Source organism: Amycolatopsis thailandensis, from assembly GCF_002234405.1.
GTDB classification, from domain to species: Bacteria; Actinomycetota; Actinomycetes; order Mycobacteriales; family Pseudonocardiaceae; genus Amycolatopsis; species Amycolatopsis thailandensis.
The window spans coordinates 1-56,324 of sequence record NZ_NMQT01000094.1 but is presented as its reverse complement, the minus strand read 5'-3'; the positions used below and the strand labels follow the sequence as shown (position 1 = coordinate 56,324).

The window sequence follows — 56,324 nt, the reverse complement described above, 5'->3', positions numbered from 1 at the left end:
CCAGCTGCGTCAGGACATGGAAGCCGCGGGCAAGGACTACCGGAACATCGACCAGCGCACGAAGTTCACCGCCGAGCGAGGCGGGCCCGAGAAGCCGAAGGCCACCATCGACGACGTCGTCGCGCACATCGAACACGCGCGTGAAGTGGCCGGTGTCGACCACATCGGCCTCGGCGGGGACTACGACGGAGTCGCGACGCTGCCCGAAGGCCTCGAAGACGTTTCGAAGTATCCGGTGCTGTTCGCCGCGCTGTTGGAACGTGGCTGGAGCGAGGAAGAGTGCGCGAAGCTGGCCGGTGAGAACACCTTGCGCGTGCTGCGCGTGGCGGACGAGGTCACCCGTTCGGACGCTTGAGAGCGCGATCGCGCGGACTTCGGCGGACACTGTCCTGCATGACGCAGCCGCAGGAGGGCGCCGCCGAGGTTCCGGTCGAGCCCGTCAAGCCGCCCGAAGCCGCCGGCGCGCGCCACAGCGGGAAATTCGAGGCAGGCCCGAAGCTGAAACGCACCCGGGTGAGCGGCACGTGGATCGCCGTCATCGTGGCGCTGATCGTGCTGGTGTTCCTGCTCGTGTTCATCCTCCAGAACCAGGACACGGCGACCGTCCACTTCCTGGGCATGTCCGGCAGCATGCCGCTGGCCGTCGCGATGCTGTTCTCCGTGATCGCCGGTGGCGCGCTGGTCGCGCTCGTCGGCGGTGCCCGGATCCTGCAATTGCGCAAGCAGGCCAAGAAGTCCCGGCATCAGCTGCGCTGAGCGACGCCGGTCCGGAACTCGCTGGGGTTGACGCCCCGCACGCGTTTGAACGCCGCGCTGAACCCGAAGGCGTCGGAGTAGCCGACGGTGCGGGCGATGTCCGAGATCGTCGTGGACTCCTCGCCCGCCAGGAGATCCGCCGCGAGGGTCATACGCCAGCGGGTGAGGTAGGTCAGCGGCGGTTCCCCGACCAGATCGGCGAACCGCTTGGCCAGCGTCGACCGGGACACCCCGGTCCGCCCGGCCAGCGAGCCGACCGTCCACGGCGCCGCCGGTTCGGCGTGCAGCAGGCGCAGCGCGTCGCCGACCACCGGATCCCGCTGAGCCGCCCACCACGCCGGGGGCTCACCGCCGGGCCGGTCGAACCATTCGCGCAGGGAGCAGACCAGCATCCAGTCCAGCAGCCGGTCGAGGACGACTTGCTGACCCGGCGCGTCGATGGCGACCTCGGCGGCGAGGTGGTCCAGCACGGGATCGCCCGCGCCCCCGGCGTCCACCCGCAGCACGACGGGCAGCGCGTCCAGCAGCGGGCGGCCGATCTCGCCGCGCACCGGATACGCGCCGACGATCAAGGTCGTCTCGCCGCCGGGGTCGTCGACCCAGCCGAGGCGGTGCTTGGTCCCGCCCTGTTCGGGGGTCGCGCAGTGCTCGCCGCACGCGATCGGCTCGGCCGTCGTGCCGACCTCGTCGACGAAGGCGAACGTCGCCGGGCCGCGCACGATGATCGTCTCGCCCGCGCGAAGCGGCTCGGGCGGGCCGTCCTCCGGCACGATCCAGCCCGCCCCGGTGAGCACGGCGCACAGGGTCAGCGGCGCGCCGTCCACGAAACGCAGTGACCAGGGCGGGGACAGGGTCGAACTGCCGAACAACGAGCCGTGGGACCGCACCCCGCGGATCAGGTCACTGAAGACGTCCACAGCTACGAGGCTAGACGAATACACAGGTGATCCGGCTTTTCACCTATGGGCACGTCCAAGCCCGCCGGGTTGAATCGTGCTCATGCTGACCGCCGAAGACCTCGAATTCCTCCGCCGTCCCCTGCACGGGTTCCTGACCGTGGCCGACGGTCCGGTCCGGCCGGTGTGGTTCGAAGCCGCCGACGACGGCACCATCCAGCTGTTCACGCCCGAGGACTCGCCCAAGGTCCGGAAGGTGAGCGGCGATCCCCGCGCGTCGATCATCGTGGCCGCGCCGGTCGGTGAACGCGAACGCTGGATTTCGGTCGCCGGTCGAGTCACGGTGGAGCCCGACGGGGCGTACGAGCTGGCCGCCCGGCTCGCCGAGCGTTACTGGGACCTCGAAGACCCGGCCCACGCGGGCGAACTCGCCGGCATCCAAACCCTGGAGCTCGTCCGGCTCCTCATCCACCCGGAGAAGGTCAGCCGTTACTCGATGTGATGATCGACGTCATCCCGAGCACGACGGCGCAAACGTTTTCGTCCCCGCTGGTGGTGACCCGGTCCCGGTCCGCCGGGTTCCGGGTGCACAGCCGCCAGAAGGTGTCCGCGTCCGTCATCACCGAGGCCAGGGGCGCGCGTGACGTCGGCGCGACACTGTCGAGCACCCAGCCTTCCGCGGTCCGCTGCGCGGTCCACTTCCCACCGCCCTGGCCGGTGACGGTGTAGGCGACCTGCCGCCCTGTCCTCGCTTCGATGTCACGCAGAGTGTGCGGCAGTGCCCGCATGAAGGTGTCGATCACCGGTCCGCGGAACTCGCGCTCGTCGAGTATCCGGGCGCCGACGGCTTCGCGGATCTGCTGCTGGTGCACCCAGAATTCGGTGTACTCGCGGGCGACGTCGAGCCAGACCGGCGCGGGTTCGGCACCGGCCCAGCTCACCGGCTCGCCGATCGCGTCGAGGTCGGCGCGGCCGAACATCTCCGCGATCTGCGAGGTGCTGTCCACCAGCATCGCGAACAGCACCTCGGGGGACAGCCGTCGGCACGCGACCACCCATTCGTCGTTGATCCGGTCGATGAAGTCGCCGAACCGTTCACCCTCGCGCGGCGCCGTCGTCCGGTAGTCGTCACGGTCGCGGGACAGCCTGCCGAGTTTGTCGCCCAGGATGTGGGCGGCGAGATCGTGCACGGTCCAGCCCGCGCACATCGTCGGCGCGGACCACTGTGCCGCGTCCAATCCGGTGAGGACGTCGAGCAGGGCTTGTTCCTCCCGCGCGAACAGCGGGAGGACGTCGATCGGCGGACCCCAGCGCGTGAAGCTCATGTATTCATCCAAACACCCGCGTCGATCACAATTTCGGCCGTTCGGCCTACTCGCAGGTAGCATCAGCGCGAACGCGAGGGGAGTGTCCGTGAGCAACGATCGACCCGCCGGTGACGACCTGGCCGCATTCGCCAAACGCGCGGGACAGCTCGCGGGCTGGGCCGCCCGCACGGGTTTCGAGTTCACCCGCAAGCTCCCCGGCGTCGAAATCGCGGAGCAGATCGTCAAGCAGGGCGAGCGGCAGCTGCTTTCGGAGCTGCGCCGCCGCCTCGACGAGGTCGACGACCCGTATCACGCCGCGCTCACCGCCGCGTCCGCGATGAACCGCCCCGACTCCAACGGCGCGCGCCCGGTCGAAGCGACCATCACCCTCGTGCACACGCGCGCTCAGCTCGAACCGCTCCGCGCGGCGATGGCCGAACTGCTCAACCACTCGATCGGCTTCGGCCGTGAGAGGGCGCGCGAATACCTCTACGCGATCATCCTGCGGCAGCTGACGCCGGACGAGGCCCGCATTCTTTCCGCGCTCTCCGACGGCTCGCCGTTCCCCGCCGTCGACGTCGCCGAGCGGACCAACCTCGGTGGCGCCGGGCGGTTCGTGCTGCGCAACGCCTCCACCGTCGGCAAGGCCGCCGGGGTGTCGCTGCCCGACCAGGTGCCCGGCTACCTCACCCGGCTGATCGGGCTCGGCCTGGTGGAGCTGGACGAAGAGGTGCCCGCGCTGGAGACGCAGTACGAGATCCTGCTGACCGACGAGACGGTCCGCGAGGCGGAGAAGTCGGTCAAGCGGGCCAAGTTCGTCAAGCGCACGGTGCACATCTCCCGGCTCGGCGACCGGTTCTGGCAGGCCTGCGACCCGAGCGCCGGCTGACCCCGGCATGGGTGCGTTCCTCGACGGGATCCTCGAAGATTTCGGCCGTCACTGGCCGATCTACGTCTCCATCCCGATCGTCGCCGCCCTGATCGGCTACACCACCAAACTCGTCGCGATCCGGATGATGTTCCAGCCGGTCGAGTTCATCGGCATCAAACCGTTCCTCGGCTGGCAGGGCATCGTGCCCAAACGCGCCGCGCGGATGGCGAGCATCGCCTGCGACACGATGACCGAGCAGCTGATCAAGCCCGCCGAGGTCGTCGCCCGGCTCGATCCGCAGAGAATCGCGCGGGAGATCGAAAAACCGCTGCAAGCCGCCGTCGAGGACATCGTGCGCGACGTCGCGGCCCACTACCAGCCGGGGCTGTGGGAATCGCTGCCGGTAGGGATGCAGCGGCTGGTGATCCAGCGCGTCCAGGCCGAGACGCCGAAGATGGTCACGGCCGTGCTGGAGCTCATCAAGTCCGATGTGGACAGTGTGTTCGACCTCAAGGGCATGGTGGTCACCGCCCTGGTCAAGGACAAACGGCTGCTGAACCGGATCTTCCAGGAGGCGGGCGACAAGGAGTTCAAGTTCATCGCCCGCTCCGGCATCGTCTTCGGCGGGCTGATCGGCGTCATCCAGATGGTCGCCTGGGTGCTGTTCAAATTCCCGTTGATCATGCCGCTGTTCGGTCTTTTCACCGGCTGGTTCACCGACTGGCTGGCGCTGCGCATGATCTTCTACCCGATCGAGGAACGCCGGTACTTCGGCGTGCGCTGGCAAGGTCTGTTCCTGAAGCGGCGCGGTGAGGTCGCGGAGGCGTACGGCGCGCTGATCGCGAAGGAGATCATCACCCCGCACAACGTGATCGAGGCGGTGCTGCACGGGCCGCTTTCGGACCGGGTGCTCGGGCTCATCCAGCGTCAGCTCGACGAACAGCTCGGCCGCCGCGTCGGTGTCGGGAAGCCGCTGGTGGTGTTCGCCGTCGGCAGCAGGCGGTATCAGGACATGAAGCTGAACATCGCCGAGAAGATCATGGACAAGCTGCCGGAGACCATGCGGTACATCGAGGACTACGCCAACGACGCGATGGACATCCGGAACGTGCTGGTGACCAAGATGAAGGAGCTGTCGCCGCGCGAATTCGAGGGACTGCTGCGGCCGGCTTTCCAGCAGGACGAATGGATCCTGATCGCGACCGGAGCCGTCCTGGGCTTCGCCGTCGGTGAGGCCCAAGTGCTCCTGCTGGAACACTTCGCCGCCTGACCTTCCCTGCCTCCTCGCGCATTTAGTCCTCTAAATGCGGTAGTTCGCTCGGTCCGCTGGACCTGTCGGCGACGTTGCGAAAGTGGCTTTCGCAACCTTCAACGTTGCGAAAGTGGCTTTCGCAACGCGTTCGGCCCGTGGCTTCGCTTCCTGGCCGCGTCGCAAGGTCCGTGAAGGCCTCCTTACCTACCCTCAAGGTAGTGAAGGAGGCCTTCACCACGTGGGCGTCGCCCGAGGGGAGGCGTGTCGCGAACGCCCCGCCCCTTCCCGCGTTTCGTCCTCTAAACGCGGTAGTTCGCATGCCCAACTACCGCGTCCAGAGGACGAAACGCGGGGATTTGCCCTTACGGGTGAACGAATTTCGGCACCAACGGCGGTACACCGGTTCGGCCGTCCGGTCTACAGTGCTCCTGCACTTAAGCCTTGGGGAGGGCGCACATGGCCGACGCGGGGAGCCCGTGGCCGCAGGAGATCCGGCTGGCGATGACCATGGTGGGCGGGGCGAGCCTCGCGGTCTGGATGGGCGGGGTCGCCACCGAGACCTCGCATCTGCTTCAGGCGTCGAGAACGCCGGAAGCCGAGGGGCCGTATCGCGCCCTGCTCGATCTGCTCAACGCCACCGTCTCGCTCGACGTGCTCACCGGCACGAGCGCGGGCGGCATCAACGCGGCGTGCCTCGGGCTGGCGGAGGCGTTCCGGTCGAGCCCGCAGGTGCTTCGCGACACGTGGATCAGCACGGGATCGCTCGACAACCTGATCCGCGACCCCGGCGAAAAGGCGCCGCGTTCGCTGCTCGACGGCGACAAAGTGCTGCTGGCGGACCTGAAGGACGCGCTGCACCGGATCACCGACAAGGCGACGGTGAAACCCGACTGTCCCGACATCACCGTGCTGCTCACCGGCACGATGATCGACGGCGAGACGACCAGGTTCGACGACGCGCTCGGAAACCTGGTGCGGGACACCGAACATCGCCTGCTCTTCCGGTTCGACGGTCCTTTATGGACTGACGACGTGGTGGGGCCGCTCGCGCTCGCGGCCCGCTCCACCGCGTCGTTCCCCGGCGCGTTCGAGCTTTCCCGGATGCCGATCGGCGAGAAGACCGGGCCACTGCATCCGGACATGACAAAGTACACCGACGTCTCGCGGTCGCATTGGCTCACCGACGGCGGAGTGCTGCTGAACAAACCGTTGCGCCCGGCGTTGCGGGAGATCTTCGAACGGCAGTCGCATTCGGACGTCCGGCGATTGCTGCTGTACGTGGTGCCGACGGCGGAACGCGAAGCGGACCGGGTCGTGGTCGATCCGGAGCGGCCGCCGTTGCTCGGCAGCGCGATGAGCAAGGTCGTCGGCACCGTGCTGAGCCAGACGATCAGCGCCGAGCTCGAAGACCTGACCCGGCACAACGACGCCGTCGTCCGGACCAGGGGAACCCGTGTTTCCCTTGCCGCGATGGGGGTTCGCGGCGGCCCCGGCACACTGGTCGACCAGCGCCTGATGAACGACTACCGCGACAGGCGGGTCCAGGAGGACGCCACCGCGCTGGTCCGAGAGGCGACCCGCAGGCTCTCGCTGTCCGATGTGGAGGGACGTCAGTGGGCGTCCGGTACGGCGGCGCAGCTGCGCGCGGCCGCGGCGGCGGGCCTGCGCGACGGCCTGCCCACCGAGCCGCCGAAGGACACCTGCGAACTCGGCGACCTGATCGCCTTCCGCACCACCGCGCTCGACGATTCGGTGGCGACCGGACTCCAGCTGGTGAACGCGGGCTTCCGGCTCGATCCGTCGCCGGAGCAGGCCACACAGCTCAATCAATGCCGGGTGCTGCTGCACGAGGCCCGGCACAAGGCCGCGCGGGGCTACCGGATCGCGAGCTGGGTCACCGAACAGGAACCGCCGAAGTCCGCGGACACCCTGGCGGCCTGGATCGAGGGGCTCGCCAGGAAATGGGCCGGACTCGGCCGGTCGGACACGCTCAAGGAGGCGTGGCCGCTCGTGGTCGCCGCGCTCCGGCAGGCGACGCCGATCCTTTTGCCGCTGGCGCAAGAGAAACCCGATACCGAGGCCGCCGACACGGTCAGCACGCTGCTGGCGTGGACCGGGCTCACTTCCGACGACAAGAGCGCCGGTGACGCGGTCGTCACTTCGCGCTTGGTGCGCCTGCACATCGCGACCCGGGGACTGCTCGCGCAGCCGCCGTCGGTCGATCAGCGCGTCGATCTCGTCCAGGTGAGTGCGGATTCCCGGACGCTGCTGGACATGAAGCGCCGTCGTTCGTGGACGAAGCTCACCGGCATGCAGGCCGACTACTTCGGCGCGTTCTACAAGGCGTCCTGGCGCGCGAACGACTGGATGTGGGGCCGGGTCGACGGCGCCGGCTGGCTGATCCAATGCCTGCTCGACCCGAAACGCCTGCGGCTGCTGCGTGACGTCGTCGGGCGGGAGGCGTTCCGGATACAGGTGCGGGACACCTTCACGAAGATCGGCTGGCGCCGGCCCGGTACGGAAGACGGGCTGGCGCAGGAGGAAGCGGACGCGCTGTGCGCGCAATTGACCGAAGAGCTGGCCTTCCTCGGCCTCGACGGCGAACTCGCCGACGTCGAAGGCGAAGCCGCCCTCCCGATCAGTATGCCGGTGACGGCGATGGTGCTCGCGCGGGTGCGGCAGCTGGAGATCGCACGCGAAGAACTGCCCTGCGTCGGCCTCCACAGCGGACACGACGCGAAAACGGCCAAAGGGAACGGGAAACCGTCGGAACGGTTCAGAAAACTGATCGAGAACGAGCCGGAAACCGACGAGCAGACCCAGCGCGCGTTCCAGGCTTGCCAGGTCTCCGGCGAGCGGTTCGAACACGAACGCGGCACGATGCTGCTGACGAAGACGCTGGTCAAGGCGGGTGCCGCCGGGCTCAACGCGGCGGCGGGGGCGACGCGGGTGCCGAAAACGGTCCAGCCCGCCGCGACCTTCGCCCAGGCGGCGGGGCGCAGCGCTTGGTGGATCACGCGCGGCGCGGCCACCCTGCCCGCGCCGTGGAACGTGCTCGCCGCGCTGATCACGGTGCTGGCCGGTTTCGTCATCGGCGGACAGGGCGGTCCCGTCCTGCAATGGGTCGGCGTCCCGGTGGCCGCGGGCGCCATCGTGTTCCTGGCGGTCAGCCTGATGACGTTGCGCAAGACGTGGCGGATGGTGCTCACGGTGCTCTGCGTGCTGGTGGGAGCGGGTCTGCTGTTCGCCGCGTTCCTGCCGCCGGTCCGCGAGCCGCTGTTCGGCTGGCTCGGCGACGTCGTCGCGGGCTGGCGGCGCGGCGAGGCGCCGGTCTGGTGGCTCGTCGTTTGCCTGCTGCTCCTGCTGCCCGCCATCTGGACGCCGCTGGGTTCCGTCTTCCGGAGGCGGGCACGCCGCAAGTAGGCCCCTCCTCGCGGTTTCGGCGCGCCGAATCGCGTCCTGACCGTGCGACGAAGTGGTAACGGTTGGTATCGTCACATGCAGTGAGACCGCAACGAAGCGGCCTTACCCACAAGTGCTGCGCTTCAAACGTTACCGTTACCTTTGTCACGTGTGTTTCCGGGTTGTTGCAGGTAGCCGCGTTGCCGCCGCCGCGCTGATCTGACCGCGCCCGAATCCTCCGGTACGTTTCTTGGACATGTCCGGAAAGCACTTGATCGAAAATCCGACCAAGGCAGACGGTGCCGCGCTCTGGAGAATCGCCCGCGATTCGAAGAAGCTCGATCTCAACACGCCTTACGCCTATTTGCTGTGGTGCCACGATTTCGCAGACACCTCGGTCGTCGCGAAAGTCGACGGCGAGCCGGTCGGTTTCGTGATCGGGTATCGGAAGCAGGACACCGGCTTCGTCTGGCAGGTCGCGGTCGACGCGTCCCAGCGCGGAAAAGGCCTGGCCGGGGCACTGCTCGACGACCTGTTCAGCAGGCTCGCCGCACAAGGTGTGCGGTACCTGGAAACGACGATCACCCCGGACAACGAGGCTTCGATCCGGTTGTTCGCCTCGTTCGCCAAGCGCTGGGACGCCACCTTGGAACGCCAGGATCTGTTCTCCGCGACGGATTTCCCGGCCGAGGAAGGAACGCATGAGCAGGAGGACCTGTACCGAATCGGTCCGCTCGGCAACAACTAGGACGTAAACCGGGGATCCCAGGGAGAAAGAAAACGTGATGAGTATTTTCGAGGAACTCGAATCCGAAGTACGCAGTTACAGCCGCGGCTGGCCCGTGGTGTTCGACAGGGCTCAGGGGAGCTACCTGTACGACGAAGACGGCAAGGCCTATCTCGACTTCTTCGCCGGCGCCGGCGCGCTCAACTACGGGCACAACAACCCGGCGCTCAAGCGGGCGCTGATCGACTACATCGCCCGTGACGGCGTCACGCACGCGCTCGACATGTTCACCGTGGCCAAGCGAGACTTCCTCCAGACGTTCAAGGAGAAGATCCTCCAGCCGCGCGACCTCGACTACAAGGTCGTCTTCCCCGGCCCCGGTGGCGCGAACGCGGTCGAGGCCGCGCTGAAGCTCGCGCGCAAGGTGACCGGCAAGGAATCGGTCATCAACTTCACCAACGCCTTCCACGGCATGACGCTGGGCGCCCTTTCGGTGACCGGCAACTCGATGAAGCGCGGCGGCGCCGGTGTCCCGCTGGTGCACGCCACGCCGATGCCGTACGACAACTACTTCGACGGCTCCATTCCGGACTTCCTTTACTTCGAGAAGCTGCTCGAAGACTCCGGCAGCGGCCTGAACGAGCCCGCCGCCGTCATCGTCGAGGGCGTCCAGGGCGAGGGCGGCATCAACGCCGCGCGCATCGAGTGGCTCAAGGCGCTGGACGACCTGTGCAAGAAGCACGGCATCCTGCTGATCCTCGACGACGTCCAGATGGGCTGCGGCCGCACCGGCCCGTTCTTCAGCTTCGAGGACGCGGGCATCAAGCCCGACATCGTCTGCCTCTCGAAGTCCATCGGCGGCTACGGCATCCCGATGGCGCTGACGCTGATCCGCCCCGACCTCGACGTCTGGGAGCCGGGCGAGCACAACGGCACCTTCCGCGGCATCAGCCCGGCGTTCGTCACCGCGGCCGAGGCGCTGCGCGTCTACTGGAGCGACGACGAACTGGAGAAGTCGACGAAGGCCAAGGGCGAGCGCATCGCCGCCGCCTTCCAGGGCATCGTCGAGGCGTACCCGGACGCGAACCTGTTCGCGAAGGGCCGCGGCCTTGCCCGCGGCATCGAGTTCCCCAACGGGGACCTCGCGGGCAAGGTCTGCGCCGCCGCTTTCGAGCGCGGACTGCTGATGGAGACCTCCGGCCCCGACGGCGAGGTCATGAAGGTGCTCCCGCCGCTCACCCTGACCGAGGACGAGCTCACGAAGGGCCTGTCGATCATCGACGAGGCCGTCGCCGCCGTCCTCAACTGACCCGAACCGGCCGCCCTCAACCAAGAACGAGAAGGAGTTTTCCGTTGCTTGTCAGAACACTCGACGAGGTCACCGATACCGACGCCGACATCAAGACCCCGAACTGGCGAAGCAAGCGCATCGTGCTCGCCAAGGAAGGCGTCGGGTTCTCGGTGCACGAGACCACGCTCTACGCCGGGACGGTAAACGACTTCTGGTACGCGAACCACATCGAAGCGGTCTTCATCACCTCCGGTGAGGGAGAGCTCGAGAACACCGCGACCGGCGAGGTCTTCCAGCTGAAGCCGGGCACGTTGTACCTGCTCAACGACCACGACAAGCACCAGGTCCGGCCCAAGACCGAGATCAAGTGCGTCTGCGTGTTCAACCCGCCCGTCACCGGCCGTGAGGTCCACGACGAGAACGGCGTGTACCCGCTCGTAACCGAACCGTAGGAATCGCTCGAGGAGGCGACCGCTTTGACGCTGACCGACACCCGAGTCGACGACAGTTACCCGACCCGCATCACGGGTAAGCCCGAACACCTGCCCAGGACACACCCCACCGTCTGGGGCACCGAGGGCGACGGGCCGCTCGACGCGGCCACCCTCGCCAACCACGAGACCCGTGGTTACACCGTCGTCGACCAGTTGTTGTCGCCTGGCGAGATCCAGACGTACTGGCAGGAACTCGTGCGGATGTCGTCGGGGGACCACCGCGACGACGAGCGTGTCATCACCGAAGCCAAAACCGGTGAGGTCCGCTCCATCTTCGACGTCCACGAGACCAGCGCGCTGATCGCGGAACTCGTCCGCGACCCGCGCGTCCTCGACCGGGCCCGGCAGATCCTCGGCTCCGAGGTCTACATCCACCAGAGCCGCGTGAACTACATGCCCGGCTTCAAGGGCACCGGGTTCTACTGGCACTCGGACTTCGAAACCTGGCACGCCGAAGACGGCATGCCCGCGCCGCGAGCGGTCAGCTGCTCCATCGCGCTCACCGACAACTACCCGTTCAACGGCGGGCTGATGGTGATGCCGGGGTCGCAGAGGACCTTCGTCCAATGCGCCGGGGAAACCCCGCAGAGCAACTACAAGAGCTCGCTGAAAGAGCAGCGGGTCGGTGTTCCCGGCGAGGATGACATCACCAAACTCGCCGCCGAATACGGAATCGACCAATTCACCGGACAGGCCGGTTCGGCGCTCTGGTTCGATTCGAATGTGATGCACGGTTCGTCCAACAACATCACGCCGTACCCGCGGTCGAACATCTTCATCGTGTTCAACAGCGTCGAGAACGCGTTGCGGGAGCCCTTCGCGGCCATCGAACGCCGTCCCGCGTTCATCGCCGGCCGCGACTCGACCCCGCTGTCGCGGTAGACGAACCGCAGGTGGCGAAGGCTATCAAGGGGTGCCTGTAGCCACGAGTGTGCGCCCTGTTACGTTGTCGCCACGTGAGCGGGCCAGTGGGCTCGCTCACGTAGGTGTTGTCGACGGTCGAACGGGTTCTTCGCTCGGGGTGAGCCCACCCGGACGGACGTGGACGCCGATGTCCGGTGTGGGTCGCGCCCCCAGGCGGCCCAAATCGGACATCCCCCGGCTCCGTGCCATCAGATCGGGACTGATGGCACGGAGCTCTTTTTATTGCGCCGCGCTGACGCGCTTCCAAAGCGACGGCTCCAGCCTTCGTGTGCAGCGGGTGGGCGGACCGGTATTTGGTTACCTGCGCGGATCTGGGCCGCGGTTGGCCTCAGCTCAAGTCCGTGAAGGCCTCCTTCCCCACCCTGAAGGTAGGGAAGGAGGCCTTCACGGACTCGGTGAGCAAGAAGTGCCAGTACGACCACCGAGGACACCCCGGCTCCAGACCTGGATCAATTCGCGGGGTCGGTTGTGTCCCGCTATGTCTCTCTTTCCTCGTGTTTTCTGGTTGGCGGCGTCTTCGCGCGGTAGGTTGGCTACTCCGGTAAGGGGAGAGATCGGAGGAGGGGTGCTTGCCATGGGCGAAAACGGTTCCCCTGCCCGTTTCCAGCTCCTCGGTCCCGTGCGGCTCCTCGACGGCGAACGGCCCGTCCCCGTCGGCGGTCCCGGCGTCCGCGGCCTGCTCGCGCTGCTGGCACTGAAGGTCAACAAGGTCGTCGCGCTCGACGAGATCATCGACGCGCTGTGGGGTCACGACCCGCCCGCCACCGCCCGCACGATCGTCCACGGCAACGTCTCCCACCTGCGGCGCGTACTCCGCGACATCCAGGGCGACCATCCGCGCGGCGCCCGGATCCACACCGCGCCGCCCGGCTACCAGCTCACCGTCGAACCGGCGAGGATCGACGTCCACCGCGCCCGCGCGCTGCTGGAACAGTCCTCGACCGAAGACCCGGAGAAGGCGTCCGAGCTGCTCGCCGAGGCCCTCGCGCTCTGGCAGGGGCCCGCGCTGGCCGGGGTGCCCGGTTCCGTGCGCGCCCCCGAACTGGAGGACCTGCGGCTCGCCGTCCACGGCGCCAGGGTCGACGCGGACCTCGAACTCGGCAGGCACGCGGAACTCATCGTCGAGCTCAGCCCGCTGGTCCGCGCGAACCCGCTGGCCGAGCGCACCGCCGGTCAGCTGATGCGCGCGCTGTATCACGCCGGACGCCGCGGCGACGCGCTCGAGCTCTACCGCACGGTGTCCCGCGCGACCCTGCGGACCCTCGGCGTCGAACCCGGCGCGGACCTGCGCTGGCTGCACGAACGCGTTTTGAACGACGACCTGCCGGTCAAGGTCTTCGCGGAACCGAAGGCCGAGACGCACCCCGTCCAGCAGCTGCCGCCCGCCGTGCCGAACCTCGCCGGACGCGAGGCCGATCTGGCCTGGCTCGACGGACTCGCCGAGCGGGCCGAAGCGGGCGAGACCGCGGTCGGCGTGGTGACCGGAACGGCCGGGATCGGCAAGAGCAGCCTGGTGGTGTGGTGGGCGCATCGCGCCGTCCGCCGCTTCCCCGACGGCATCCTTTTCGCCTCGCTGCGCGGTTTCGACCCGCACCACCCGCCGCTGGAGCCCGCCGAACTGCTCACCCAGTTCCTGCTCGGGCTCGGCGTCCCCGCCGAGGGCGTCCCGGAGCAGGTCCACGAACGCGTCGCGCTCTACCGCTCGATGATCGCCGGCCGCCGGATGCTGGTCATCCTCGACAACGCCCGCTCCGCCGAACAGGTCCGGCCGCTGCTGCCGCCCGGCTCACGGTCGATGACGCTGGTGACCAGCCGGTCGCGGCTCGACGGCCTCGCCGTGTCCAACGCGGCCAAACTGCGCGTCCTCGGCACGCTCGCGCCCGGCGACGCCGTCCGGCTGATCGAGGAACTCGCCGGGCCCGCCGGGTTCGACCTCAACCACGCGCTCGCCCGGCTCTGCGGATATCTCCCGCTGGCGCTGCGGATCGCGGGCGCCCGGCTCGCCGCCAGCGCGCAGTGGTCCGCGCAGGACCTGGTCGAAGAACTCGGCAACGAGCGCACCAGGCTGGCCGCGCTCGACGTCGAGGGCCCGGACGACGGGGTCCGCGCGGCGTTCGACGTCTCGTTCCGCGGCCTGCCGCCCGAGGTCGCGGACACGTTCCTGCGGCTCGGCGTCGTGCAGTGCGTTTCGGCCGGTTCGCATCTGACGGCCGCGATCGGCGGGATCACGGTCGCCGAGGCGCGACGGCATCTGCGGGTCCTCGCCGCGCACAACCTGCTCGCCGAAACCGGCCGCGACTCCTTCGTCCCGCACGACCTCGTCCGCCTGTTCCTGCGCGAGCTGGCGGAGAACGAACTCGACGAGACCGACCGGCGGGACGTGCTGACCCGATCCGTGCGGTACTACCAGTCCGTCGCCGACCGGGCCCGGCGGAAGATGCTGCGGATCGTCGACCCCCTCGACTTCACCGGCGTGCTGACCGACGCCCAGACGCCGCCGATGGGCTCCTTCGCCGAAGCGCAGGACTGGTTCGCCGCGGAATGGGAGAACCTCCTGGAGGTCCTCGAAGCGGCCCGTGCCGACGGGCGTCACGGGGACGTCTGGCGGCTGGCCCGGGTCGCGCACACCTATCGCGCGGTGTACCCGCTGCTCGACGACTGGACACGGCTGGTCGAGATCGGACTGGAGGCCGCCGAGCGGTCCGGCGACGTCCTCGGCCGCTGCTGGATGCTGATCTCCCGCTGCGCCATCGCGCTCACCTTCGAACTCCCGCAAGGCTGTCTGGCCGACGCCGAACGCGCGCTCGAACTCGCGAGCGCGATCGGCGACAACCGGCTGATGGTCTCGGCGAACATCCACCTCGGCTCCGCGCTGACCCTGCTGGAGCGGTACGACGACGCCATCAGGACGCTGCGGCAGGCGATCGAAGAGACGGAGCTGACCGGCGATCTCGAACTCTGCGGGCAGGCGCTCAACAACTGCGCGGAGGCCGAAAAACGGTCCGGACGGTTCATCGAGGCGATCGGGCACCAGGTCGCCTCCCTGGAGATCGACCGGACCCTCGGCGACGAAAGCTACGTCGTCGTCTCGCTGAACAACCTGGCCGAACTGAGCATGCGGATCGGCGAACTCGCCGCCGCCGAACGGTACGTCTGGGAGGCCGTGGACCTGACGATCAGCCGCCGCTTCGTCCTCCAGGAAGGCGTACTGCGGCTGACCCTGGGCAGGATCCTGCGGGCCGGGTCGGATGTGGACGGTGCCCGCGAGCAGTTCGCGCTCGCGTTGAAAATCCTGGCGGACGCCAATCCGAAGCTCGCCGCGCTGGTCCGTGCGGAACTGACGGACCTCGGCGAAGGTCCGTGAGTGATCCTTAGCGGATTCTTAGTGGCCTCGCGGTTCACGCGCGTAGGGTCCCGTTCAGTGTCGATCGAGCCCTAGGGGAGGGGCATGCGGTAGGGATCGGCGCTCGGGCGGCCCTTTCGGGGCCGTCTGAAGGGCCGCCAGGAGCGGCTCGTGGCGGTCCGGCCGGTGGAGGTGGGGGCGATACCGGCCGGCCGCCAGGCGGCTGGCCGCCTTTCGTCCTCTGAATGCGGTACTTGCCTGCGCAACTACCGCATTCAGAGGACGAAACGCGTTGAGGGGTCAGCCGGTGCTCGCGGTGCACAAGGCGATGGTCTGCCCCTTGTTCTCCGCCACCTTCTGGCCGTTGACCAGGATCGTGCAGGAGATCTGGTTGCTGACCGACGCGTTCCGGGTGTCCGCGGTGACGGTGAGCAGATAGTCGCCCGAGTTGAACGACGCCGTGCCGCGCCAGTCGTCGGTGCTCGCCGGGGTCGTTTCGCTGCGCTGGTCGTTGAGCGAACCGAACCGGACGGTCGCGCCGCCGGACGCGCTGACGACGAACTCGACGGTGTGCTTGTCCCCCGCGACCGCCGGGATGTGCAGTCCCGACCGGCCGGTAGCAAAGAAGTTGGTGTAGACCAGTAACCCGCCCGCGGCCAGCAAACCGGCAACGGAAAGCGCGAGTCCCGCGATCCCCATTCCCTTCTTGTCTGCTTCGCCCTTCTTGATTTTGGTCAAACCGATCACGGAAAGAATCACTCCGGTCACGGCGAGCGGCCAGGCTGCCACCCCGGCGACCGGGACGAAGGCGACCCCGAGGGCCGCCAGTCCGACCAGGAAACCGGCGATGACCAGGCCGTTCTTGGGCTTCCGATGACGAGTTCCGTGGGTGGCGAACCCCGGGCCGTAGCGGGTCGCCGGCGGGTGCGGGAGTGGTGGATCGGTCGGCATACGTGCCCTTTCGGAGGCTTCCGTCCGAAGACGTTAACCCATCGTTCGGGGCAATGGCCGAAATTGTTACCTGCCGGAAAAAGTCATCATTCCACGATGATCAAGCGGTCATCGATATTTTTTGACGAGAAATGTGGTATCACCAAATATCGGAAACCCGATCACTGATCGAACAGGCTGACTTCCGGGGTGATCTCCAGCAGTTCGTGCACCGGGCGGCCGCGGCGACCGTCGATGGTCGTCGTCCGCACGACCCGCAGCCGGGCGGTCACCGGCCGGTCGAGGTTCTCCTTGATCTCGTCGAGCAGATCCGGTGCGACAGCGCCCTGGATCGTGCCGCCCGACTCGCGTTCGAGATAGAAGATCCGGCGCCGGGTACGGACGCCGTCCAGCCTGCCGCTGACCGTCTCATAACCGACGGCCTCGCGTGACTCGCGCAGGCTCCCGGACAGGATCCGCGCCTGCTCGGTGGTCATGCTGCGGGTCAGCTCGTCGCCGGCGGTCGGGGTCAGCGCCATGCCGATCCCGGCGTGCTTGCTGACCGCGTTGACGATGTCGCTGACCGCGTTGCGGACGGTGTCGCGCTGCAACAGCACCGCGTCCAGCGCGCCGTCGTCGGAGCCGTTGGCCGGCAGGAAGTCGCACAGTTCCTTGACCGCGCGTTCGGACAGCGACTCGATCCCGTCGTGGATGAGCGCGTCGTCGAGCGCCGGTTCGGGGAAGCCGAAGAAGATCGCGTTGCCCGCCTGGCCGCGCTGGATCAGCGGGGCCTTCTCCCGGTCCGCGGGCTGGACGAAGGTCACCTCGCCCGACGGGTTCCGGATGATGTGCCCGATCTTGGCCGTCGCGTCCTGCAACGCGCGGCTGATGTCCGAGAAGGTGTACGCGTCGAGATGCGACTCACCGATCACGGACACGCGAAGCAGCGGCGAGCGCGACGTCCGTTCGAACTTCGCGTACGCGGCCATCGCCGAAGCGCGGGCGAGGTCGTCGAGCCAGGTACCGCCGGGGATCTCGTCGGCGATGCGCCGGAATTCGTTCCTCACCAGATCACTTCCGGAATCCCCCTGCCACCGGCAGCCCACACTTCTTCCCAGATCTCCTCGTCGCCGGGGCGGCAGAGGAAGCCGTCGAGCATGCCGCCGACGGGCTGGACCTGGTCCAGGTACATGGCGGGCTGGCCGACGATGACCCCGCGCAGGGTCAACAGCCCGTACAGCGCCGAGCGGCCCGCGTCGTCTAGCCGTTTGAGCGCGCCCCATTCGTCCGGGATCAGCACCACGTCGAGCCCGAGCGGCGCGTGCGGGGTCCTGGCGGTCAGGCCGCCGCCGATCCACGCGCGGCCGGTCGGCATGATCCGCCGGGCGACCCCCAGGTAGCTGTTCAGCGCGCTGAACAGGATTTCCCGGTCGTTCTGATGCGGCGCGTCGAAGACCAGCCGCTCGTAGACGTCGGCCAGGTCGGCGGGGTGGCGGCCCGGAGGCAGCAGGTTGTGCGGCGTCCAATAGGGGAGCGCCAAATCGGAGCCTCCTTCGTGTGCCGGAGCTCCCGAACGAAGAAACGTACCCGGCGTCACGCTCACAGTGCGTAGCCGAATTTACCAGGCGAGTGTCAGCCGCTCTGCCCCGGCCGGTGCCCGGCGGGCGGCCAGTCCTCGTCGCTCGGCCACACCGGCTCGGGTTCGTGCCCGCCCTCGCCGTTGCGGGCGGCGGGTTCGGGCTGCTCCGGGCGGTAGGCCCGCACCGGTTCCGGGGTCAGCTGGCCCTCGCGATGGCCTTCCGCCTCCTGGTCGTACGGCTCGTCGTCGTCCTGGATCCGCGCGGGCGGGATGAACTGCGTCTGTTCGGAGGAGAGCAGTTCGGGCACCGGCTCTGGTTCGGGCTCGGCGTGCACGGCGGCGCGTTCCGGCACGCGGGCCGACGGCTCGGGCGCGGTGCGCTCACGTCGTTCGCCGCGCGTCATCAGCCACGTGACCCCGCAGCCGAGGGCGAAGGAGATGAGCAGCCAGAGCCAGATCTGCCCGAAGAGCCAGAGCATTCAGCCATCACCTCTGTTCTGCCGTGATGTCGACACGGCGGCCCTCGCCGCTCGCGCCGTCGGAGGTCCTGCGTTGGGTGGAGTACGCCTGGTCGCGTTTGACCCCGTTGCGCTCCAGCAGCCGTTCCACCGTCAGCGCCCGGTTCAGCGAGAGCTTCCTGTCCGAACCGGTCGCCACCGTCCCGGTGATCCGGAACCGCAGTTCGCGCGGCGCGTCCGTGAGCAGCTTCGCGATCTCCAGCGCGCCGCGCTCACCGTCCGCGGTGAGATCGGTGGTGTCCGGTTCGAACGTGATCGGCGTCGCGGCCAGCAGACGGTCGATCTCGGCCTGGAAGCCGGCCTTGTCCGTCGGCTTGGCCGGAGCGGTCGAGCTGGGTGGCGGGCTCGGCGGAGCGGGCGGCGGGCTCGACGGCTCGCCGCTGGTCGTCACCGGACCGGCGGGCGGGGCGGTGTCACCGGAGATCTCGACCGTGCGGACCCCGTCGATCCGCTGGATGGCGTCCATCGCCTGCGCGGCCTTGTCCGGCGGGAAGCCGGTGAGGTTCGCGTCGCGGCCGGAGAAGGTCACCTCGCCGCCGGAGACACCGACGTCGGCGAGGGCGTTCTTCGCGCGCGCTGTCAGCCCGGCCTCGATGTCGTCCGAGGTCGACCAGACGGAGATCGCCGTCAAGGCGAGCGTGACCAGCAGCGCTGTAGGCAGCAAGCGGCTCCAGCGTGTACCGGGCATGAAGGGACTGTAAGCCGGGCCAGGCTTGGGTGCATCGGACGAACGGGACATGACCCGTTCGGGTGATGCCTAGGGGGCCGAAGGGACCCTTCCCCGCATGTCGTGCGGTCGCACGATCTCGGGCCTTGATCAACGGAGGATCCGGGACGTTCAACGGCCGGATTCTTCCCCCGTCGACCACACCGCCGTCCGGCACAAGCTCCACTCGGCACCGAGACGAGGCCGAGCGTGGAGGATTCAGGACGTTGAACGTCCCGAATCCTCCACACACGACCGCTTACGCGACTTTGCCGGGACCCTGACCCTCAAGGCAGGACTTCAGGTGTCGCGAAAGCGACTTTCGCGACACGTGGTGGGGCCGGCGCGACGACTTCAGAGATGCCGAAGGGGCCCTTCCCGCAGGCGGTGCGGTGAAGGGCCCCTTCGTGGCGCCAGATGAGGGGAAAGGCCCCTTCAGCTCGCGTGGTGGTGGATCTCCCGCAGGTCCTTGGCCGGGAGCGTGACGCTCGCCGACTCGATCTGCTCCAGCGGGAGCAGCGGCGCGAGTTCGGGGCGCTTCGGGGACAGGCCGTCGCCCATCGACTCGCCCCTGAGCTGACGCCGGATCCACGGCAGCAGGTGCGCCTTCGTCCACTCGAGGTCGGAGCGGCGGGAAGTGATCCAGGTACTCGGCTGCTCGGACGCCGGCCACGGCTCACGCCAGTCGTCGGCGACCGGGACGCCGAGGACCTCGGCCGCGCGCAGCGCGATCCGCCGGTGGGCCTCGGGGGTGAAGTGCAGCCTGTCGTCGCTCCAGGCGCGGCGGTCGTGCAACGGGGCCATCGCCCACATGTCGACCATCTTGGCGCCGTGCCGGTCGGCGATCGCCCACAGATGCGCGTTGTAGATGCCGACCTTCCCCCGCAGGACGTGCATCACGGACAGGTACTTGGTGTCCGGGCCGTTGAAGATCAGCACCGGGATCCCGGCCTCGCGCAGCTTGGCGACCCCCGCCTCCAGCCGCGCGGCGACGGCGTCCACGTCCGCGCCGGGCACGATGATGTCGTTCCCGCCCGCGCACAGCGTGACCAGGTCGGGCTTCACCGCGAGCGCGATCGGCAACTGCTCTTCGAGGATCTCGTCGAGCATCTTTCCGCGGAGGGCGAGGTTCGCGTACTGGAAATCGTGCCTGCCTTCGGCGAGGATCTCCGCCAGCCTGTCCGCCCAGCCCCGAAAAGTGCCGTCCGGCAGATCATCGTTGAGTCCTTCGGTGAAGCTGTCACCGATCGCCACGTAGCTGTCGAATCCGTACACGTTGGGTCCCCTTCCGTCCGTGTGCCCCCGGTTGGTACTTGTACACCACAACTAACAGCTGAGAGCGCCCCTGCAATCCCACCTGGCCGAAACACGTGGTTCAGCCCGTTGACACAGTCTCTTATTTTGTCGGACGTCCATGCATCTCCATTACTGGGATGTACACTCCTGGGCTGCTGAGATTCACCTCAAGTAGGCGTGAAACGGACACGGTATGTGGCGAACGTCTCCCCGCCCGGGTGTCGGAGGTCATGGATCCGGCAGGCTGTGAGGGTGACCTCACGAGCCCCGCGCGAGTCGCTCGCCCAGATCCTCGGCGGGCGGCGTGGCGCCATCGACGCGAGTATCCCGCCCGCGGCCTTCGTCCTCGGCTGGCTGATCGCGGGCCAGTCGATCGCCTGGGGGGCCGGCGTGGCCATCGGGGTGGCGGTGCTGCTCGGCGGGTTCCGGGTCGCGCGCGGCGACAAGGCCCGCGCGGTCGTGGTGAGCCTCGCCGCGGTGATCGCCGCCGCGCTGATCGCCCTGCACACCGGCCGCGCCGAAGACTTCTTCCTCATCCAGCTGCTGTCCAATGTGGCCAGCGCGCTGCTGTGGGCGGCCAGCATCGTGGTCCGGTGGCCGTTGCTCGGCGTCGTCGTCGGGCTCGTCATCGGGCAGAAGACCCGCTGGCGCCGCGATCCCGCGCTGCTGCGCGCGTATTCGCGGGCGAGCTGGGTGTGGGTCTTCCTCCAGTACACGTTGCGCGTCGTCGTCTACGGCTCGCTGTGGTGGAGCGGTCAGGTGGTCGCGCTCGGCATCGCGCGGACCGTGCTCTCCTGGCCGCTGGTCGCGGTGACCGTCGCCGTCAGCGGCTGGGTGCTGTACCGGACCCTGCCGCCGGAACATCCCGGTCTGCGGGTCGTGGAGGAGTACGAGGATCCCTCTGATCCCGCGCCCGGCGGGCTGCCCAGGACATAAGGCGGCCCCCGGCGAGGGGGGAGGGTCCGGGGGCCGGGTCCTACGGTACCCGGAGTTCGCCCCCGGAGTCGATGGTTTGGTCTTTTAGGGCGCGTTTTTGGTGTTTTCCGCTGCGGACACCGGTCGTGGAGCCCCTTCTTCGTAGGCGTCGACGGCGGCGAGCCACGCGGCTCCCAGTACGCCGTCCGTGCTGGTCAGGGCTTCGAGGCCGGTCAGCTCGGCGCGGACCTTCGCCCCGACCGGCCCTTCCGGCGACAGCACGCTTCCCACCAGGACGATCGGCGTGGTCTCGCCGGGATCCCGCGCGGCCATGACGCTGGTCACCAGATGGGCCGCCGCGCGGGTGGTGATCTCGTCCGCCACCGGGTCGCCTTCGCGGTCGGCCCGGCTGACGAACGGCGCGAACCTGGCGAGCCGGATCGGCGCCTCGGAGTTGGCGCTCGTGATGAGCGCGCGCCACAGCCCCGATCGGTCGCCCGAGTCCACTGAGTCCACTGCGGACGGACCGAGCACTTCGGCGAGCACGGCGCGCGCGAGCGGACCGGGTTCGCCGCCGAGGCCCAGAACATCCAATGTGGAGCGAACGGCTTCGCGGCCGAGCCAGTACGCCGAACCTTCGTCACCCAGCAACCAGCCGTAGCCGCCGGCGGTGGAAACCACGCGCCTGCCGCGGACCCGCCCGGCGATCGATCCGGTGCCTGCCACGAGGACCGAACCGTCCGGCGCGGACGTGGCCGACGCGTAGGCGACCTCGGAGTCGGGGACCGTCCGCACAGGACTGATTCCCACGTTCTTCCAAGTGGTTTCGAAGATCTCCGCGATCGCCGGATCGCTCAGCTTGCTGACCCCCGCCATGCCGACGACGCACGCCGCCGTCGCGGCCGGGTCCAGCCCGCCCAGCGCTGCGGTGATCGCGCTCGCGATCCGCGCCGCGGCTTCCGCCGGAGGATGGGAGTTGGGGTTCGCCCCGCCCGCGCGCCCGGCGCCGAGCACGACGCCGGAGGCGTCGACGGCGATCGCTCGCGTCGACGTTCCTCCGGCGTCCACACCGATGACGTGCGTCACCGGGTCTTGGTCACCTTGAGCAGCCCGCGGGGGCTGTCCGGGTCACCGCCGCGCGCCAGCGAAAGGCCGAGCGCGATCCGCTGGATGGGCAGGATCTCCAGGATCGGGGCGACCTCCTCGGCGGAAGGCGCGACACCGATCCGCAGCGCCGCGGGGACGTCGGCCGAAGCCGAACCGACCGCGAGCACGTCCGCGCCACGCTTGCCCACCGCTTCGAGGACCTCCTGCATCGCGCCGACGCCGTGTCCCTGGCTCGTCACCGCGAGCACCGCTGTCTCGCCGTCGACGGCGGCGACCGGGCCGTGCAACAGGTCCGCGCCGCTGTACGCGCGGGCCGCGAGGTAGCTGGTTTCGGCCAGCTTCAAAGAACCTTCCAGCGCCGAGGCGTAGGAGTAGCCGCGGCCGGTGGTGAGCACCCGGTCGACGAACCGGTAGCGGTCCACCGCGCGCTGGACGCCTTCGTCCGCGCCGTCGAGGGTCTGCTGGGCGAGCTCGCCCAGCTTCTCCGCGTCCTCGCCCTTGCCGCCGCGGACCGCGTCGATCAGCAGGTAAAGGGAGAGCAAGGTGGCCGAGTACGTCTTCGTGGCGGCCACCGCCTTTTCCAGCCCCGCGCCGATGTCGACGCCGAGTTCGGCGGCGGCGCGCAGCGGCGACTCCGGGGTGTTGGTGACCGAGACGGTCAGCGCTCCCTGGCGACGCGCGGTTTCGGTGACCTCGATGAGATCCGGGGAACCACCGCTTTGGCTTACTGTGATGAAGAGAACGTCCCGCAGATCGGGACGGGCGCCGTACAAAGTCGCGGTGGAGGGCGAGACGAGACCGCAGGGGAGACCGAGGAGTACTTCGATCAGGTACTTCGCATACAGGGCGGCGTGGTCGCTGGAGCCGCGGGCGGCGAGCAGTGCGAACCTGGGCGGGCGCTTGGAGATGGCTTCGGCCACCTCGGCGATTTCGGCCTGTCGCTCCACGATTCCTGCCAGAATGGCGGGTTGCTGGGAGATCTCCGCGGCCATGTGCTCGCCGGGGCGCTGTTCGGTCATCTCGTTCCCTTCCACCGGGACGTACTTCGTCCCCCGAGTAGGTCTAGACCAATGCTAGCCCGAATGGACGTTTGTGGTGAAGGGTACGTTTCCTAGCGGGGACGGTGCGCGTTTGAGTGGGAAGGCTTAGGGAGTCGGTCATGTTGGAGACAACCACCGCGAGTGAGGCGGGCGCTACGGCTGGGATGCGCGGACAGCGCGAACCCAAGTACTGGGCGCTGAAACAGCATCTGCTCGATCTGCTCGACGCGTTGCCGCCAGGGTCGCCGATTCCGACGGAACGGGCACTCGCGGGAGAATTCACCGTTTCGCGCACCACGGTCCGCCAGGCGCTCGCCGATCTCACCGCCGAGGGCAGGCTCCACCGCGTGCAGGGCAAGGGCACCTTCGCCGCCGAGCCGAAACTCGCGCAGCGCCTCCAGTTGTCGTCCTACACCGAGGACATGCGCAAGCAGGGTCTCAAGCCGTCGTCCAAGCTGCTGGAGATCGACGAACTCCCGGTCGAAGCCGATCTGGCGAAACTCCTCGGAATCCGCGTCGGCGCGAAGATCCTTCGCCTTCGCCGTCTCCGGCTGGCCGATTCGCAGCCGATGGCGCTGGAGACCACGCATCTCCCGCTCGGCCGCTTCCGCGGTTTGCGCAAACACGTTTCCGCAGGTGGTTCGCTGTACGCCGTGCTGAGGGAGCACTACGGCGTCGAGCTCGAAAGGGCCGAGGAAACGATCGAGACCGCGCTCGCCGGACCGCACGAGGCCGAGATGCTCGGCGCCGACGTCGGAATGCCGATGTTGCTCCTTTCGAGGCATTCTTTCGCCACCGACGGAAAACCGGTCGAGTTCGCGAGGGCGATCTACCGTGGCGACCGTTACAAATTCGTCACCACGCTGTTGCCTGAGGCGCGCTGACGGAAACGTTTCGCAGGGCGCCGGGTCGTAGCGGACTCGCGTGATCTTGTAGGCCGCCCTGCAAAACGTTTTCGTCTTTTATCTGACGTGTCAGGTAAATCGTTTTCTTTGCGGGTGGCTTGGGGCGGGGCGGCGTGCTTCAGTCGACTTATGACTGACGGGGCGGGAATCCGCTGGGGGACGCCGGTGGCGCGCGGGGTGCTCGCGACGACCATCGTGGGCTCGGGCATGGCGATGCTCGACGGGACGATCGTCAACGTCGCGTTGCCGAGGATCGGCGAAGAACTCGGGGCGTCCGTCGCGGGCCTTCAATGGATCCTCGACGGCTACCTGCTCGCGCTCGCCGCGCTGATCCTCGTCGCCGGTTCGCTCGGCGACCGCTACGGCCGCCGCCGGATGTTCGTCCTCGGCGTCGTCTGGTTCGGGATCGCGTCCGGGCTGTGCGCCGCCGCGACCACGACCGAGATGCTCGTCGCGACCCGGATCCTCCAAGGGATCGGGGGAGCTTTGCTCACGCCCGGTTCGCTCGCGATCCTCCAGGCGTCCTTCACCCACGACGACCGGGCCCGCGCGATCGGCGCCTGGTCCGGCCTCGGCGGGATCGCGGCCGCGATCGGCCCGCTGCTCGGCGGCGTCCTGGTGCAGGTGTGGTCCTGGCGGCTGGCGTTCCTGATCAACCTGCCGCTCGCCGCCGTCTGCGTCCTGCTCGCCCGGCGCTACGTGCCCGAGTCGCGCGACGAAGAGGCGACCGGGCATCCGGACTTCACCGCGGCCGCCGTCGGCGCGATCGGCCTCGCCGGGCTCACCGGCGCGCTCGTCGAAGCGCCCGGACGCGGTATCGGCGACGTCGTCGTCCTGGTGGCCATCGTGCTCGGCGTCGCGGGGCTGGGGGCGTTCCTGGTGATCCAGCACCGCTCGGCCGATCCGCTGGTGCCGCCGAAACTGTTCCGCGACCGGACGTTCAGCCTCGCCAACGCGCTGACCTTCGTCGTCTACGCGGCGCTCGGCGGCGTGATGATGCTGATGGTGATGCAGCTCCAGGTGTCGCTGGGCTATTCACCGACCGCGGCGGGGCTGGCGGGGCTGCCGATCACCGTCATCATGCTGCTGTTCTCCGGCCGGTCGGGCGCGCTGGCGCAGAAGATCGGGCCGCGCGCGCAACTGGTCATCGGACCGATCCTGGTCGGCGTGGGCATGCTCCTGCTGATGCGGGTCGGGCCGGGGTCGTCGTACCTCGGGTCGGTGCTGCCCGCCGTCGTCGTGTTCGGCGCCGGGCTGGCGACGGTCGTCGCGCCGGTGACCGCGACGGTGCTCGCCGCCGCGCCGGACCGGTACGCCGGCGTCGCCTCCGGGGTCAACAACGCCATCGCCCGCTCCGGCGGCCTGCTCGCGATCGCCGTGCTGCCCGCCGTCGCCGGACTCTCCGGCGCCGCCTACACCGATCCGGTCGCGCTGACCGCGGGCTGGCGGACGGCGTTGCTGGTGTGCGCGGCGCTGGCGATCGGGGGCGGGCTGATCGCGCTCGGCATCCACAACGGCGTCCTCGACCCGCCTGCTTCCTCCGAGGTCGAGGACGAGTCGCCGCATCCGGGTGAATGCCTCCACTGCGGGGTCGACTCGCCGCCGACGCACGTCCGGCCCGCCGGACACCCCGGCTAGCCCCCTCTCGCGTGTCAGGAAAGGGGCTTTCAGGACGAAAAATGTCCTGAAAGCCCCTTTCCTGACATCCGGCGGCCGGTCGGTCAGCCCCGGTCAGCCAGGAGGGCGGCCAGCGTCGCCGGGTCCATATTGCCGCCCGAAACGACCGAAACGACCTTTCCCGGCGGCAGCGCGTCGCGGTGGGACAGGTACGCGGCTGTCGCGGTGGCCCCGCTCGGTTCGGCGATCAGGCGGGCGCGGTGCGCCAGCGTCCGGACGGCCTCCCCAATCTCCTCCTCGGACACCGTGACGACGTCGTCGAGCACCGCCTGGAGGTGGGCGAAGGTCAGGTCCGACGGCTGGGCGCGCAGGCCGTCCGCGCTGGTCCGTGCCCGCAGGTCCATCGGCCATTCGATGCGCCTGCCCGCGCGCAGCCCCTCGGCGGTGTCGGCCGCGAGTTCGGGCTCGACGCCGATGACCTTCGCGCCGGGGAGCAGCGCTTTGATCGCCGTGCCGACGCCCGAGGCCAGTCCGCCGCCGCTGAGCGGGACGAGCACGACACCGGCGTCCGGCAGGTCCTCGGCGATCTCCAGGCCGACGGTGCCCTGTCCGGCGATGACGTCGCGGTGGTCGAACGGCGGGATCATGGTGAGCGCCCGCTCCTCGGCGACGGCGAGCGCGGAGGACTCCTGGCGGTCGATCGGGACTTCGATGACTTCGGCGCCGAGCGCCTTGGTGGCTTCGACCTTGGCGCGCGGCGCGACGTCCGGGACGATGATCGTCGCGGGAATCCCGAATCGCTTCGCCGCGTAGGCGACCGCTTGCGCGTGGTTGCCGCTGGAGAACGCGCAAACGCCGCGGGCGCGCTGATCTTCGTTCAGCGCGGCGATCGCGTTGTAGGCACCGCGCACCTTGAAAGCGCCGATCGGCTGAAGGCTTTCCGGTTTGAGCCACAACGGCGCCCAAGACTGTTCCAGCAACGGCGTGCGCACCGCGGCGCCTTTGACACGGCTCGCCGCGTCGCGGATTTCCTCGATCGAAACCAGGTCCATACGCCCGATTATGTCAAGGAGTTGTGAACCATGGACAGTCCTTTTTGGACAGACAGGGTGGCGCTCCTCACGTGTGGACAACGAAGGGAGCATCCCGCGCGCCTTACTCGTTAGGACTGGGTGAGGACCGACTAGCTGCAGAACGGGATCATGACCAAGGAGACCTCCGAAAAGGCCATCGAAAAGACCGAAAAGACGGAGAAGCAGGGCAGGATCGTCCAGGTGACGGCGGCCGCGATGGCCGCGATCACCGCGGCCCTGCTGGGTTCCACGCTCGGTGTGGCGGGAACGGTGGCGGGCGCCGGGCTGGCGAGTGTGATCACCACGCTCGGTGGCGAGTTGTACCTGCGTTCGCTCCAGCGGACGAAGGACGCCGCGCTCAAGGCGGGGATGGTGCTGACCGTTCCCGGCCGCCGCAAGGTGCTCGACCCGTCGGAGCAGGAGACCGTCCGGCTCACCCCCGCGGAGGAGGAAGAGCCGTCCGGGCGGAAGTTCAAACCGCGCTGGGCGGTGATCGCCGGGGTCAGCGTGGTGGCGTTCGTGGTGGCGCTCGTCGCGATCACCGGTTTCGAGGGCGCGACCGGGAAGACCTTCGGCGGCGGGACAGGGACGACGCTGGGGAAGATCGTCGGCGGCGGGCAGGACCAGGAGCGGAAGGACAAGCACGACAGCCCACCCGCGACGTCCCGTTCGGAGACCCAGGACAACCGGCCCGAGACGCCGCCGTCGACCACGCCGACCCCCACGACGACACCGACGGCGCCCACGACCACGCAGGCGCCTCCGACGACGCCGTCCACGACGCCTTCGACCTCTCAGGCGCCCTCGACGACCCCGTCGGCCCCGGCCTCCGGCACCCCCGCGCCCTGATCCCTCACGAGGACCTGGTGCGACGTTTCACCGGCGCGTGATCGAGTGGACGGCGCGTGTGATCAGACGGACGACACGCGTGACTGGAGGGACGACACGCTCGCGGCCGGGCTCCTGCCGAGTGTCGTCCGTCTGGACACACGTGTCGTCCGTCTGATCACGTGTGCCGTCCCTCCAGTCACACGAAACCGCCCCCGTGGTCGGCTTCACCAGTTCTCGCCACTCACGAGATGAGGGACCCGCGAAGCGTGCGAGCGGCCGCTTCGGGGTCCTCGGCCTCGGTGATCGCCCGGACGACGACGATCCGCGACGCCCCCGCGTCCAGCACCTCGGGCAGCCGTTCGGTGTCGATGCCGCCGATCGCGAACCACGGCCGCGACGTCCCGAAGGCCGCGGTGGAGCGCACCAGGTCGAGCCCGGGAGCGGGCCGCCCCGGCTTCGTCGGCGTCGGCCAGCACGGACCGGTGCAGAAGTAGTCCACGCCGGGTTCCTCGGCGGCCGCCTTGGCCTGTTCGGCCGAATGGGTGGACCGGCCGATCACCACGTCGTCCCCGAGCACACGACGCGCCAGCGGGACCGGGATGTCGTCCTGCCCCAGGTGCAGCACGTGCGCGCCGGCGGCGAGCGCGACGTCCGCGCGGTCGTTCACCGCCAGCAGTTTGCCGTGCTTCTCGCACGCCTCCGCCAGCACTTCCAGCGCGGCGATCTCTTGTTTCGCCTCGATCGTCTTGTCCCTCAGCTGGATGATGTCGACCCCGCCGGCCAGCGCCGCGTCGGCGAATTCGGCGAGATCGCCGCGACCGGACCGGGCGTCGGTGCAGAGGTACAGGCGGGCGTCCGCGAGGGCGGCGCGGATCTGAGGACCAGACAGGGTGGGCATGGCGGCGACGGTACCCGCGCGCTACGGTGGGGTGGTCCGCACGGGAGCCCGAGGACGGGCTGAGAGGGAGCCGAAACCGCTCCGACCGTGGAACCTGATCCGGGTCATGCCGGCGCAGGGAGCGTGATCGTCATGAGAGAACTTTCGGTTGTCGGCGGCGGGGTCATCGGCCTCTCGGTCGCTTGGCGCGCGTCCGCGCGCGGGCATCGCGTCACCGTCTACGACCCCGAGCCGGGTCGCGGCGCGTCGTGGCTCGCGGGCGGCATGCTCGCGCCGGTCACCGAGGCCTGGCCCGGCGAGGAGGACGTCCTCACCCTCGGCGAGGTGTCGCTGCGGCGCTGGCCGGATTTCGCGCGTGACCTGGCCGAAGAGGGCGTCGACCCGGGTCTTTCACCACACGGCACGCTCGTCGCCGCGCTGGACAGCGCCGACGCGGGCAACCTCGAAATGCTCGCCGCGTATCTCACCGAACTCGGTCGCGAGGTCGAGCAGCTGACCGGCCGCGAAGCTCGCCGTGCCGAACCCGGCCTCGCCGGATCCGTCCGAAGTGGACTCCTGGTTCCCGGCGATCTGGCCGTGGACAACAGAAGACTGCTGCGCGCGCTCGAACACGCCTGTGGAAGACGCGGAGTCGAATTCCGTCGCGAGACCGTCACGGACCTCGAAGGACTGGGCGACGTCGTCCTCGCCGCCGGGGCCTGGACCGGACGCCTGCACCCCGCGCTCGCGGAAGCCGTCCGCCCGTTGAAGGGCGAGATCCTCCGCCTGCGGCCGCGCCGGGGTTGCCTGCCGTCGCCGACGAGGACCGTCCGCGCGATGGTCGAAGGCCGCCCGATCTATCTCGTCCCGCGTGACGACGGCGGCCTCGTGCTCGGCGCGACCCAGTACGAGGCCGGTTTCGACGAGACCGTCACCGTCCGAGGCGTGCGTGAGCTGCTCGAAGGCGCGGAGCGCGTCTTTCCGGGCATCACCGAATACGAGCTCGTCGAGACCGCCGCCGGGCTTCGCGCGGCGAGTGTCGACACGATGCCCTTCATAGGTGAGCTGGGCGAAGGCGTCTTCGCCGCAACGGGTCACCATCGCAACGGTCTCCTGATGGCCCCGGTCACCGCGGACGCCGCGGTCGCCTGGCTGGACGGCGGGCCGTTGCCGGACGAGGTCGCGGCGGCCGCGCCGTCGCGGCGCAGCGAGGAGCGGGTGTGATGGAGATCCAGGTCAACGGCCAGTGGCGCGAGTTCCCCGACGGGACCACCGTCGAGGGCGTGCTCGAAGCGCTAGGCACGGCGACGAAGGGCGTCGCGGTCGCGGTGGACGGCGTCGTCGTCCGGCGCGGCGAATGGCCGGAAGCCGTGGTGCGCAAGGGCGCCAGCGTCGACATCCTCACCGCGGTCCAAGGAGGCTGAAAATGGACGGAGACCACCTCGTCATCGGCGAGCACAAGCTCTCGTCGCGCTTGATCATCGGCACCGGCGGCGCGGCGAACCTCGCCGTGGTGGAACGCGCGCTCGTGGCCTCGGGCACGGAACTGACCACCGTCGCGATGCGGAAGGCGGACGCCGAAGGCGGCTCCGGCGTGCTCGAACTGCTCCGGCGGCTGGGCATCCGGCTGCTGCCCAACACCGCCGGCTGCCGGACGGCCGCGGAAGCCGTCCTCACCGCCCGCCTCGCCCGCGAAGCGCTCGAAACCGACCTCGTCAAACTGGAGGTCCACGCGGACGACCGCACGCTGCTGCCGGATCCGTTCGAGACCCTCGAAGCGGCCGAACAGCTCACCGCGGACGGTTTCACCGTGCTCGCCTACACCAACGACGACCCGGTGCTGGCGCTGCGGCTGGAGGAGGCGGGCTGCGCGGCCGTGATGCCGCTCGGCGCGCCCATCGGCACCGGTCTCGGCATCCGGAACCCGCACAACATCGAGCTGATCGTGTCGCGCGCCGGGGTCCCGGTGATCCTCGACGCCGGGATCGGCACGGCTTCCGACGCGACGCTGGCGATGGAGCTCGGCTGCGACGCCGTCCTGCTTTCGACGGCCGTGACCAGGGCAGCGGACCCGGAGCGGATGGCGTCGGCGATGCGCGCCGCCGTCACCGCCGGCCGGCTGGCGGCCGGTGCGGGCCGGATCCCGCAGCGCTTCTGGGCGCACGCTTCGAGCCCGCCTCGATAACCCTTTTGTACGGTTCACGGCCTTCACAGCGAGTACGCCCTGAGAGCCCGTATGGTTGACGGCACTCTCCGGCGGCGCACCCGCCACCGTGTACCCAGAGGAGCCAGTGGTGACCACGTCAGCGGTCCAGGACGTTTCGGGCAGGTTGTTCCTGGCGGTGGGCCGATTGTCGAGGTCACTGCGCCAGGCGGGCGTGCCCGGGCCAGGCCACGGCGCGATCTCCGCGCTCGCGACGCTCGTGAACTACGGACAGCTCCGTCTGGGTGATCTCGCGGCGAAGGAAGGCGTCGCCGCGGCCACCATGTCGAGGATCGTCGCTTCACTGGTCGAAGCGGGCTACGTCAGCCGTGAATCGGACCCGATCGACAGGCGCGCCTGGCTCGCGAAGGCCACGGAAGAGGGCGAGAGGCTGGTTTCCGGTGTCCGGTCGACGCGCGTCCGCGAACTGGGGACGCGCCTCGACAGGCTGACCCCGGAGCACCAGGCGGCGCTCGCGGCGGCTCTTCCCGCTCTCGAAGCGCTCATCGCGGACGAAGACCGCTAAGCGTTCTGACGTAGCTCCGCGACTTCGGCACGAAGGGCGCGGAGCTCGTCGAGGATCTCCTTGTTCGCCTGAGCCTGGGTTTCGGCTTGCTTCGCCTCCTCCTCACGGATGTCCTGGCGAAGCTCGTCCTCCATCCCGCTGACCACGACGGCGATGAAGAGGTTCAGCACCGCGAAGCTGGACACGAGGATGTAGACCACGAAGAACACCCAGGCCATGGGTGCTTCCTTCATGATCTCCTTGGCGATGTCCGGCCACGCCTCGCCGGTCATCACCTGGAACAGCGTGAACAGCGAAGTGCCGAGATCCCCGAAGTTCTCCGGCGAAATCGCGCCGAAGAGCTTCGTCGCCATCACGCCCGCCACGAAGATGATCAACGCGAGGAGCGCGGCGATCGACGCCATCCCGGGGATCGACGCGAGCAGGCCGGTGACGACCTTCCGCATCGACGGCACCACCGAGATCAGCCGCAGCACCCGCAAGACCCGCAACGCCCGCAGCACCGCGAACGGGCCGGTCGTGGGGATCACCGCGATGCCGACCACGAGCAGGTCGAAGATGTTCCACGGGTCGCGGAAGAACTTCGCGCGATAGGCGTAGAACTTCGCGGCGAGTTCGAGCACGAAGATCGTGAGCGCGATGTAGTCGACCGTGTGCAACAGCGGCCCGTACTCCGCGAGCATTCTCGTCGAGGTCTCCAAGCCGAGTGTGACGGCGTTGAAGACGATCACCGCGATGATGAAGTTCTGGAATGCGCGGGCCTCGACGATTCTGGCCACCCGCTCGCGTCCGGACACGGCACAGATCGTAACCGGACGCGTTCTCAATGCTCCGGCGCAAGCCGCCAAAACGCCGAAACCGGACCGACCTTCGCGCCCATGGGATAGGCGTTTTCGACCGCGTGTGAGACGAACCACTTGCCGTAGCGGGCCGCTTCCACGACGGACATCCCCTTCGCGAGACCGGCCGTCAACGCCGACGCCATGGTGTCCCCGGCGCCGTGCGTGTGCTGCGTCGCGTACCGCTCGCCCGGCAGCTCGACGAACGTGGAGCCGTCGAAGAGCACGTCGACGCATTCCGGGTCGGAGACGAGGTGGCCGCTCTTCACGAGCACGTACTTCGGGCCGAGCCGGTGCAGGACGACGGCGGCCTGGTGCATCTGTTCGCGGGTGGTCACCGTCATGCCGGTCAGCAGGCGGACCTCGTCGAGGTTCGGGGTGAGGACGGTCGCGCGCGGCAGGAGTTCGTCGCGCAGCGCCACCAGCCCGGCTTCGTCGAACAGCGGATGCCCGTGCATCGACGCCGCGACCGGGTCGACCACGAACGGCACCTTGGCGTCGCGGCCGATCTCGGCCTTGTCGCAGGCCGCGGCGACGGCGTGGATGATCTCGGCCGAGGCCAGCATGCCGGTCTTGGCCGCGTTGACGCCCATGTCGGCGGCGACGGCCTCGATCTGCCCGGCGACGATATGCGCCGGGATGTCGGTGCGGTCGTGCACGCCGAGGGTGTTCTGGACGGTCACGGCGGTCACCGCGACCAGGCCGTGCACGCCACAGGTGAGGAACGTGCGCAGGTCGGCCTGGAGGCCGGCGGCGCCGCCGGAGTCGGAGCCTGCGATGGTCAGCGCCGACGGCGGGCTCGGGTTCTCGCTCATGAGTTCATTTTCCCGACTGGTCCTTTTGGTTCAACAGGGGTTCGGCCGCACCCGATCACGGTGGCACAGTGTGTGAGCCATTGCACTTCCCGCGTGCGAAAGGGCTCGGATGAAACTCCTCCCCGCGGTATCCCTCGCCGGCGTGATCGTGGCGGCCTCGCTGTCCGGAACGGTCGCGAACGCCGACACCGCCAAGGTCTCCCACGTGACCACGATCGGCGTCCACAACACCTACGAGACCGGTGCCTACGACTACTTGGCGCGCTCACTGGACGCCGGCACCTCGCTGATCGAACTCGACGTCTGGCCGAACATCATCACTCGCGAGTGGAAAGTGAGTCACTCGAACCCTTTGGGGAACAACAACAATTGCGTCGCGGCGAGTTCGCCGTCGCAGTTGTACTCCGGTGGGCGGAACAAGAATCTCGAACACTGCCTCGACGACATCCGCGTCTGGCTGGGCGCGCATCCGGACAGCAAACCGGTGACGCTCAAACTGGAGATGAAGACCGGGTTCGCGGACAACCGCGGCCTCGGCCCGGACGAACTCGACGCGTCCGTCCGGGCGCACCTCGGCAGCGCGGTCTTCCGGCCGGCGGACCTGCTCGGCGGGTACGCGACGCTCGACGAGGCGGCCAAAGCGGACAACTGGCCGTCGCTGGACGCGCTGCGCGGCAAGGTGATCATCGAGGTGATCCCCGGCACGGTCGAAGAGGGCAATCCGACGGACACGCTCAAGACCGACGTCGAGTACGCGCGGTATCTGCGGTCGCTTAAGGACTCCGGCCGCGTCGGCGAGGCGCAGATCTTCCCGGCTGTGCACGGCGCGGCGCCCGGCGACCCGCGGACGAAATACGCCGACACCGGGCTGCGGCCGTGGTTCGTCGTCTTCGACGGCGACGCGAACGCGTTCCTGACACAGACCGGGCCCGGCTGGTACGACGACAACCACTACTACGTGGTGATGACCGACGCGCACAACGTCGCGCCGGCCATCGACTCCCGCGCGCCCTCCGTGGAGCAGGCGAACGCGCGGGCGGTGCTGCTGGCGAAGAACCACGCTTCGGTGCTGACCTCGGACTGGACGGGGCTGACCACCGTGCTGCCGCAGGCACTTCCGCGCGGTTAGGTCCGGGTAAGTGTCATGAGGGGTCCCCATGGGACGAAAACCGTCCTATGGGGACCCCTCATGACACCCCGCCGCCCACCCTCAGACGGTCAGGACGAGCTTCCCGGTGACACGCCCGCCTTCGCCGACTTCGTGCGCCTTGGCGACCTCCGCCAGCGGAAACGTCTGCTCGACGTGGACGCGCAGTTCGCCCTTCTCGATCAGCTCGGTCAGCGCCAGCAAGCCGAGCTGATCGGGTTCGGCGAGCATCCCCGACGTCCGCACGCCGAGCTTTCCGGCCTTGGCGGCGACGGCCTCGCTCACGCCACCGGGTACCGCGATGAGCAGGCCGCCGGGCTTCACCGCGTCCAGCCAGCGCAGGTCGCTTTCCGCGCCGACCAGCCCGAACACGACGTCCACATCGGACGCCGTCGCGGTCTCGTCGCGGTAGTCGATCGGCTCGTCGACGCCGAGATCGCGGAGGAAGCCGTGCTTCCCGGCGCTCGCCGTGCCAAGGACGTACGCGCCACGCGCCTTCGCCACCTGGACGGCGAGGTGCCCGACACCGCCCGCGGCCGCGTCGATCAGCACCCGCTGTCCCGGCTGGAGGCCGGCGATGTCCACCAGGCCCTGCCACGCGGTGAGCCCGGCGAGTGGCAGCCCGGCGGCCTGCTCGTGGCTCAGCCCGGCGGGTTTGGGCACGAACTGGCGGGCGGGCGCGGTCACGTATTCGCCGTAACCACCGGCCTGCCGGGGGAACCACGGGAAACCGAGGACCTCGTCGCCGACGGCGAAGCGCGTCGTGCCGACGCCGAGTTCCTCCACGACTCCGGACACGTCCCAGCCGAGGACGAAGGGCGGCTCGCCCAGGAACACGCCGTAGGCCCGTGTCTTCCAGTCGACCGGGTTGATCCCGGCGGCGCGCACCCGCACGAGCACCTCCGTCGGTCCAGGGGCCGGACGGTCGGTCTCGGTCACCTCCAGCACTTCAGGGCCACCAAGCCGCTGCTGGGTCACGACGCGCATCGAAAGCTCCTCCGTTGTAGGTGCTCTCCATGTTCGGCCGCTTGGTCACTTCTCGCCAGAAGGCACTTGAAGGTAAACTAGGTACCTGATGGAAACTACCTGTGAAGTGCCGGAATCGCCGTGGGACATCTATCTGCGGAACTGCCCGTGCCGCGACGTCCTCGATCTGCTCGCCAACAAGTGGACCGCGCTGGTGCTCGGCGCGCTGTCCCGGCGGCCGCACCGGTTCGGTGAACTGCGCCGCGCGGTCGGCGGGATCAGCCAGAAGATGCTGACCCAGAACCTGCGCGCCCTCGAACGCGACGGCCTGGTCACGCGCACGGTCTTCCCGACCACGCCGCCGACCGTCGAGTACGCGCTGACCGAGCGCGGTTCGAGCGCGAGCAAGCTGCTCATGGCGGTCAGCGAATGGTCGGTCGCCAACTTCGACGGCATCCTCGAATCCCGCAAGGGCTACGACTCGCGGGTGATGGAGCCCGTCGGCTGACGCATTTGGTCCTCTGAATGCGATCGTTGCTCACGCAAGGATCGCATTCAGAGGACGAAATGCGTCACTTCAGGCGCCAGAAAGGCGAAACCGGCCCCACCCCGGCCCCCAGCGGATACGACTCCGCCACGCACCGCTCGATGAACCGCTTCCCGTCGGCGACCGCCGTCGGCACGTCGGCCCCCTTCGCCAGCGAAGACGTGATCGCCGAAGCCATCGTGTCCCCACCGCCATGCGTGTTCCGCGTGTCGAACCGCGGCCCGCTCAGCTCGACCCAGGAAGTGCCGTCGGACAACAGATCCACGCAGTCCTGGGCCGCGTCGAGATGGCCGCCCTTCACCAGCACCCACTCCGAACCGAACTCCAGCAGCGCTTCCGCCGCCTCCCGCTGCGACGCCGGACCGGTCACGTGAACGCCGGTCAGCAGCCGCACCTCGTCGAGGTTCGGCGTGATCAGTGTGGCGCGGGGGAACAACTCGGTGCGGATCGCCTCCAGTGCCTCCTCACGCAGCAACGCGTGCCCCGTCATCGAAGCGGCGACGGGGTCCACGACGAACGGCGTCCCCGACGAGCGTCCGATGTGGACTTCGTCGAGCGTCTTCGCGACGGCGTTGATGATCTCGGCCGTCGCGAGCATCCCGGTCTTCGCCGCGTCGACGCCCATATCCGTCGCGACGGCCTTGATCTGGCCGGTGACGACGTCGACCGGGATCTCGCTGAAACCCTGCACGCCCAACGAGTTCTGCACGGTGACCGCGGTGAGCGCGACCATCCCATGCACCCCGTTGGCGAAGAACGTCCGCAGATCGGCCTGGATGCCCGCACCACCACCGGAATCCGATCCGGCGATGGTGAGGGCGGTCCGGGGGGTGTCCGTCACTGATTGACCACCGGCAGGTACACCTTGTTGCCCTGCTCGGCGAACTCGGTCGACTTCTCCGACATGCCTGCCTCGATCGCCTCCACAGTGGACAGTCCGTGTTCCTCGGCGTACTTGCGGACGTCCTGGGTGATGCGCATCGAGCAGAACTTCGGCCCGCACATCGAGCAGAAGTGCGCCGTCTTCGCCGGTTCCGCGGGCAGGGTCTCGTCGTGGTACGCGCGGGCGGTGTCCGGGTCCAGCGACAGGTTGAACTGGTCGTTCCAGCGGAATTCGAAGCGCGCCTTGGAAAGCTCGTCGTCCCACTCCTGCGCGTACTGGTGCCCCTTGGCGAGGTCGGCGGCGTGCGCGGCGATCTTGTAGGTGATGACGCCGGTCTTGACGTCGTCACGGTTCGGCAGGCCGAGGTGCTCCTTCGGCGTGACGTAGCAGAGCATCGCCGTGCCGTACCAGCCGATCTGCGCCGCGCCGATGGCCGAGGTGATGTGGTCGTACGCCGGCGCGATGTCGGTCGCGAGCGGGCCGAGGGTGTAGAACGGCGCCTCGCCGGTCAGCTTCTCCTCGAGTTCGACGTTCTCCTTGATCTTGTGCATCGGCACGTGGCCGGGGCCCTCGATCATCACCTGGACGTCGTGCTCGCGGGCGATGTGCGTGAGCTCGCCCAGGGTTTCCAGTTCGGCGAACTGCGCGCGGTCGTTCGCGTCGGCGATCGAGCCCGGACGCAGGCCGTCACCGAGGGAGAACGTGACGTCGTACTCGCGCAGGATCTCGCAGAGTTCCGCGAAATTGGTGTACAGGAACGATTCCTTGTGATGCGCGAGACACCACGCCGCCATGATCGAGCCGCCGCGCGAGACGATGCCGGTGACCCGGCGCGCGGTCAGCGGGATGTAGCGCAGCAGCACCCCGGCGTGCACGGTGACGTAGTCGACACCCTGCTCGCACTGCTCGATGATGGTGTCGCGGTAGACCTCCCACGAAAGCTTTTCCGGCTCCCCGTTGACCTTTTCCAGCGCCTGGTAGATCGGCACGGTGCCGACCGGGACCGGCGAGTTGCGGACGATCCACTCGCGCGTCTCGTGGATCCGCTTGCCGGTGGAGAGGTCCATGATCGTGTCGGCGCCCCAGCGGGTGGCCCACACCATCTTGTCGACCTCCTCCTCCACGGAGGACCAGACGGCCGAGTTGCCCATGTTGGCGTTGATCTTCACCAGGAAGTTCTTGCCGATGATCATCGGCTCGGTCTCCGGGTGCTTGCGGTTGGCGGGGATCACCGCGCGACCGCGCGCGACCTCGTCCCGCACGAATTCCGGCGAGCAGCGCTCGCGTGCCGCGACGTACTCCATCTCGCGGGTGATGACGCCCTGTTTCGCCCAGCCCAGCTGGGTGTTGTGCTCACGACCGTCGGCCCAGCCGGCGCGCAGCCGATGCAGTCCACTGTGGACATCGATCTGCGCGTCGTCGTCGGTGTACGGGCCGGAAGTGTCGTAAACGTCGAAATGCTCGCCGTTCGAAAGATCGATCCGCCTGGCGGGGACCCGGAGACCGGATTCCGTCTGGTGGTAGACCTTCCGCGAACCGGTGATCGGTCCGGTGGTGACGGTCGGCGTGATGGCAGACTCGTTCTCAAGAGTCGTCAACGACGTTCACTCCCTACGCCGGCATTACCCGGTCAGGTTCATGCGGTCGGCGGCGCCGGGTCTTCCGGAAAGACTCCAGCCGCCCTCTCAGCCCGCCATGGCGCGAGCTCCCGCGGTTGTTTGGTTGTGCCTCGACCATGCCACGCCGGGGCCGGATCAATCAACCCGCCCTCGGGTGGGGACTTGTCGACAGCGTCGACGGTTCACCGGTTCGGGTCCTGTGCGCGCGGGGGATTCACGACAGAATCCCGGAGGTTCTGCACCGTTACAGAAGTCTGGGGTGGGATATGCGCAGATTCATGCTCCCGGCGTTGGCGGGCGTGCTGCTCGCGGGACTGATCCCGGCGGTGGCCGCCGCAGAGGATGGTGAGGCGCCCGGTGCGCCCGGCGCCCATCCGAGCTGGCTCCCGGCGGACAAAACCGGCTTCGGCACCGCCCGCGAACGGGCCAGCAACGTCTGGTTCACCCTCCAGGGCGGCCGGATGTCCGAGGTCTACTACCCGGATCTGTCGACTCCGAGCGTCCGGGCGCTCGACCTCGTCGTCACCGACGGGAAGAGCTTCGCCGCCGTCGACTCCTCGGCGAAGAACCAGCAGGTGCGCCGCACCGGCGGCCTGACCTACGAACAGACGATCACCGACGACCAGCGTCGCTGGAAGCTCCGGAAGACCTACGTCACCGACCCGGCTCGCACGAGCGTGCTGATCGACGTCGACTTCGTTTCGCTGACCGGCCGCCCGTACCAGGTGTTCGCGGTCGCGGATCCCGATCTCACCAACGAGGGTTCCGACGATTCCGCGCGCACCGACGGCACGAGCGCGGTCTCGTCCGACGCGAAGACCGCGGCCGCGCTGGCCGCGGAACCGGCGTTCTCGCGGACCTCCGTGGGGTACTCGGGTTCCTCCGACGGCATCACCCAGCTGACGAAATCCTTCGCGCTCAAGAATTACGCGACCGCGGCCAAGGGCAACGTGCTGATCACCGGGCAGACCTCGGCCGACGGTCTGCGCTCGCGGGACTTCACGCTTTCGCTCGGCATGGGCGCGAAGGGCTCCGACGCGCTCACGAACGCGAAAGCCTCGCTGCGACGAGGATTCGCCGACGCCGCCCGCGCGTACGACCGCGGCTGGAAGCAGTACCTCCGTCAGGTGAAGGACGCGCCGTCGTCGCTCAAGACCAAGCAGGAGCGCGACCTCTATCAGGCGTCCGTGCTCATGCTCGCGGCGAGCGAGGACAAGCTCCACCAGGGGGCGCTCATCGCGTCGCCGAGCATGCCTTGGCGGTTCGGGAACAACGACCCGGAGTGGTCGCCGTCGGGCACGTATCACCTGGTCTGGCCGCGTGACCTCTATCAGATCGCGACCGGCCTGCTCGCCGCCGGCGACCGCGACGCCGCCAACCGGTCGGTCGACTACATGTTCGGCACGCAGCAGCTGCCGGACGGGCATCTGCCGCAGAACAGCCACGTCGACGGCACGCCGTACTGGACGTCGATCCAGCTCGACGAGACGGCGCTGCCGATCGTGCTCGCGCAGCAGCTCGGCCGCACCGACGCCAAAACCTGGCAGGGTGTGCGCAAGGCGGCGGAATTCCTGTTGTCCTACAAGGCGGACAACGGGCACGCGTCGCCGTACAGCCAGCAGGAGCGCTGGGAGGAACAGGACGGCTACTCGCCCTCGACGATCGCCGCCGTGATCGCCGGGCTGGTCTGCGCGGCGGATCTCGCCAAGGCGAACGGCGCCGCCGCCGACGCGAAGCGCTACCTCGACACCGCCGACGCGTTCAAGGCGAAGCTCGCCCGGTGGACGGTGACCACGAACGGTCCGCTGTCGAAGGATCCGTACTTCGTCCGGCTGACCAAGGACGGCGACGCGAACAACGGCACGAAGTACAACCTCGGCAATTCCAGCGTGACCATGGACCAGCGGGCCGTGACCGACGCCGGTTTCCTCGAACTGGTGCGGCTGGGCATCTACCGGGCCGACGATCCGGTGATCCGCAACAGCATCGCGGTCACCGACGTCGACATCGCGTTCACCACTCCGACGGGGCAGTTCTGGCACCGCTACACGAAGGACGGGTACGGCGAGAAGGCCGACGGCTCACCCTGGGACTACACGTTCCCGGCCGAAAGCCGAACCACTTTCGGGCGACTGTGGCCGCTGCTCGCGGGTGAACGCGGCGAGTACGACCTCGCCGCCGGTGACCGGGGTACGGCCGCGAAGCGCCTTCGCGACCTGGGGCGCGTCAGCAGCTCCGGGGACACGATGCCGGAGCAGGTCTGGGACGAGAACGCGCCTTCGGGGCAGACGGGTTTCCCGGCGGGCACCCCGACGGCGTCCGCGACGCCGCTGGCGTGGACCCACGCTCAGTACCTGCGGCTGGCCTGGTCGGTGCAGGCCGGGAAGGTGATCGAGCAGCCTCGGGTCGTGCGTTGTCACTTCCTGGGCTGCTGAGCTCCGCCCGCTACTGCAATGAAGGGGCCTTTCATAGCAAATTTTGCTATGAAAGGCCCCTTCATTGCACGCGGGGAGGTGCGAGAGGGTCAGTCGTCGGCGGGCTCGGGCCGCGCCTCCGGCAGCCACGAGTTGCCCGGAACGCCCCACTTGTTCGCCTTGAGCATCTTCTTGGCCGCGCGCGCGTGCCGCCCGACCAGCCGGTCGAGGTAGATGAAGCCGTCCAGGTGATCGGTCTCGTGCTGGAGGCAGCGCGCGAGGTACCCGGTGCCTTCGACCTCGATCGGGTTGCCGTCGACGTCGAAGCCGGTGACCTTCGCCCACGAAGCGCGTCCGGTCGGGTACGACTCGCCGGGAGCCGACAGGCAGCCTTCCCAGTCGTCGTCCGGATCCGGCATCGTCTCCGGGATCTCCGAGGTCTCGAGCTTCGGGTTCACCACGACACCCTTGTGGCGCGTGCCCTCGTCGTCGGGGCAGTCGTAGACGAACACGCGCTGGTCGAGGCCGATCTGGTTGGCCGCGAGGCCGACCCCTTCGGCGGCGTACATGGTCTCGAACATGTCGTCGACGAGGGTGCGCAGCTTGGCGTCGAACTCGGTGATCTCCCGAGTCGGGTTGTGCAGCACGGGCTCGCCGGCGATCACGATGGGATGGACGGTCACGGGCGCAGTTTAGTCGGACCCTTCTGGTACACCCTTACCCATGACGCGCCGACGCCGATACCGAGGCCGGGCGCGGCATCCGTGGTCTAATGGCGCCGCGGAATGACAAGCCTGTGGTTTCACGCCGCCGAGCACTGACCTGATTGCGAGGAGTCGGATGGACGCCGCGGAGTCGATGGCCGAGCCCGACCAGCCGTCCCCGTCGGAGACCGTGAACGGCCTCAGCGAGCGCGAACTCGACATGCTCGCGTTCGAACGTCAGTGGTGGAAATACGCCGGCGCGAAAGAACAGGCCATCCGCGAACGCTTCTCGATGTCGTCGACACGCTACTACCAATTGCTGAACCGGCTGCTCGAGAAGACCGAAGCCATGCAGGCCGACCCGATGCTGGTGAAGCGCCTGCGAAAGACGCGAGCGGCCCGGCAGCGCAATCGCGCGGCCCGGCGACTGGGGATCGATCTCTCATGAGTCTGTTTTCGGGTCTGTCCCGGCCGATGAAGGCCGCCGGACTGGCCTTGGTCGGTGTCGCCGTGATCGCCGCCGTGATCGGCGGGATCACCCTGACCAGCGGCGGCGGTGACTCGGACACCGCCACACCGCCCGGCACGACGCCCACGACGTCGGACGGCGCGACACCGCCTTCGTCCGAGCCGCAGGGCACGCCTCCGGCCAGCTCACCGCCCGCCTCGTCGGCGCCGCCGTCGAGCGCGCCCGCGAGCTCCGCGCCCCCGGCGAGCCAGCCTGGGCAGACCGGCAAGCCCGGCCCGGGTCAGCCGGGGGGCGATCAGCAGGCGGCGCACAAGTGGGTGACAGTGCGCGTCTACAACAACAGCCTGATCCAGGGTCTCGCCGAGCGGGCCGCGAACGATTTCCGCGCCTCCGGCTGGAACGTCACCGAGGTCGGCCCCCACCAGGGCAAGCTCCCGAAGTCGGCGGCCTACTACCGGCCGGGCACCGACGAGGAGGCCGCGGCGAAGGCGCTGGCGCTGGAGTTCGGCATCGAAGCCCAGCCGAGGTTCGAGGGCATTCAAAACGCCGCCGCCGGCGTGATCGTGATCCTCACCAAGGACTACGACGAAAACGACAAGAGCGGCGGCTCCTAGCAGCAGTACATGAAGGCCCCCTTCCTTGCGCCAGGCGCAAGGAAGGGGGCCTTCATGTACTTCAGACCTGGTTCTGCGCGTAGGCCTCCAGAGCCGCCAGCTGGGCCGGGTCGAGCGACGGCCGCACGGTCTCCGCCGCCTTCGCCAGATGCCCGGCGGTGACCTCCTTGGCCTCCAGCGACTCCCGCATCGCGGTCAGCGCGGCCTCCCGGATCAGCGCCGCGCAGTCCGCCGCCGAGTAACCGTCCAAAGTGGCCGCATACGCGGCGAGGTCCACATCGGACGCGAGTGGCGTGTTCTTGGCGCTGGCGGCCAAGATCGCCTCACGCGCGTGCGCGTCCGGCGGCGGGACGTAGACGCGGCGCTCAAGCCGTCCCGGCCGCAGCAGGGCCGGGTCGACCAGCTCCGGCCGGTTCGTCGCGCCGAGGACGACGACCTCGCGCATCGGCTCGACGCCGTCCAGCTCGGTGAGCAGGGCCGCGACGACCCGGTCCGACACTCCGGAGTCCGAGGACTGGCCGCGCCGAGGGGCCAGCGCGTCGATCTCGTCGAGGAAGATCAGCGACGGCGCGGCCTCGGCGGCGCGGCGGAACAGTTCCCGCACCGCGCGCTCGGACTCGCCGACCCATTTGTCCATCAGTTCGGCGCCCTTGACCGCGAACACGTTCAGCGCGCCGGTGCCCGCGAGGGCCCGGACCAGGAACGTCTTGCCGCCGCCGGGCGGCCCGTACAGCAGCACGCCGCGCGGCGGGTCGACGCCGAGGCGGGCGAACGAGTCCGGATAGCGCAGCGGCCACAGCACCGCCTCGGTGAGCGACTGCTTGACGTCGGTCATGTTGCCGACGTCGTCGAGGGTCAGCCCGCCGGTGGCCAGATTGTCCGAAGTGGACATCGAGATGGGGCGGACGGTGGTCAGCGCGTCGAGCAGATCCTGCTGGGAGATGCGTGGCTCGTCCGCGTCACGCTGGCGCAACGCGGCGCGGAGGGCGGCGTCGCGGCGGAGCGCGATCAGGTCGGCGGCCACGAAGCCGGGGGTGCGTTCGGCGATCGGCCCGACGTCGACGCCGGACTCCAGCGGGGCTTCGCGGAGCAGCACCCGCAGCAGTTCCATGCGGGTCTTCGCGTCCGGGAGCGGCAGGCCGAGTTCGCGGTCGAGCAGGTCGGCGGCGCGCAGCCGGGGATCGGTGGACTCGGCCCGTCCGGTGGTGGCGACGACGGCGAAGCCCTTGTTGCGCAAGGCCTTGCGCAGGTCGTCGAGGACGACCGTCGCGAGTGGCGGCGGCTGGGACGCGGGCAGCAGCGTGTCGATGTCGGTGATCATCAGGACGGCGGGTTCTTCGTCGCGGGTTGCCTGCTCGATCGCCTCGCGCAGCCGCGCGGCGGCCACGTTCGGGTCGAGAACGGCGATGTTCGGCGCCGCGATCGACACCACCCGCACCTTCTCGGCCTGCGCCACGGCACGGACCAGCGTCGCCTTCCCGACACCTTCCGGCCCGGACAGCAGGACCCCCAGATGCGCCGACGTCCCGAGTTTGGCGAGCAGTTCCGGGCGGTGGAAGGCCAGGTCGAACCACTCGGCGAGCTTGCGCGCTGCCGATTCGGATCCGGCGAGATCCGACAGAGGCGGCACGGATTCCTCGGCGACCTCGTCGATCTGCTCGTCTTCGACGATCTCGGCGTCGATGAAATCCTCGTGCGGGGTGGCGGGCGTGCTGCGGACCAGCGTCGTCCCGGCGCGAGCGGGCGCGGCGGCGGGCTCGGCCTCGCCGGTGCGGGCGCCGTCGCGCCAGCTGACCACAGTGGACGGTCCGACGGCGACCGGCCCCGACGGCTCGGTGGCCGTGACCGTGAGCAGCTCGTTCGTCCACGTCATGCCGATGGCGCGGGAAAGCTGACCGCGGACGGCGGACACGTCGGAGCCCGGCGGCGGCGCGAGATCCTGGGGGAGCAGGGAAACCGCGTCGCCGACCGTCAGCACCTTGCCGATCAGGGCGAGCCGCAGGGTGTGCGGGGAGAGCGACACGCTCGCGATCCGCGAGCCCGCCACGGTGACCGTCTTCGCGGCCGACACCTCCGCCGGGGCGACGACGACCTCCGAGCCCTCGGTCACGCCGAGGTTCGACATCGTGACGTCGTCGAGGAGGATCACGCCCGGGATCCCCTCCGCGTCCGACGGGGCGGCCAGCGCCGAGCTGACCCGCGCGCCGGTGACGCGGACCGCGTCCCAGGCCATCAGGCCGAGCGCGTCGAGGACTTCGGGATGCAGCCGGACGACGCCGCGGCGGGAGTCCAAGGCGGACGGGGTGTGCCGGACGGTCAGCGTGATCTGGGGTGCGCTCACCCCGTCACCCTATCCACGCGGACCGTTCCCAGCGCTCGAAGGACAGGAACCCCCGGGCGGGTCGCCGGGGAACGAGACGCGCGCCTGGCTCGGGTCTTGCCCCGGATATCATGAAAGGGTCTTTCAGGACACTTTTCGTCCTGAACGACCCTTTCATGACACTTCGTGCCAGGCTCCCGCCCCCCGGCCTGGCGGACGTTGCGAAAGCCACGTTCGCAACCTTCAACGTTGCGAACGTGGCTTTCGCAACATCCGGGACCTGGCGGGCAGGTGAGCGCTGTTCATGTTTGTCCCCAAGTTGTCCACAGGAACACCCACTTGTGGACAACTACCGCCTTTCACCCCCGTTTCCCCAGGTCCCGTCCGGGGGCGCCGATACGCTGGGCGCGGGGCCGTCCCCCAGGGATGGGCGGGGGGCTGGGGGTGGGGAGTTGGCGAAGAGTCGGGTGGGGATCAGCGTTTGCGGAGGCCGATTCGCCGCCATGAGCGGCGCCGCGGGCCCCGGGCGTTCTCCCGGTCCTTGTCGGTGAGGGTGCGCGGAGCGCGCGCGACGTGCTGTTCGCCTCGTTGCAGCCGGACCCGCTGGGCGGCACCGGCCACCACACGCCGCAGCGGCGGGCGCAGGCCCAGCCGGCGGCGGCTCGAAGAACGCCGGATCGCGCGCCGTTCCCGCGGCGGCGCCATCCACGCCTCGGGGTGCTTGGCGAGCCAGCGCTGCCGGTACACCGAGTACGGGATGTGCGCCAGGTACAGCACCAGCGCGATCGCCAGCGCCACCAGCGGGAACTGGATGATCGCGGCGGCCAGCAGGCCCACCCCGACCAGCAGCGGCGCGATCGCCTTCGCCGGCGCCTTCACCGTCTTCAGCGAAAGCGTCGGGATCCGGCTGATCAGCAGCGCGGCCACGGCGATCGTCCACACCCACACGACGTACTGGTGCGACCACCAGCCCTGCCCGAACTGAAGTTCCAGGATCAGCGGCAGCATCGCCAGCAGGCCGCCGGCGGGCGCGGGCACGCCCACGAAGAACTCGCCCGCGTACGGCGGCTGCTCGGTGTCCTCGATCAGCGTGTTGAACCGCGCCAGCCGCAGGATCATGCAGACCGCGAAGATCAGCGACGCCACCCAGCCGATCCGCTCGCCCTCGGCGTGCCACACGTACAGCACCAGCGCCGGCGCGACACCGAACGAGATGCCGTCGGACAGCGAGTCGAGCTCCTGCCCCATCTTCGACGTCGCGTCCAGCAGCCGCGCGATCCGGCCGTCCAGGCTGTCGAGCACCGCGGCGATCCCGATCGACGCGATCGCCATCGGATAGTTGCCGATCAGCGCGAACTGCACCGACGACAGACCGGCGCACAAAGCGAGCACCGTGATGGCGTTGGGCAGCAGCCGCACGCCGGGAGTGGTCACGCGGACCATGGATCAGCCTTCCGGGTGCGGCGCCGTGGGCAGCTCGGCGATCGGCGTCTCGCCGCCGATCGTGCGCTGGCCCTTCGAGACGAGAACCTTGCTGCCCGGGGGCAGGTACAGGTCGACTCGCGAGCCGAAGCGGATGATGCCGTACGTCGCGCCGACGCCGACCTTGTCGCCCTCACGGATTTCGCAAAGGATGCGCCGCGCCACCAGCCCGGCGATCTGCACCACGACGAGCTCGTGGCCGTCTTCGGTGCGCATGAGCACGGAGTTGCGCTCGTTGTCCTCGCTCGCCTTGTCCAGGTCCGCGGACAGGAACTTCCCGGGCCGGTACGCGACCCGTTCGATCACACCCGACGCCGGGATCCGCTGGACGTGCACGTCGAACACCGACAGGAACACGCTCACCCGCATCCGCGGTTCGGCGGACAGCCCCAGCTCGGGCGGCGGCACGGCCTCTTCGATCAGCGAGACCAGACCGTCCGCCGACGCGACCGCGAGGCCGGACTGGGCGGGCGGGACGCGCTTGGGTTCACGGAAGAACGCGGCCGTGGCGGCCGTCGCGAGCGCGCCGACGACACCGAGGCGCTTGGAGAACTTCCGCAGCACCAGCGTCGCGGCGAGACCGCCGAACACGAACGGCCTGCCGGCCGGGTGCATCGGCGGAACGGTCTCGCGGGCCAGCTTCACGGCGTGCGCGAGGGGATTACCAGTGGCTTCCGGCCGGTTGCCGCTCATTGGTCGGGTTCACCGCAGTTCGTGTCGGGGGGTCGGGACAGGAAGAGCCACCACGCTACCGCCCTGTCCGGGGCCGGGCCGTGGCCTCCCCCGGAAGGGTTTCCCCGGCCCGGGTGGGAGGCACCACATCCCGGTAACGGAAGGTGGAAATAAGCGATAACTCTAGGTAATTGATGCCGATGACCGACCTTGAGGAACCATGCATGCCCGCCAGTCCGGACCCCGCAGGCGAACGACTCGCCGAGCTGTTCCGAGCCTGGAAGAGGGACATTTCGGCGGCGCCCATGCCGTCACTCGTGGACCCCGTCCGCGCCGCCTCGCTCATCGCCGACGCACGCGCGTCCAGGTGCATATGCCCCCCGACGGCACATGCACCCGGACGCGGCCGCTGGAACTGAGCGAACGTCCCACTCTAGTGCGCCGGACGTCGATGATCACCGGTCGCGAGTAAACCGTTACCAACGGTTACTCCGCTGGTCATCGGCGGTACGAGTCGCTCCTGCCGGAGCCCCGCACCAGGCGCAGCAGGGCGAGCAGCACGATCGCGCCGAGAATGGCGACGCCGAAGCTGGGGAAGTCGAACTCGAAGGACCGCTCGTTGCCCGTCGCCAGCCGGTAGATGAAACCGCCCAGCGCCGCGCCCAGCACGCCGACCAGGATGCTGAACAGGCAGCCGCCCCGGCGGTCCGGGCCGCCCACCACGACGTTGGCCAGCCACCCGGCGATGGCACCGAACACGATCCACGAGAAGAAGCCCATACCCCGAGATTACCGACGCGAATGGAGTAGTGCACAAAGACACTTGTACAAGAACTCTTGTGCAACTACTGTTGTGCGTCATGGCCGACCGTGAGGTACACGAAGTCCACGATTCGAAGGTGCTCGCCGCGATGTCGCATCCGCTGCGGCGCCGCCTGCTCGACGTCCTCCGCCTCGACGGCCCGTGCACGGCGTCCGTGCTCGCCGAGCGGACCGGGCAGGCGGTGGGGAACGTCAGCCACCACCTGAAGGTGCTGGCCGCCGTCGAGCTGGTCGAAGAAGCGCCGGAGCTCGCCAGGGACCGGCGGGAGCGCTGGTGGCGCCGCGCGAGTTACGCGGTTTCCTGGTCACCGTCGGACTTCCCCGACGACCCGGTCGCGGCCGCCGCCGAATCCCTCGCCCTCGAACGCCAGGTTTCCATGGCGCGCCAATGGTTCGCGGAACGCGAGAGCTACCCCGAGGAGTGGCATCGGGCCGCCTTCGCCACCGACAGCTGGGCGAAGATGTCCGTCGCCGAACTGGCCGAACTCGAACAAAAGGTCCACGAGCTGATCAAGTCCTACAGCGGCCGTGAGCTCCCCGACGACGGCCAGGAACGCCGTCCCGTCTTCATCTCCACCCGAGCCGTCCCGGCCCGGCCGTGAGCGTCCGCGAACGCGGCGGATTGCTGCGTTCCCGAGACTTCCGGCTGCTGTGGACCGGCGAGACGACCAGCGTGCTCGGCAGCTCCATCGCCGTCGTCGCGCTACCGCTCGTCGCGGTGGTCGCGTTGCAGGCGAGCACGTTCGCGGTCGGGCTGCTGACCGCGGCCGCCTGGCTGCCGTGGCTGCTGATCGGCCTGCCCGCCGGCGCCTGGGTCGACCGACGGCCGAAACGGCCGATCATGCTGGCGTGCAACACCTTCTCCATGCTGGTGTTCCTGAGCGTCCCGGTCGCCGCCTGGTTCGGTCTGCTCACGATGACCCAGTTGCTCGTCGTCGCCTTCGTGGGCGGCGTCGCGAAGGTGTTCTTCAACGTCGCGTACCGCGCGTACCTGCCTTCGCTGGTCGACAAGGAGCAGCTGCAGGAGGCCAACGAGAAGCTGCAGGGCAGTGAATCCGCCGCGCAGATCGGCGGACCCGGCCTCGCCGGTCTCCTGGCGCAGGGCTTCGGCGCGGTCACCGGGGTGCTCGCCGACGCCGTCAGCTTCGGGATTTCCGTGCTGTGCCTGCGATCCATCCGGTATCGCGAACCCGCGCGCCCGGCCGGGCCGCGTTCGCGGCTGCGGGACGAGATCCGCGAGGGCCTCGCGTTCGTCGTCCACGACCCGTATTTGCGCGTCTTCGCGGTCTTCGGCGCGGTCTCGAACGTCGCCCTCATGGGCTACCAGTCGATCGAGGTCGTGTTCCTCGCCCGCGACCTCGGAGTGGGACCGGGGGCCGTCGGCCTGGTCCTCGCGCTCGTCGGCGCGGGCGGCGTCTTCGGCGCCGCGCTGTCGGGCAAACTCGCCGCGCGGATCGGCACCGCCCGCGCTTTCGTGCTCTGCGAGGGTTTCGGGGCACTGATGATGCTGCTGGGCCCACTGGCGAACGGCGGCTGGGGACTCGCCTTCTTCGTCGCCGCCGGGTTCGCGCTCAGCGCCGGGGTCGTCGGCTCGAACGTCCTCAACGCCACCTTCAAGCAGCGCTACGTCCCGGCGGCGATGTTCGGCCGGGTCACCGCGAGCATGTCCGTGCTGAGCTTCGGCGCGATCGCGCTCGGCGGCCTGCTCGGCGGCTTCCTCGGGGAGGTCGCGGGCGTGCGGCAGACCCTGGGGTTGATGGCCGGGCTGGAGGTCGTCGCCGTCTTCGCCCTGCTCTTCACCCCGATCGGCCGCCGCCGCGACTTCCCCGCGGATCGCGTTTAGCCCGCTAAACGCAGGTCAGAGCAGGAGGACGGTCACCTCGTCGCCCTGCTCGGCCGAGTCGACGTCCTCCGGCAGCACGATCAGGCAGTTCGCCTGCGTGAACGACGCCAGCAGATGCGACCCCGGCCCGCCGCGCGGTCCGACGATCCCGGTGACCTCGCCCTCGGAATGCGTGTAGAAGCCCCGCCGGAACTGACGCCGTCCGGCGGGGGACTTCATCGCCTCGGTCAGCCGCGCCCGCACCCGCTGCCGGTCGACGCCCGTATGTCCCATCGCCGACAGCAACGCCGGCCGCAGGAACGCTTCGAACGAGACGAGCACGCTCACCGGGTTCCCCGGCAGCGTCACCACCGGCACACCGTTCCAGCGTCCGCAGCCCTGCGGCCCGCCCGGCTGCATCGCGATCTTCCGGAACTCCACGCCCTGCCCGGTCAGCGCGTCCTTCACCACTTCGTACGCGCCCGCGCTCACGCCGCCCGAGGTCACCAGCAGATCCACGTCCGCCAGCCGCGGCTCGATCACCGCGCGGAACTCGTCCACGTCGTCGACGACACTGCGCACGACCTCGGCCTCGCAGCCGAGCGCGCGGATGGCGGACGCCAGCATGATGCTGTTCGACTCGTAGATCTGCCCGTGCCGCAAGGGTTCCGGCGCGTCGACGAGTTCGGTCCCGGTGGACACGACGAGCACCTTCAACGGCCTGAACACGGGCACCTCGGCGAGCCCGACGGCCGCCGCGAGGCCCAGTTGCGCCGGGCCCAGCACCGTCCCCGCCGAAAGCGCCACCGTGCCCTCGACGACGTCCTCGCCCCGATGCCGGATGTGCGCGTCCGGGACGGCCGTCCTGAGAATCCGGACGTCCGTCACGCCGCCGTCCGTGTGCTCCACCATCACCACCGCGTCGGCGCCGGGCGGCAGCGGGGCACCGGTCATGATCCGGTGCGCGGTACCCGGCTCCAGTTTCGCGATCTCGATCCGGCCCGCGGGGATGTCGTCGGCGACCGGCAGCGTCACCGGGACTTCCGCGACATCCTCGGCGCGGACGGCGTAACCGTCCATCGCGGAGTTGTCGAAGGGAGGCAGCGAAACCCCCGCGAGGACGTCCTCGGCCAGGACGAGCCCGGCGGCGGAGGCGAGCGGGAGGCTGATGACGGGGGCGTTTCCGAGCAGGCCGGTGACGGTCTCACGGTGGGCGTCGACGGAGATCACCGGACCATCCTCCCGCCTCGGGCCCCGCATGCAAGACTCTGCGCGTCACGACGAACCACCCGGGGAGAAGAAGACATGCAGGTTCAGATCCGTCACCAGCCATCGTTCGCGGTGGCGAGGCTCATGCTCGCGCCCGGGGAACCGGCGCAGGTCGAGTCCGGCGCGATGATGGCGACGAGCTATGGCGTGCAGGTCCAGTCCCAGGCGCAGGGCGGCATCATGAAGGGCCTCGGCCGCGCCTTCCTCTCCGGCGAGTCCTTCTTCATCTCCACCTACACCGCCCCGCAGAACGGCGGCTGGGTCGACGTCGCCGCGAACCTGCCGGGCGACATGCAGGTCATCAACCTCGACGGCCGCACCGGCTGGTGCGTCACCCGCGGCTCGTGGCTCGCGTCCTCCCACAGCGTGCAGACCGAGACCAAATGGGGCGGGCTCAAGAACCTCGTCGGCGGCGAGGGCGGCTTCCTCACCCACGCGACGGGACAGGGCCCGCTGGTCGTGGCCTGCTACGGCGCGCTGGAGACGGTCACCCTCCAGCAGGGCGAGGTGATCACCATCGACACCGGGCACGTCGTCGCGTTCGCCGACACCGTCCAGTACCAGATCCGCAAGGTCGCCACGGGCGTCATCCAGTCGATGAAGAGCGGTGAAGGCCTCGTCTTCGACTTCGCCGGGCCGGGCCAGCTGCTCACCCAGACCCGCAACCCGTCGGCGCTGTCCGCCTGGGTGATCGCCCAGGTCCCCTCCCGCTGAGCGCATGCGCGTCCAGACGAGGCACACCCCGAACTTCGGGGTCGCACGCGTGCTGCTGTCCCCCGGCGAAGCCGTCCAGGCCGCCGGGGACACCATGCTGGCCAGCAGCTTCGGCATCACCGAAACCGTGCCCGCGCGCGGAGGTTCCCGGGCGGGCAAAGCCGCGCCGTCGGTGTTCAACGCGCCCGAAGGCGGCGGCTGGATCGACTTCGCGCCGCTGACCGCCGGGGACGTCTACCCCCTGGAATTCACCGGCGGCGCGGGCTGGTGCGTGAGCCGGGACGCGATCCTCGCCCGGCCGGCGACCATCCGGCAGGACCCCGGCTGGGCGCCGCTGCAAAAGCTCTTCGGCGCGGACTCCGGCTTCCTGGAGCACTACAGCGGAAGCGGTCCGCTCGTACTGGCCGCGCAAGGCCCCGTCGACGCCTTCGAGCTCACCGCGGGCGAGCTCGTCACGGTGCGGCCGGACTTCCTGCTGGCGTATCCGGACACCGTGCAGTGCCGTCTCCGCGCCGTCGACCAGTCCGGACCGCAGTCGGTCCGCACCGGCGAAGGGCTCGCGCTCGACTTCGCAGGACCAGGACGCGTCCTTGTGCAAGCGCGCAATAGGCGGCTTTCTCGCGGGTGACCTTGGGACGAATTGAGCATTGCCGACGCCGGTAATTCGGGTAGCGTGAACTGCACTTCAAACCGCCGTCCGGGGCAGACGAGGGCGGCGGGTCCCGTGCTGAGGGAGGGCGCCGTGGCAGTCGGCACCGTCAAGTGGTTCAACTCGGAAAAGGGCTACGGATTCATCGAATCCACTGAAGGGCCCGACGTCTTCGTCCACTACTCGGCCATTCAGGCCGATGGATTCCGGACGCTCGACGAGGGGGATCGCGTGGAATTCGAAGTCCAATCCGGCCGCGACGGGCGGAGTCAAGCCGCGGACGTACGCAAGGTCTCATAAGAGGACTTCGGGCGACCCCCGGCGGCCCTGGGAACTGGCGCGTTAGGCTGCGCTGCGTGACAGGCGATGAGTCGGGGGACCTGACCGGTCGCCGGCTGGGCAACTACCGCATCGACGGTGTGCTCGGCAAGGGCGGCATGAGCGTGACCTATAAGGCCACGGACGTGCGGCTCGGACGCAAGGTGGCACTGAAGGTCATCGGTGATCACCTCGGGGCCGACGCCGAGTTCCGCGAGCGCTTCGTCGACGAAGCGCGGAACACGTCCGCGATCGACCATGCCAACGTCGTGCCCTTGTACGACTTCGGCGAGCTCGAAGGCATGCTCTACATCGCCATGCGGATGGTCGACGGCGGGGACCTCGCCGGGCTGATCTCCGGCGGCCCCATCGCGCCCGCTCGCGCCCTGACCATGCTCGACCAGGTCGCCGACGCGCTCGACACCCTGCACAACCGGGGTCTCGTGCACCTCGACGTCAAACCAGCCAACGTCCTGGTCACCAGCAAGGAGACCTCGCGCGAGCACGTCTACGTCGCCGACTTCGGCCTGACCCGCCGCGGCGCCACCGGTCACCGGACCCGCGGCGGCGACTTCCTCGGCTCGCCGACGTACGCGGCCCCCGAGCACCTGCGCGGCGAGCCGCTCGACGGCCGCACCGACCAGTACGCGCTCACCTGTGTCCTCTACGCCTGCCTGACCGGCAGCCCGCCCTTCAAGGGCGACGTGCAGACGGTCATCAAGGGGCATCTGAACGGCGAACCCCCGGCCATCTCGCGGATCGTCGGCCTCCCCGCCGGGATCGACGAGGTCGTCCGGAAGGGAATGGCGAAGAATCCCGCCGATCGCTACCCGAACTGTGTTGAGATGATCGCGGCCGCCAGGCATGCCCTGGGTCCGCTCGCGACTTCGAACGAGCCCCCGGGCCCGCCCGGGCAGGCGGCGGCCGCGACCGTCCAGCAGGCGGTACCGCCACGGCAGAACACGCCGCCACAGGGAGAGGGGGGCCCCGTGCACCCGTACGGAGGACAGCAGCCCGGCTACGGCCAGCAGGGGCCGGGACCGCAGGGCCCCCCGCCGCAAGGCCTGCCGCCGCAGGGGCCGCCCCCCTGCTACGGCCCGCCGCCGCAGCAGGGTGGCTTCCAGCAGGGCGGTTACCAGCAGGGGCCGCCTCCGGGCTACGGCCCGCCGCCGCAGCAAGGCGGCTTCCAGCAGCAGGGTGGCTTCCAGCAGGGGCCGCCTCCGGGTTACGGCCCGCCGCCGCACCAGCAGCAGGGCGGGTTCCAGCAGCAGCCCAAGAAGGGCGGCGGCGCCAAGTGGATCTGGATCATCGTCGGCGTCCTCGTGGTCGCGGGCGCGATCGTCGCCGCGATCTTCATCTTCGGTGACTCGAACAGCGGCAACGGACCGCAGACCACCGCGCCGAACATCCCGGTCGGTCCCGGCAACTCGCAGTCGCAGGCCCCGGGGTCCTCGGCGAAAGCTCCGCCGACGTCGATCTCGATCAAGCCGAGCAACTGAGACGGAGGGCTGAAGGACGCTTTCACCGCATGCGATGTGGTGAAAGCGTCCTTCGCCGCGTCTGATTAGGGGAAAGTCCCCTTCAGCTACCGCACCGCTCTGACCTGCGGTTCTTGCACTCGACCCTGGAGAGTGCTAAACACGACATTGGCACTCGACGCCGTCGAGTGCCAGGCGGAGCGGTCACCGACCGCACGCCTGAAGGTCGGGACGGTGAGGCCGCACCCTGAGAAGGGTGGGTCGTCCGTCGCGGGCACCGAGCCTGGCCGAGGAAGAGTCCTGCCGCCGCGCTGTAGTAGTAGGCGTGCGGCGGCGCCCAATACCGGAGGACCACACCGCAATGGCCAAACTGATCGCGTTCGACGAGGACGCCCGCCGCGGTCTTGAGCGCGGCTTGAACACCCTCGCCGAAGCCGTCAAGGTGACCCTCGGCCCGCGGGGCCGGAACGTCGTGCTCGAAAAGAAGTGGGGCGCGCCGACGATCACCAACGACGGTGTCTCCATCGCCAAGGAGATCGAGCTCGAGGACCCGTGGGAGAAGATCGGGGCCGAGCTCGTCAAGGAAGTTGCCAAGAAGACCGACGACGTCGCGGGTGACGGCACCACCACCGCCACCGTGCTCGCCCAGGCTCTCGTCCGCGAGGGTCTGCGCAACGTCGCCGCCGGGGCCGACCCCATCAGCCTGAAGCGCGGCATCGAGGCGGCCGTCGAGGCCATCACCGAGCAGCTGCACAAGGCCGCCGTCCAGATCGAGACCAAGGAGCAGATCGCCGCCACCGCGTCGATCTCCGCCGCGGACCGCACCATCGGCGAGCTCATCGCCGAGGCGCTGGACAAGGTCGGCAAGGAAGGCGTCGTCACCGTCGAGGAGAGCAACACCTTCGGGCTCGAGCTGGAGCTCACCGAGGGCATGCGCTTCGACAAGGGCTACATCTCCGGTTACTTCGTGACCGACCCGGAGCGTCAGGAAGCCGAGCTCGAGGACCCGTACGTCCTGCTCTTCGGTTCCAAGATCTCCACCGTCAAGGACGTCCTGCCGCTGCTGGAGAAGGTCATCCAGTCCGGCAAGCCGCTGCTGATCATCGCCGAGGACGTCGAGGGCGAGGCCCTGGCCACCCTGATCGTCAACAAGATGCGCGGCACCTTCAAGTCCGTCGCCGTCAAGGCCCCGGGCTTCGGTGACCGCCGCAAGGCGATCCTGCAGGACATCGCGATCCTGACCGGTGGCCAGGTCATCTCCGAGGACGTCGGCCTCAAGCTGGAGAACGCGGACCTTTCCCTGCTGGGCAAGGCGCGCAAGGCCGTCATCACCAAGGACGAGACCACCATCGTCGAGGGTGCGGGCGACGCCGACCAGATCCAGGGTCGCGTCAACCAGATCCGCGCCGAGATCGACAACTCGGACTCGGACTACGACCGCGAGAAGCTCCAGGAGCGTCTGGCGAAGCTGGCCGGCGGCGTGGCCGTCATCAAGGCCGGTGCCGCCACCGAGGTCGAGCTGAAGGAGCGCAAGCACCGCATCGAGGACGCGGTGCGCAACGCCAAGGCCGCCGTCGAAGAGGGCATCGTCGCCGGTGGTGGCGTCGCTCTCATCCAGGCCGCCGAGGCCGCCTTCGCCGGTCTGAAGCTCGAGGGCGACGAGGCCACTGGTGCCAACATCGTCAAGGTCGCCGTCGAGGCGCCGCTCAAGCAGATCGCGATCAACGCCGGCCTCGAAGGCGGCGTCGTGGCGGAGAAGGTCAAGTCCCTCCCGCAGGGTCACGGCCTCAACGCCGCCACCGGTGTCTACGAGGACCTGCTCGCCGCCGGCGTGCCGGACCCCACGAAGGTCACCCGCTCCGCGCTGCAGAACGCCGCTTCCATCGCGGCGCTGTTCCTGACCACCGAAGCCGTCGTGGCGGACAAGCCGGAGAAGGCCTCGGCCGCTCCCGCCGACCCGTCCGGTGGCATGGGCGGCATGGACTTCTGAGTTCGAGCCCGTAACACCGAAAAGCCCGGACGCGCCTCGCGCGTCCGGGCTTTTCCTTTGCCCGTGAAGGGCAGCGGTGAGGAGGTTCCCAATGTCGCATTTGAGACGCTGAGCGCCTCAAATGCGACATTGGGAACAAGGACCGGGAACATGACACCTTTGCCCTGCCCCTCAATAGAACCAACCGTCTCTACTGTCGGGTGTGACCGGAGGGACGGCACACGTGATCAGATGGACGACACGTGTGTCCAGGCGGACGACTCGCGGCGAACCCCGGCCGCGAGCGAGTCACGTGTCTGATCACGCGAGTCACGCCTTCCGGCCCGCTCGCACTGTGGTCGTGAGTGGCGATTCGGGTTGTTGAGGGGTAAGGCAAATGTGGCGT

General features: G+C 69.1%; 54 protein-coding genes and 1 riboswitch (1 of these 55 running past the window's edge). Of the genes, 31 read left to right on the top strand and 23 right to left on the bottom strand.

The window, feature by feature from the left end:
- Positions 1–355, top strand: the final stretch of a protein-coding gene (locus tag CFP71_RS25730) for a dipeptidase (protein WP_093936513.1). Its footprint begins 794 nt before the window's first position; 355 of the gene's 1,149 nt are visible here — the last part of the coding sequence; its start codon lies off the left edge, out of view; the stop codon is at positions 353–355.
- A gap of 38 nt (positions 356–393) precedes the next feature.
- The gene (locus CFP71_RS25725) at positions 394–756 is read left to right on the top strand and encodes a LapA family protein (protein WP_093936512.1); all 363 of its coding nucleotides are present in this window, start codon (positions 394–396) and stop codon (positions 754–756) included.
- Here the strand turns inward: CFP71_RS25725 and CFP71_RS25720 are convergent.
- Positions 744–1,673 carry an AraC family transcriptional regulator gene (locus CFP71_RS25720; protein ID WP_093936511.1) on the bottom strand — a complete coding sequence of 310 codons (930 nt, stop codon included), beginning with the start codon at positions 1,671–1,673 and terminating at the stop codon, positions 744–746. The genes CFP71_RS25725 and CFP71_RS25720 overlap by 13 nt on opposite strands.
- 82 nt (positions 1,674–1,755) lie before the next feature.
- On the opposite strand from CFP71_RS25720, the gene CFP71_RS25715 reads away from it, so the two are divergent.
- On the top strand, positions 1,756–2,154 hold the full coding sequence (locus CFP71_RS25715; protein ID WP_093936510.1) for a pyridoxamine 5'-phosphate oxidase family protein: 399 nt from the start codon (positions 1,756–1,758) through the stop codon (positions 2,152–2,154).
- On the opposite strand, the gene CFP71_RS25710 is transcribed toward CFP71_RS25715, so the two are convergent.
- Positions 2,135–2,977: a maleylpyruvate isomerase family mycothiol-dependent enzyme gene (locus CFP71_RS25710; protein WP_093936509.1), complete on the bottom strand. Its 843-nt coding sequence runs from the start codon at positions 2,975–2,977 to the stop codon at positions 2,135–2,137. The two genes, CFP71_RS25715 and CFP71_RS25710, sit on opposite strands and share 20 nt — an antisense overlap.
- An 88-nt stretch (positions 2,978–3,065) precedes the next feature.
- Between CFP71_RS25710 and CFP71_RS25705 the strand changes: the two genes are divergently transcribed.
- The 8 genes from CFP71_RS25705 (at position 3,066) to CFP71_RS25670 (ending at position 15,284) form a co-directional block, all read left to right on the top strand.
- Positions 3,066–3,848: an Abi-alpha family protein gene (locus tag CFP71_RS25705; RefSeq protein ID WP_093936508.1), complete on the top strand. Its 783-nt coding sequence runs from the start codon at positions 3,066–3,068 to the stop codon at positions 3,846–3,848.
- A gap of 7 nt (positions 3,849–3,855) precedes the next feature.
- Complete coding sequence (locus CFP71_RS25700) at positions 3,856–5,100, top strand: DUF445 domain-containing protein (protein ID WP_093936507.1); 1,245 nt, start codon at positions 3,856–3,858, stop codon at positions 5,098–5,100.
- A 438-nt stretch (positions 5,101–5,538) separates the two neighbouring features.
- Positions 5,539–8,505 carry a patatin-like protein gene (locus CFP71_RS25695; RefSeq protein WP_093936506.1) on the top strand — a complete coding sequence of 989 codons (2,967 nt, stop codon included), beginning with the start codon at positions 5,539–5,541 and terminating at the stop codon, positions 8,503–8,505.
- Between the two features lie 235 nt (positions 8,506–8,740).
- A complete protein-coding gene (gene ectA / locus CFP71_RS25690) occupies positions 8,741–9,232 on the top strand; it encodes a diaminobutyrate acetyltransferase (RefSeq protein ID WP_093936505.1) in 492 nt (163 codons plus the stop codon).
- Between the two features lie 37 nt (positions 9,233–9,269).
- On the top strand, positions 9,270–10,520 hold the full coding sequence (gene ectB / locus CFP71_RS25685) for a diaminobutyrate--2-oxoglutarate transaminase (RefSeq protein ID WP_093936504.1): 1,251 nt from the start codon (positions 9,270–9,272) through the stop codon (positions 10,518–10,520).
- A 44-nt stretch (positions 10,521–10,564) separates the two neighbouring features.
- Positions 10,565–10,954 (top strand): ectoine synthase, encoded by a 390-nt coding sequence (locus CFP71_RS25680; protein WP_093936503.1) that lies wholly within the window; start codon positions 10,565–10,567, stop codon positions 10,952–10,954.
- 24 nt (positions 10,955–10,978) lie between these two features.
- Positions 10,979–11,878 carry an ectoine hydroxylase gene (thpD, locus tag CFP71_RS25675; protein WP_093936502.1) on the top strand — a complete coding sequence of 300 codons (900 nt, stop codon included), beginning with the start codon at positions 10,979–10,981 and terminating at the stop codon, positions 11,876–11,878.
- A 616-nt stretch (positions 11,879–12,494) separates the two neighbouring features.
- The gene (locus CFP71_RS25670) at positions 12,495–15,284 is read left to right on the top strand and encodes an AfsR/SARP family transcriptional regulator (RefSeq protein WP_093936501.1); all 2,790 of its coding nucleotides are present in this window, start codon (positions 12,495–12,497) and stop codon (positions 15,282–15,284) included.
- Between the two features lie 279 nt (positions 15,285–15,563).
- Here CFP71_RS25670 and CFP71_RS25665 read toward each other — a convergent pair whose 3' ends face one another.
- The 6 genes from CFP71_RS25665 to CFP71_RS25640 form a co-directional block, all read right to left on the bottom strand.
- Complete coding sequence (locus CFP71_RS25665; protein WP_093936500.1) at positions 15,564–16,214, bottom strand: hypothetical protein; 651 nt, start codon at positions 16,212–16,214, stop codon at positions 15,564–15,566.
- 161 nt (positions 16,215–16,375) lie between these two features.
- Complete coding sequence (locus CFP71_RS25660; RefSeq protein ID WP_093936499.1) at positions 16,376–17,260, bottom strand: hypothetical protein; 885 nt, start codon at positions 17,258–17,260, stop codon at positions 16,376–16,378.
- Positions 17,257–17,733 (bottom strand): DUF6932 family protein, encoded by a 477-nt coding sequence (locus CFP71_RS25655; RefSeq protein WP_093936498.1) that lies wholly within the window; start codon positions 17,731–17,733, stop codon positions 17,257–17,259. Before CFP71_RS25655 ends, CFP71_RS25660 begins: the two co-directional genes overlap by 4 nt.
- 92 nt (positions 17,734–17,825) lie before the next feature.
- The gene (locus CFP71_RS25650) at positions 17,826–18,251 is read right to left on the bottom strand and encodes a hypothetical protein (RefSeq protein WP_093936497.1); all 426 of its coding nucleotides are present in this window, start codon (positions 18,249–18,251) and stop codon (positions 17,826–17,828) included.
- A 7-nt stretch (positions 18,252–18,258) separates the two neighbouring features.
- Positions 18,259–18,978: an OmpA family protein gene (locus CFP71_RS25645; protein ID WP_244199826.1), complete on the bottom strand. Its 720-nt coding sequence runs from the start codon at positions 18,976–18,978 to the stop codon at positions 18,259–18,261.
- Between the two features lie 453 nt (positions 18,979–19,431).
- Complete coding sequence (locus tag CFP71_RS25640; protein WP_093936495.1) at positions 19,432–20,271, bottom strand: SGNH/GDSL hydrolase family protein; 840 nt, start codon at positions 20,269–20,271, stop codon at positions 19,432–19,434.
- 273 nt (positions 20,272–20,544) lie between these two features.
- Between CFP71_RS25640 and CFP71_RS25635 the strand changes: the two genes are divergently transcribed.
- Entirely contained in the window at positions 20,545–21,228 is a 684-nt protein-coding gene (locus tag CFP71_RS25635) for a DUF3159 domain-containing protein (protein ID WP_093936494.1), read from the top strand.
- 84 nt (positions 21,229–21,312) lie between these two features.
- Here the strand turns inward: CFP71_RS25635 and CFP71_RS25630 are convergent, their stop codons facing one another.
- Together CFP71_RS25630 and CFP71_RS25625 are read right to left on the bottom strand one after the other, a co-directional pair.
- On the bottom strand, positions 21,313–22,293 hold the full coding sequence (locus CFP71_RS25630; RefSeq protein ID WP_093936493.1) for an N-acetylglucosamine kinase: 981 nt from the start codon (positions 22,291–22,293) through the stop codon (positions 21,313–21,315).
- Positions 22,290–23,333, bottom strand: coding sequence for an SIS domain-containing protein (locus CFP71_RS25625; RefSeq protein WP_039918896.1), 1,044 nt, complete (start codon positions 23,331–23,333; stop codon positions 22,290–22,292). The genes CFP71_RS25630 and CFP71_RS25625 overlap by 4 nt, the downstream gene beginning before the upstream one ends.
- A 140-nt stretch (positions 23,334–23,473) precedes the next feature.
- Here CFP71_RS25625 and CFP71_RS25620 point away from each other — a divergent pair, with 140 nt between their 5' ends.
- Together CFP71_RS25620 and CFP71_RS25615 are read left to right on the top strand one after the other, a co-directional pair.
- On the top strand, positions 23,474–24,238 hold the full coding sequence (locus CFP71_RS25620) for a GntR family transcriptional regulator (protein WP_093936492.1): 765 nt from the start codon (positions 23,474–23,476) through the stop codon (positions 24,236–24,238).
- A 150-nt stretch (positions 24,239–24,388) separates the two neighbouring features.
- On the top strand, positions 24,389–25,897 hold the full coding sequence (locus CFP71_RS25615; protein WP_093936491.1) for an MFS transporter: 1,509 nt from the start codon (positions 24,389–24,391) through the stop codon (positions 25,895–25,897).
- Between the two features lie 83 nt (positions 25,898–25,980).
- Here the strand turns inward: CFP71_RS25615 and CFP71_RS25610 are convergent, their stop codons facing one another.
- Positions 25,981–26,928, bottom strand: coding sequence for a threonine ammonia-lyase (locus tag CFP71_RS25610; protein ID WP_093936490.1), 948 nt, complete (start codon positions 26,926–26,928; stop codon positions 25,981–25,983).
- Between the two features lie 150 nt (positions 26,929–27,078).
- Here CFP71_RS25610 and CFP71_RS25605 point away from each other — a divergent pair, with 150 nt between their 5' ends.
- Positions 27,079–27,798 (top strand): hypothetical protein, encoded by a 720-nt coding sequence (locus CFP71_RS25605; protein ID WP_093936489.1) that lies wholly within the window; start codon positions 27,079–27,081, stop codon positions 27,796–27,798.
- 223 nt (positions 27,799–28,021) lie between these two features.
- Here the strand turns inward: CFP71_RS25605 and thiE are convergent, their stop codons facing one another.
- Positions 28,022–28,678, bottom strand: a complete 657-nt coding sequence (gene thiE, locus CFP71_RS25595; protein ID WP_093936487.1) for a thiamine phosphate synthase — start codon at positions 28,676–28,678, stop codon at positions 28,022–28,024.
- 30 nt (positions 28,679–28,708) lie between these two features.
- A riboswitch (TPP riboswitch) is annotated at positions 28,709–28,816 on the top strand.
- Between thiE and thiO the strand changes: the two genes are divergently transcribed.
- The 4 genes from thiO (at position 28,811) to CFP71_RS25575 (ending at position 31,386) form a co-directional block, all read left to right on the top strand.
- Positions 28,811–29,881 carry a glycine oxidase ThiO gene (gene thiO / locus CFP71_RS25590; protein WP_093936545.1) on the top strand — a complete coding sequence of 357 codons (1,071 nt, stop codon included), beginning with the start codon at positions 28,811–28,813 and terminating at the stop codon, positions 29,879–29,881. (Overlaps the previous riboswitch by 6 nt.)
- Positions 29,881–30,081, top strand: a complete 201-nt coding sequence (gene thiS, locus CFP71_RS25585; RefSeq protein ID WP_005160548.1) for a sulfur carrier protein ThiS — start codon at positions 29,881–29,883, stop codon at positions 30,079–30,081. The genes thiO and thiS overlap by 1 nt, the downstream gene beginning before the upstream one ends.
- Positions 30,082–30,083: 2 nt before the next feature.
- Positions 30,084–30,842 carry a thiazole synthase gene (gene thiG / locus CFP71_RS25580; protein ID WP_093936486.1) on the top strand — a complete coding sequence of 253 codons (759 nt, stop codon included), beginning with the start codon at positions 30,084–30,086 and terminating at the stop codon, positions 30,840–30,842.
- 109 nt (positions 30,843–30,951) lie between these two features.
- Positions 30,952–31,386, top strand: a complete 435-nt coding sequence (locus tag CFP71_RS25575; protein ID WP_005160550.1) for a MarR family winged helix-turn-helix transcriptional regulator — start codon at positions 30,952–30,954, stop codon at positions 31,384–31,386.
- Here the strand turns inward: CFP71_RS25575 and CFP71_RS25570 are convergent.
- Positions 31,383–32,183 (bottom strand): ion transporter, encoded by an 801-nt coding sequence (locus CFP71_RS25570; RefSeq protein ID WP_093936485.1) that lies wholly within the window; start codon positions 32,181–32,183, stop codon positions 31,383–31,385. The genes CFP71_RS25575 and CFP71_RS25570 overlap by 4 nt on opposite strands.
- Before the next feature lie 26 nt (positions 32,184–32,209).
- Positions 32,210–33,040 carry a bifunctional hydroxymethylpyrimidine kinase/phosphomethylpyrimidine kinase gene (gene thiD, locus CFP71_RS25565; RefSeq protein ID WP_093936484.1) on the bottom strand — a complete coding sequence of 277 codons (831 nt, stop codon included), beginning with the start codon at positions 33,038–33,040 and terminating at the stop codon, positions 32,210–32,212.
- 109 nt (positions 33,041–33,149) lie between these two features.
- Here thiD (CFP71_RS25565) and CFP71_RS25560 point away from each other — a divergent pair, with 109 nt between their 5' ends.
- Positions 33,150–34,169, top strand: coding sequence for a phosphatidylinositol-specific phospholipase C domain-containing protein (locus CFP71_RS25560; RefSeq protein WP_093936483.1), 1,020 nt, complete (start codon positions 33,150–33,152; stop codon positions 34,167–34,169).
- 81 nt (positions 34,170–34,250) lie between these two features.
- On the opposite strand, the gene CFP71_RS25555 is transcribed toward CFP71_RS25560, so the two are convergent.
- The gene (locus CFP71_RS25555) at positions 34,251–35,174 is read right to left on the bottom strand and encodes an NADP-dependent oxidoreductase (RefSeq protein ID WP_093936482.1); all 924 of its coding nucleotides are present in this window, start codon (positions 35,172–35,174) and stop codon (positions 34,251–34,253) included.
- Between the two features lie 88 nt (positions 35,175–35,262).
- Between CFP71_RS25555 and CFP71_RS25550 the strand changes: the two genes are divergently transcribed.
- Positions 35,263–35,661 carry a winged helix-turn-helix transcriptional regulator gene (locus CFP71_RS25550; RefSeq protein ID WP_208636034.1) on the top strand — a complete coding sequence of 133 codons (399 nt, stop codon included), beginning with the start codon at positions 35,263–35,265 and terminating at the stop codon, positions 35,659–35,661.
- Positions 35,662–35,725: 64 nt separating this feature from the next.
- Here CFP71_RS25550 and thiD (CFP71_RS25545) read toward each other — a convergent pair whose 3' ends face one another.
- Together thiD (CFP71_RS25545) and thiC are read right to left on the bottom strand one after the other, a co-directional pair.
- Positions 35,726–36,541, bottom strand: coding sequence for a bifunctional hydroxymethylpyrimidine kinase/phosphomethylpyrimidine kinase (thiD, locus tag CFP71_RS25545; protein WP_093936480.1), 816 nt, complete (start codon positions 36,539–36,541; stop codon positions 35,726–35,728).
- Complete coding sequence (gene thiC, locus CFP71_RS25540) at positions 36,538–38,181, bottom strand: phosphomethylpyrimidine synthase ThiC (protein ID WP_167406268.1); 1,644 nt, start codon at positions 38,179–38,181, stop codon at positions 36,538–36,540. Before thiC ends, thiD (CFP71_RS25545) begins: the two co-directional genes overlap by 4 nt.
- 287 nt (positions 38,182–38,468) lie before the next feature.
- Here thiC and CFP71_RS25535 point away from each other — a divergent pair, with 287 nt between their 5' ends.
- Entirely contained in the window at positions 38,469–40,637 is a 2,169-nt protein-coding gene (locus CFP71_RS25535; RefSeq protein ID WP_093936479.1) for a glycoside hydrolase family 15 protein, read from the top strand.
- Between the two features lie 89 nt (positions 40,638–40,726).
- Here the strand turns inward: CFP71_RS25535 and CFP71_RS25530 are convergent, their stop codons facing one another.
- Positions 40,727–41,299, bottom strand: a complete 573-nt coding sequence (locus CFP71_RS25530; RefSeq protein WP_093936478.1) for a peptide deformylase — start codon at positions 41,297–41,299, stop codon at positions 40,727–40,729.
- A gap of 157 nt (positions 41,300–41,456) precedes the next feature.
- Between CFP71_RS25530 and CFP71_RS25525 the strand changes: the two genes are divergently transcribed.
- Both CFP71_RS25525 and CFP71_RS25520 read left to right on the top strand, forming a co-directional pair.
- Positions 41,457–41,768: a DUF3263 domain-containing protein gene (locus tag CFP71_RS25525; RefSeq protein WP_005160574.1), complete on the top strand. Its 312-nt coding sequence runs from the start codon at positions 41,457–41,459 to the stop codon at positions 41,766–41,768.
- Positions 41,765–42,403, top strand: a complete 639-nt coding sequence (locus CFP71_RS25520; protein ID WP_093936477.1) for a LytR C-terminal domain-containing protein — start codon at positions 41,765–41,767, stop codon at positions 42,401–42,403. Before CFP71_RS25525 ends, CFP71_RS25520 begins: the two co-directional genes overlap by 4 nt.
- A 61-nt stretch (positions 42,404–42,464) precedes the next feature.
- Here CFP71_RS25520 and CFP71_RS25515 read toward each other — a convergent pair whose 3' ends face one another.
- The 4 genes from CFP71_RS25515 to CFP71_RS25495 form a co-directional block, all read right to left on the bottom strand.
- On the bottom strand, positions 42,465–44,744 hold the full coding sequence (locus tag CFP71_RS25515) for an AAA family ATPase (RefSeq protein WP_093936476.1): 2,280 nt from the start codon (positions 44,742–44,744) through the stop codon (positions 42,465–42,467).
- 453 nt (positions 44,745–45,197) lie between these two features.
- Positions 45,198–46,166, bottom strand: a complete 969-nt coding sequence (gene pssA / locus CFP71_RS25510; protein ID WP_093936475.1) for a CDP-diacylglycerol--serine O-phosphatidyltransferase — start codon at positions 46,164–46,166, stop codon at positions 45,198–45,200.
- 3 nt (positions 46,167–46,169) lie between these two features.
- A complete protein-coding gene (locus CFP71_RS25505; RefSeq protein WP_093936474.1) occupies positions 46,170–46,898 on the bottom strand; it encodes a phosphatidylserine decarboxylase in 729 nt (242 codons plus the stop codon).
- A 477-nt stretch (positions 46,899–47,375) separates the two neighbouring features.
- Positions 47,376–47,657, bottom strand: a complete 282-nt coding sequence (locus tag CFP71_RS25495; RefSeq protein ID WP_093936473.1) for a GlsB/YeaQ/YmgE family stress response membrane protein — start codon at positions 47,655–47,657, stop codon at positions 47,376–47,378.
- A gap of 80 nt (positions 47,658–47,737) precedes the next feature.
- Between CFP71_RS25495 and CFP71_RS25490 the strand changes: the two genes are divergently transcribed.
- Positions 47,738–48,301 (top strand): winged helix-turn-helix domain-containing protein, encoded by a 564-nt coding sequence (locus CFP71_RS25490; protein ID WP_093936472.1) that lies wholly within the window; start codon positions 47,738–47,740, stop codon positions 48,299–48,301.
- Positions 48,298–49,542 (top strand): MFS transporter, encoded by a 1,245-nt coding sequence (locus tag CFP71_RS25485; RefSeq protein ID WP_093936471.1) that lies wholly within the window; start codon positions 48,298–48,300, stop codon positions 49,540–49,542. The genes CFP71_RS25490 and CFP71_RS25485 overlap by 4 nt, the downstream gene beginning before the upstream one ends.
- 15 nt (positions 49,543–49,557) lie before the next feature.
- On the opposite strand, the gene moeA is transcribed toward CFP71_RS25485, so the two are convergent.
- A complete protein-coding gene (gene moeA / locus CFP71_RS25480; protein ID WP_093936470.1) occupies positions 49,558–50,751 on the bottom strand; it encodes a molybdopterin molybdotransferase MoeA in 1,194 nt (397 codons plus the stop codon).
- A 75-nt stretch (positions 50,752–50,826) separates the two neighbouring features.
- On the opposite strand from moeA, the gene CFP71_RS25475 reads away from it, so the two are divergent.
- The 5 genes from CFP71_RS25475 to groL all read left to right on the top strand — a co-directional run bounded on the left by CFP71_RS25475 (position 50,827) and on the right by groL (position 55,939).
- Complete coding sequence (locus tag CFP71_RS25475) at positions 50,827–51,504, top strand: TIGR00266 family protein (RefSeq protein WP_005164262.1); 678 nt, start codon at positions 50,827–50,829, stop codon at positions 51,502–51,504.
- 4 nt (positions 51,505–51,508) lie between these two features.
- Positions 51,509–52,132, top strand: coding sequence for an AIM24 family protein (locus CFP71_RS25470; RefSeq protein WP_005164264.1), 624 nt, complete (start codon positions 51,509–51,511; stop codon positions 52,130–52,132).
- Between the two features lie 114 nt (positions 52,133–52,246).
- Complete coding sequence (locus CFP71_RS25465) at positions 52,247–52,453, top strand: cold-shock protein (protein ID WP_005164266.1); 207 nt, start codon at positions 52,247–52,249, stop codon at positions 52,451–52,453.
- Between the two features lie 56 nt (positions 52,454–52,509).
- Positions 52,510–53,970, top strand: coding sequence for a serine/threonine-protein kinase (locus CFP71_RS25460; protein WP_093936469.1), 1,461 nt, complete (start codon positions 52,510–52,512; stop codon positions 53,968–53,970).
- Between the two features lie 340 nt (positions 53,971–54,310).
- Positions 54,311–55,939, top strand: coding sequence for a chaperonin GroEL (gene groL, locus CFP71_RS25455; protein ID WP_005164277.1), 1,629 nt, complete (start codon positions 54,311–54,313; stop codon positions 55,937–55,939).
- Positions 55,940–56,324: the final 385 nt, after the last annotated feature.

Excerpts from the sequence above, each read along its gene's own strand:
- CFP71_RS25725 (WP_093936512.1), top strand. The coding sequence starts at position 394 with ATGACGCAGCCGCAGGAGGGCGCCGCCGAGGTTCCGGTCGAGCCCGTC.
- CFP71_RS25715 (WP_093936510.1), top strand. The coding sequence starts at position 1,756 with ATGCTGACCGCCGAAGACCTCGAATTCCTCCGCCGTCCCCTGCACGGG.
- CFP71_RS25710 (WP_093936509.1), bottom strand. The coding sequence starts at position 2,977 with ATGAGCTTCACGCGCTGGGGTCCGCCGATCGACGTCCTCCCGCTGTTC.
- CFP71_RS25700 (WP_093936507.1), top strand. The coding sequence starts at position 3,856 with ATGGGTGCGTTCCTCGACGGGATCCTCGAAGATTTCGGCCGTCACTGG.
- CFP71_RS25695 (WP_093936506.1), top strand. The coding sequence starts at position 5,539 with ATGGCCGACGCGGGGAGCCCGTGGCCGCAGGAGATCCGGCTGGCGATG.
- ectA (WP_093936505.1), top strand. The coding sequence starts at position 8,741 with ATGTCCGGAAAGCACTTGATCGAAAATCCGACCAAGGCAGACGGTGCC.
- ectB (WP_093936504.1), top strand. The coding sequence starts at position 9,270 with ATGAGTATTTTCGAGGAACTCGAATCCGAAGTACGCAGTTACAGCCGC.
- CFP71_RS25670 (WP_093936501.1), top strand. The coding sequence starts at position 12,495 with ATGGGCGAAAACGGTTCCCCTGCCCGTTTCCAGCTCCTCGGTCCCGTG.
- CFP71_RS25665 (WP_093936500.1), bottom strand. The coding sequence starts at position 16,214 with ATGCCGACCGATCCACCACTCCCGCACCCGCCGGCGACCCGCTACGGC.
- CFP71_RS25650 (WP_093936497.1), bottom strand. The coding sequence starts at position 18,251 with ATGCTCTGGCTCTTCGGGCAGATCTGGCTCTGGCTGCTCATCTCCTTC.
- CFP71_RS25645 (WP_244199826.1), bottom strand. The coding sequence starts at position 18,978 with ATGCCCGGTACACGCTGGAGCCGCTTGCTGCCTACAGCGCTGCTGGTC.
- CFP71_RS25625 (WP_039918896.1), bottom strand. The coding sequence starts at position 23,333 with ATGACCGAACAGCGCCCCGGCGAGCACATGGCCGCGGAGATCTCCCAG.
- CFP71_RS25620 (WP_093936492.1), top strand. The coding sequence starts at position 23,474 with ATGTTGGAGACAACCACCGCGAGTGAGGCGGGCGCTACGGCTGGGATG.
- CFP71_RS25615 (WP_093936491.1), top strand. The coding sequence starts at position 24,389 with ATGACTGACGGGGCGGGAATCCGCTGGGGGACGCCGGTGGCGCGCGGG.
- CFP71_RS25610 (WP_093936490.1), bottom strand. The coding sequence starts at position 26,928 with ATGGACCTGGTTTCGATCGAGGAAATCCGCGACGCGGCGAGCCGTGTC.
- CFP71_RS25605 (WP_093936489.1), top strand. The coding sequence starts at position 27,079 with ATGACCAAGGAGACCTCCGAAAAGGCCATCGAAAAGACCGAAAAGACG.
- thiE (WP_093936487.1), bottom strand. The coding sequence starts at position 28,678 with ATGCCCACCCTGTCTGGTCCTCAGATCCGCGCCGCCCTCGCGGACGCC.
- thiO (WP_093936545.1), top strand. The coding sequence starts at position 28,811 with ATGAGAGAACTTTCGGTTGTCGGCGGCGGGGTCATCGGCCTCTCGGTC.
- thiS (WP_005160548.1), top strand. The coding sequence starts at position 29,881 with ATGGAGATCCAGGTCAACGGCCAGTGGCGCGAGTTCCCCGACGGGACC.
- thiG (WP_093936486.1), top strand. The coding sequence starts at position 30,084 with ATGGACGGAGACCACCTCGTCATCGGCGAGCACAAGCTCTCGTCGCGC.
- thiD (WP_093936484.1), bottom strand. The coding sequence starts at position 33,040 with ATGAGCGAGAACCCGAGCCCGCCGTCGGCGCTGACCATCGCAGGCTCC.
- CFP71_RS25560 (WP_093936483.1), top strand. The coding sequence starts at position 33,150 with ATGAAACTCCTCCCCGCGGTATCCCTCGCCGGCGTGATCGTGGCGGCC.
- CFP71_RS25555 (WP_093936482.1), bottom strand. The coding sequence starts at position 35,174 with ATGCGCGTCGTGACCCAGCAGCGGCTTGGTGGCCCTGAAGTGCTGGAG.
- CFP71_RS25550 (WP_208636034.1), top strand. The coding sequence starts at position 35,263 with ATGGAAACTACCTGTGAAGTGCCGGAATCGCCGTGGGACATCTATCTG.
- CFP71_RS25535 (WP_093936479.1), top strand. The coding sequence starts at position 38,469 with ATGCGCAGATTCATGCTCCCGGCGTTGGCGGGCGTGCTGCTCGCGGGA.
- CFP71_RS25525 (WP_005160574.1), top strand. The coding sequence starts at position 41,457 with ATGGACGCCGCGGAGTCGATGGCCGAGCCCGACCAGCCGTCCCCGTCG.
- CFP71_RS25520 (WP_093936477.1), top strand. The coding sequence starts at position 41,765 with ATGAGTCTGTTTTCGGGTCTGTCCCGGCCGATGAAGGCCGCCGGACTG.
- pssA (WP_093936475.1), bottom strand. The coding sequence starts at position 46,166 with ATGGTCCGCGTGACCACTCCCGGCGTGCGGCTGCTGCCCAACGCCATC.
- CFP71_RS25505 (WP_093936474.1), bottom strand. The coding sequence starts at position 46,898 with ATGAGCGGCAACCGGCCGGAAGCCACTGGTAATCCCCTCGCGCACGCC.
- CFP71_RS25495 (WP_093936473.1), bottom strand. The coding sequence starts at position 47,657 with ATGGGCTTCTTCTCGTGGATCGTGTTCGGTGCCATCGCCGGGTGGCTG.
- CFP71_RS25490 (WP_093936472.1), top strand. The coding sequence starts at position 47,738 with ATGGCCGACCGTGAGGTACACGAAGTCCACGATTCGAAGGTGCTCGCC.
- CFP71_RS25475 (WP_005164262.1), top strand. The coding sequence starts at position 50,827 with ATGCAGGTTCAGATCCGTCACCAGCCATCGTTCGCGGTGGCGAGGCTC.
- CFP71_RS25470 (WP_005164264.1), top strand. The coding sequence starts at position 51,509 with ATGCGCGTCCAGACGAGGCACACCCCGAACTTCGGGGTCGCACGCGTG.
- groL (WP_005164277.1), top strand. The coding sequence starts at position 54,311 with ATGGCCAAACTGATCGCGTTCGACGAGGACGCCCGCCGCGGTCTTGAG.